Genomic DNA, 57,671 nt, shown 5'->3' with positions numbered 1-57,671 from the left:
TATGAAGCTGGCGCCGACGATGGAAATCAGGTTAGGCAGGATTTCGACCATGATGATGCGCCAGGAAGACTCGCCAAGTACCTCAGCGGCTTTGACAAATTCTTTTTCACGCAATGACAGGGTTTGCGCCCGGACGATCCTGGCACCCCAGGCCCAGGAGGTCATGCCGATAACAATGGCAATGGTGAGTGGCCCAGCCTGACCGATGAAGGCGGCAATAACGAAGAGCAGTGGCAACTGCGGAATAACCAGCATGATGTTCATTGCCGCCGACAGTATGTTGTCGACCCGGCCGCCGAAGTAACCGGAAGAAACCCCGATGACGGTTGCCAGGAAGCACACCATCAGACCGGCACCGAAGCCGACGGCCAGAGATGTGCGGGCACCGTAGACAACCTGTGACCAGACATCACGCCCCATTCGGGTAGTGCCCAAGGTATGTTCAGCTTTTTTCGACATCAGCATAGTACGGCGGTTATCTGCCAGGTTTTCGGCTACCCAGCCGTCGGGGTTGTGCTGAGCGGATTTCACTACCCAGGCCGGATATTCATGCGGGTTCCCGGTTCTTTTGTCCGGTGCGTGTTCAGTCAGTAGAGGAGCAAACAGGGCACCGAAGATGAAGATGGCGATGATGATCAGCCCGACTAACGCTTTGGTGTTGCCGCTGATAAGTTTGATGAATCCTTTCATTGTTATTTCCCTCCCTTACGTAGGCGAGGATCCAGTGCCACGATGAGGATGTCAGCCAAGAAGTTAAAGAACAGCATGAACATGGTCATAATCAGTAGCTGTCCTTGCAGTACCTGATAGTCTCGGGCGTTAATCGCATTGAGCAGAACGGTGCCAAGCCCTGGGTAGTTGAAGACCATTTCAATGATTAGCTGACCGCAGATGGCCATACCGATAGCCATTGAGAGTGCGGTGACACTCGGCAGCATGGCGTTACGGGCGGCGTATTTGAAAATCACCCGGTTCTCGTTCAGGCCCTTACCCTTGGCCATCGTGATGTAGTCTTCATTGAGCAGGTTGATCATGTTGTTACGCATGTTGATCAGGAAGCCGCCGATCTGAATGATGGTGGCACAGAACAGAGGCAGTACGGCGTGGTAACCAATGTCTTTATAGAAGTCCCAGCTGGTCCAGTCCGGGATTGTTCCTGCGGTATAGGCATAAGTGGAAGGGAACCACTGGGCACCGATAGCAAAGGTGTAAAGCACCAGCATGGCAACCACCACTGGCGGAACAGCCTGCACAACCATCATTCCCGGAGAAATGAAGGCATCATATTTGCTGCCGCGATACCAGGCGGCGAAGATACCTAGCAGGGAGCCGATGCAGAACGCCAGGATAACGGCCGTACCTGCCAGGAACAGTGACCAGCCGACCGCGTTCCCCAGTACTTCGTTAACGGTTTGCGGGAAGGTTTGGATGGAAATACCCAGCTCCCATGACAGGATCCCTTTCAGGTAAATAAAGTATTGCTCGTAGATTGGGCCATCAACAAAGCCCAGCAGTTCTTTCATTGCAGCGATACGTTCCGGGGTGACCTGTACTGCCGCGTTGGCAAACATCATGGTGACCGGATCGCCGGGCATAGCCCGCGGTATTATGAAGTTGATGGTTATTGCGACCAGGAGCGCAATAATGTAGAAACTCAAACGTCGTAGAAAAAATCCCATAACTCACACCTTAATCATCCAGTTGTTATGACCAGATTTAAGACACACCCTCCCCTGACCAGTGGCCATCATTTAAAAAGTGAAGGGAAGGTTGGAGAGGCGGTGCGCAACGGGCGCACCGCAAGTTAAGCAATGATTACGCTTTAGGTTTTAGATCAAGCACTTGTAGTAAGCGTTCTTGCGTGTTTGTGATAGGCATTGGACGGCCTTTCGCATTCTTCTCATTCCACCAACCGGTGAAGCGGGCAGTGTTGTACTGAGAAGTGTAAGCGCCAGACATCACAGGAATTGTTACCTGATTTTCTGCGATGATCTTCTGGATATTGTGAGCAATGTCCTTCTGCTCATCGCGGTCTGCTGTCTTATAGAAACCATCCAGCAGTTTGTCCAGTTTCTCGTTCTTCCACCAGTGAAGGGCAAAGCGAGGCATACCGTCGCTCATCTGTAGGCGGGAGTGGTAGCCGCTGTCCCAATATGTATACGGGTCTGCACCGTGGAAGTAGTTAGTGTAGGCAACATCATAAGTTGCATCCAGGAAAGCCTGGTTGTAGACAGAGAAGTCCGGTGTGCTGGCTTTGGCTTTGATGCCGACGTCTGCCAGCATTTCCACACTCAGCTGTACTGTGTTGTTGAAGTCTGTCCAGCCGTTAGGTGACTGAATCGTCAGGTTGATTTGCTTGCCGCTTGGTGTTTCAACAAAACCATCACCATCGATATCTTTAAAGCCAGCTTTTTTTAGCATAGCTTTGGATTTCTTGGTGTTGTAAGTCATGTATGGTTTGTACTTGTTGTAAATCTTGTCGTCAGACCATGTGGCAAATGCCTGACCCAGACCGGATGCGTAGTCGTTGATAACACCGCCGCCATAGAAAGCAATGTCGATGATAGTCTGGCGGTCGATAGCCATTGAGAAGGCACGGCGGAAGTCGATGTTGTTAATAGCTTCGTTGTTGCCTTTGTTTGGCGTTTTGTAGTTCAGCATGAATGCCTGGGTACCGCCGGCAGGGTACCAGTATTTGTTGTGAGGGCTGGCGGCAGCGTAGGTGCTGTCTACATCCGGAATGAATGAGTAGGTCCAGTCGAACTGGCCACTTAGCGCCTGGCCAAGGAACTGGTCGTTACCGGCTACCTGAGGCATGCGCAGACAGTCGACTTCCAGGTTGGCATTATCCCAGTAGTGAGGGTTGCGGCACTGGGTGTAAAGTTGCGGGGTAAAGGTTTGGATTTCAGTGAACGGACCTGTACCGACAGGGTTTTCATTGGTGAAGCGTGTTGGGTCTTTGACTTTGCTCCATACGTGCTTGGGCACAACAGAAACTTCGGAAATCAGATACGGAACATTCGAGTTTGCCTCAGTCAGTGAGAAGAGGACCTTGTTGCCGACGGCCTTCACTGCTTTCAGGCGGGCATTGATACCGGTACGATCTAGCTCAGGATGCTTTTTCAGCAGCTGATAGGTGAACTCAACATCTTTAGCAGTAAACGGTTTGCCGTCAGACCATTTTACGCCGTCGCGGATTTCAAAGGTCACCTGCATCAGGTCGTCAGACATGAAATAGTCTTTAGCCAGACGCATTACCGGTTCGTTGCCTTTCAGTTCATTGAAGACAACCAGAGGTTCATAAATGAAGTCCTGAGCCGTATCTAACTGAGTTTGCAGATACGGGTTAAAGTTACGAACAAAGGTAGGGTAGAACTTAGATACCATAGTCAGTTCGGATTGTTCAGCAGCTGACGCCATGGGGGCTGTCATCATAGTTGTTGCTGCAGCAATCACTGCGAGTGCTAACGTGGTTTTCTTTTTGGCAAGCATAGCTGTTCCTTACTCTTGCTTATTAGTTTCACTTATGGAAATTGATGTCCCCCGCAGGGGCCCTTTGAACCTGCTTCAACAGAGGTTTTAAATGGCTCTTATCGAATGGCCTTGCAGGCTTAAGGTGACCTAAGGAAACTCTGTATTGGCCAGAGCGTCAATCGGACTTCCCGTTAAAAACGTCAAAATGTCACTAACGGTTGTCAATATCGTTAAACTCGTTTTCTCAAAACGCTATTGATGAAATTGAAATTGCTTATGAGCTCACATTTATCTATCTCAGTTGCATCAAGCAGGTTGGTAGTTACTATCTTTTCTGGCCTCGTTAATAAAGGCTTTATAAGTTCCATTTTCCTAGTGTGATGTAAGGCATTACTGCTAGTTGAGTTAATTCCCAACGGAAAATTTGCATCCTTGATTTGTTGTGAGTCGGTTCTCATATACAGAATCTTTTTGTCACCAAGGGGCGTCTGAGCGGCAAATTTGGCTAAAAATGCAGCTATTTTTTTTTGTCGGGATGCCTAAAAAGGGGATTTTTCCGTAGTTGAATTCTGAAATTCACTCATTGAAAAAAGTGATGTAATTCGAAATTGTTGGCAGTTTTATGGCGTAAAAGAGCACTTTTATTCTCATCTCAGAAAGATGCGGAAGAGACTCTGGCTGAGCCACCATGATGCAGATAAAGGCCCGGGTAAAACGGGCCAGTGCTAAAGATATTAATGGTTGGGTGGTAATTAATGGTTGAGCAGATGCTGGAGGCGATCTTTCATGCTCTCAATTTCCCGGCGCTGCGGAGTCGGGGCCTGACAGCGTTCGAGAACAAAGTCGATGGTGCTCAGTACTGTACGCCAGCGAGGTGATTTAGGCAGAGTTTCCAGATGGAGGTATTTATCTAGGGTTCGGGTCTGAAGCGTACTGCGATCGAGGTATACCCGCCACAGGCCGCTTTCTTCTGCCAGATCAAACTTACTTTTGGCCGTGGTGGCTTCCCAGTGCGTCAGGGTGGCTTTCATCACATCGACAAGCAAGTTACGAAGAGAGTCTGTCTTGCTTTCTGTGTTGTTCAGTTTGTCGGCTAGACGGGTAAATTCGCCGCCCAGTTCCCTTAGCTGTTGAAGATTTTCCCTGTTTCCATCAAAGGCGAAGCCAGACAGTACTTCAACGGCATCTTCCAATACCTGAACCCGTTGCTGGGTTGCTGCCCCAGCGTTATCAAAAATCAGCATTCGTGCGAGGCCTGCGCCATCCGGCAGGTTAATTACATCAGTTTCCAGCGGTATCAGAGCTTCACCGATGTGATACAGCAGACTACCGTTGAAGTGATGGCTGGTGGTGATGTCTGCAGGAAGGTGAGTGGCAAGAATATCCTCAATCTTATGTCGTTCAAGTACTTCCGGTGCGCGCTGAAACAGTTTTCCTGCCGTGGTATTGGCATAGCGGATACGACCGTCTTCCTGAACACAGATAATCCCTTCTGAACTCGATTCCAGCAGCCCTAACAGGCGGCTCTGGGTTTCTAGCAGTCCGGCTTCAATTTGTTCTCTGTGCTTGATTTCCTGCTCCAGCTCCTGATTTTTTTGATGCCGGAATTCGGCTTTCCCTGCCTGAATATGGGCGCGGATCCTGGCTGTTAGTTCTTCTTTATTGAAAGGTTTGGTCAGGTAGTCATTGGCTCCGTATTCAAATCCTTTAACCCGGTCCTGAACCTGCCCCAGAGCCGATAGCATGATGATTGGCAGTGACAGAGGTGTATGTTCTTTACGAAGCTGCTGGCAGACTTCATAGCCGTTCATGCCTGGCATCATTATATCAAGCAACAACAGAGCAGGTTGCTCGCTTTCCAGTAACTCCAGTGCCTGTGGGCCGTTTTCAGCAGTGATTACCCGATAGCCTTCAAGCCTGAGGTAATTGGTCAGAACCTGAAGATTGACCGGCTCGTCATCGACAATCAACAGCAAATCGCCATCAGCATTTTCCGGCAAATCCGCATCGTCGAAATGGGTATTTTCCGATGAAGGAGCCTGGAAGTGTGAGCTGGTGAGTGGCTGCTGCATCTCTGTGATGTCTTCTTCTGATGCTAGATTCAGAGTGAAACTGAAGGTGGTACCGACCATTGGTTGGCTGCTGACGTAGAGTCGCCCTTCCATCAGCTCAATTAGCTGACGACTAATAGAAAGCCCGAGGCCGGCACCTTGTCGGTAACTGCTGCAGTTGGTGTTGGCCTGGATGAGTGGTTCAAAAATATGCTCCAGTTGTTCAGGTGCAATGCCCTGCCCGGTATCCACGACCTGGATACGAAGCTGGTTTTCGAGCCGGGTTGCCGACAGGATTATTTTCCCCTCAGAGGTGTATTTGATGGCATTGCCGACTAGGTTATACAGCACCTGCTCCAGGCGCTGTTCGTCGCCGAGCACCAGTGGAAGGTCATCAGGGATCTGATTGATGATCCTGACTGGTTTGCCGCCAAGCAGATGTGTGGAAAGCTCCAGCACCAGCCGTACTGCTGACGCCAGGTCTACCGGTTGTTTGCTGATGTCGAGATCGCCATAGCGCATTTTGTGGTAGTCGAGCAGATCATCAACCAGGTTAGTCAGGCGCTGGCCGCTGTTGATTAGCATTTCCAACTGGCGTCGCTGGTTGCGCTGGATCGGACCGTTTGCTCCGGCCAGCAGGGATTCGGCTATACCGACCATGCCATGCAGCGGGGTGCGAAGTTCATGCGAGGTGGTTGCCAAAAATTCATCTTTGAGTTTGTCGGTGGTCTGCAACTCATCATTCTGCTGCCGGATTACCTGAAGGCTCTGTTCCAGTTCATTGTTCTGCTGGCGAATTAATGCCATTTTCTCACGCACTGAGCGTTGCATCCGGGCAAAGCTGGTGGCAAGGCGACCTAGTTCGTCGCCGCGCTCTGTTCCCTCTATTTTCTGATCCATATCACCGGCACACACCCGCTCGGCAGCCCAGGTTAGGCGGAGCAGGGGAGCAGTGATGGAATTTGATAGCCAGTGCGATGCGATGATCACCAGCACAATGGCTGTCACCATGGCGATCCCGAACAGCTTTTCTAATTGGCGGATGCGGGCAAAGGCTTCCTCTTCCGGTAATTCGATTACCAATGCCCAGTGATTGCCGAACACATCTATTGGCGCAAAGGCACTCAGTACAGGGATTTGCTGGAAGTTGAGCAGGCTCCCGACCCCGCTGATACCAGATAGAGCGTTTTCGATACTCGGGCTGGTGAGATTATCCGGCAGTGATTGTGAGCCAGACAGTCGTGACTGATGATCGCTGCCGATCAGCAGGGTGTGGACGTAGGTACTGCTGCCGCCGGCATCGGTGATAAGTTTGCTGATGGTGTCATTACGCAGCTGAAAGAATACATAACTGTGGAGATATCCCTGGCGGATAACAGGTGCGGCAAACCAAGCTGTGTAGCTTTGGCTGAGCTGATCGAGGCTGAAGTCAGTAAAGGCAACAGGGACATGCTCCGGTTCAATTTGCTGTTGGCTGGTTTGTGCTTTGATTGCGGCGAACGTCCGGCGCAACGCCGGAAGCGGTGTGTTCTCGTCTTGCAGGTTATAGCTGAATTTATTCGGGCTGAAAGTGGAATAAACGACGTTGCCTTCGATATCGACCAACAGAATGTCACTGAAATCAGAGCGTTTTAGGTATTCCTCATATGCCCAGTTATAGCGTTTATAAATCAGGCGGTAGCGTTCGTGACCAAGGTAATGGCTGCTGTCACTGCCGTTTTCGTGTTTAGTGGTCAGGGTTTCAGTGAAGTAATGGTCGCGTTCTTGCCCTCGTGTCAGATAACGGATATCTCCCAGCTGATTGTAGGCACCAACCAGACCGTAAAATCGTCCTCCGCTGGCGTTAGCCAGTTCTGAGCGGGCAAAGCTCTGTACTTCAGATGTTCTGGCTGCAAAAAAGGTATTGAGCTGTTTCTGCTTGTTTTCAAGCAGTGAAGCCAGGTGGTTGGTGCTCTGCTCGGCCAGATCATTGGTATGGGAGTTTAAGAAGAAAAGGGCCGAGAATGTCAGCGGGGTAATGCTGAGAACAAGAAAAGCGAGCATAAGGGTATGCTGGAGACGTTTAAAACGGGTGGTATTCTGCATTCCTGTGCCTGAAATTAACCGACTTGAAACGAAATATGATGTCTACTGCCAGTTTTTCCGCATCGCAACCTGATGCCCACCAACAGTGATTGTTTAATTTATTCTTTAAAAGCAAATATATAGATGGCTGTTGGTGGTGCAGCTGGCACCGCAGCAATCAGTTATACTGAGTTTTTTTTTGTGTTCAAGTAAGTATGCCGGGAAGCGTGTGGCGAACCACAATATTGACGGAATTGACGAAGAATTGGGCTGAAAATAGCTCGATTGAGAGCTTTTCTGTTCGCTGATAAGTTAAGGGCCAAGCAGTGGCTCAGCCCTTGAGGTTTATTTTTTTGCAACGTAAATATTGAATTTGTTAGTACTGGCGGCAATCTCACAACAGCCCAGGCTGTCTTCAATCAGCGGCGGGTAACGCAGGAAGCTGTTGGCAACAATGATAAGCTGGCCATCCGTATTGAGGTAATTCGGAGCCTGAGCGATAAAGTCCTCAGTTGCCGCATAGAAAGTTTTCAGGCCGGCATGGAATGGCGGGTTACTGATCAGGAAGTCATAAGTCCCTTCCAGAGCTTTGTAGACGTCTGTTGCCGTAAAGCTTGCTTCAAGGTTATTTACTTTGAAGGTTTCGCGGGCAGATTCAATCGCCAGGGCGCTGATATCACACAGCTCAAGCTCAATGGCCGGGTTATTTGTTTTCATTACCGCACCGATAACACCTGCACCGCAACCGAAATCAAGCACACGACCATGCAGAGACGGCAGGCTTTCCAGCAGCAGTTCCGAACCCTTATCGAATTCACCATGGCTGAACACACCTGGTAGCGAACGGATAGTCAGCTCAGTGCCGGCAACCGTAATCGGGTAGCTCTTGAACCAGCTGGTGATATCGAAGGTTGGTGCCTGCTGTTCACAACGACCCCAGTAAAAGCTGCATCGGCGTGCTGAGTCATATTTGGTGATTTTGCCGTAGGCCTGGAACATCTTTTCGGCACTACGAACACCACTGCGATTTTCACCGACGATACAAATTTCTGTTTCCGGGCCGAATTTGGCCAGCGTCATAGCCAGCAAGTATTCGGCTTCTGCTTTTGCCTTCGGCCAGTAAAGCAGGATCATATCAATGTCGATATCAGCGGTCAGCTCTGCCCCGAAATGAGACTGGATCTGGCTGTGGCGGCTCATGTTGCAGTGGTAGCCATAGTTGGTCGTAAAGACTGCCACAGACTGGGCAACCTGAGTCAGCTCAAGTGGGTAAGAATCAGATAGTTCACCGATGACGAGTACTTTACGGTTTTCAAAAAACTCAAGCTGGCGGGCAACAACCTGGCTTGCTGCTGTGTAGGACATAAGGGCCTCAGATTTGCTTTACATGGAGTAAGGGCGCGAATTGTTCCATAAATTAGCGGGTATGAAAAGGTGAACAAAGCCGCACCGGGCGGCTTTGTTTCTTGCAGCTGGTTAACTCTGATCCTGGTTATCCAGAAAGTCTTTGAATTCGACTTCGTAGAGCTTGAACAGTACCAGAGTGACGGCAAAAATGATCGGGCCGTAGATCAGACCAATCAGGCCAAACAGATGCAGGCCGCCGAGAATTGAGAAGAAGATCAGCAGGGTATTCATACCTGAATTGCCCTGCATCAGCAGCGGGCGCAGCAGGTTGTCGATAGAACCCACGACAATCACGCCCCAGCCAGCCAGGAACAACGCCCATTCCCACTGATGGCTCAACAGCAGATAAATTGCTGCTGGCAACCAGATCAGAGCGGTTCCGACAACCGGAATGAAGGAGGCAAAAGCCATCATTGATCCCCAGAACAGGCCTGGGAAACCGGCCAGCCACATTGCAAAACCGCCGGCGACGCCCTGTGCCAGTGCTGTCAGGAATGAGCCGAGTACCGCAGATTTGGCTACTTGTTCGACTTCCGTCAGCAGAGCATCTTCCTGGCTACGGGAAAGCGGAACGACATGACGCAGTGCTTTAACCATTTTCTTGTGGTCCCGAAGGAGGAAGAAAAGGACAAACAGCATTAGCAGGAAACTGATCACAAAGTTGGTGGCATCACCGAGGATTTTTGCGCTGACATTGAGCAGCTGGGTGCCGAATTTGGAGGCCGCAGACGCTATTTTCTGAATAATCGCATGAGCATCAAGGGGCTCGAACGGGGAATACTTGTCTATCAATGCCAGCGCCTTAACGGCGTAAGGATGTGAAAGTACTTCTTTAGCACCACCGGAGCTCAGCCATTCATAGCTGTCTCGTGAGAACATGGTCCCCTGATGGACAATAGAGCTGAATACAATCAGCAGCGGGATCACAATGATAAAGGTCAGCAGGAGACAGGAAAGCAATGCTGATAGGTTAGGCTTGTTCGTCAGTTTACGCTCTACTTTGGAGTGTAGCGGGTAGTAAAGCAGAGAAATAATAAACGCCATGACGATTGGGCCGAGGTACGGCTCAATCAGGCGGTAGCTGGCATAGGCGGCCAGCGCCAGGGCCGCAATCAGCATCCAGTGGCGAGGTTCGGCTTGAAAACGTTTAGGCACCGTTTGTTATCCTTGCTGTTTGTTAATTCTAACGGGGGTTATAATTGCATCCGGTTGGCTAAGTAGCAATCTTTTATAAATCAATTGTTTTGAATGAGGTTCACATCAAATGGGATGCTGTGACTGCGGTTGTGAAACCAAGAAAAAACGGCGGGTGCCGCTGGCTGTGTGGATTCTGCTGGCGCTGGGGGCTCTGGCTGTTTTTTTCTGGCAGTAACAACTGGAAAAAACAGATAATAAAAACGCCACTATCTGAGTGGCGTTTTTGGTGTTAACTATTTGGCTTTAATAGCAGCAAAGCCGTTTATAGCGTGGCTTCCTGAGCCAGTGCTGCGAAGGCAAATTCAGCTGCTTCCAGCGTTGCTTCAATCTCTTTGTCACCGTGCGCCAAAGAAGTAAAGCAGGCTTCGAAAGCAGAAGGAGCAAGGTAAACGCCTTTTTCCAGCATCAGGTTAAAGAAGCGCTTGAAGCGTTCAACATCGCATTTCGCTACATCGTCGTAGCAGTTCACACTGTCCTGATCGGTAAAGAAGAAACCGAACATCGCACCAACCTGATTGGTCTTCAGTGGAATACCGTATTTATCAGCCAAGCGCTGGAAGCCGTCTGCCAGAGCTTTAGTGGTATTGGCCAGGCGTTTCTCGTTGCCTTCTTCGGTCAGTACTGTCAGGCAGGCATGGCCGGCAGCCATTGCTACAGGGTTACCTGAAAGTGTTCCCGCCTGGTATACAGGACCGGTTGGAGCTACGTACTCCATTACGTCACGACGGCCACCGAATGCACCGACTGGCATACCGCCGCCAATTACTTTACCTAGCGTGGTCAGGTCAGGTTTGATGTTGTAGTAACCCTGAGCGCCACCTTCAGATACGCGGAAGCCAGTCATTACTTCATCCAGGATCAGCAGGGCACCAAACTCGTCACAGATTTCGCGCAGGCCTTCCAGGAAGCCCGGTACCGGCGGGATACAGTTCATGTTACCGGCTACCGGCTCAACAATGATACAGGCGATCTCTTCCGGGTGGTTGGTAAAGGTTTCGCGAACTGAATCCAGGTTGTTGTAGGTGCATGTCAGGGTGTGCTTGGCAAAATCTTCAGGCACGCCCGGCGAGCTTGGCTGACCCAGAGTCAGGGCTCCGGAACCTGCTTTAACCAGCAGGCAGTCTGCGTGACCGTGGTAACAGCCTTCGAACTTGATGATTTTGTCGCGGTTAGTGAAACCACGAGCCAGACGGATCGCACTCATGGTTGCTTCTGTACCAGAGCTTACCATGCGAACCATTTCCATTGACGGAACCAGTTTAGAAACCAGTTCAGCCATAGTCACTTCCATCTCGGTTGGTGCACCGAAGCTCAGGCCGCGTTGAGCCGCTTCGATCACTGCATCACGAATAGCGACATGGTTGTGACCCAGAATCATCGGACCCCAAGAGCCAACATAATCGATATATGCTTTACCATCAGCATCAAAGATGTAAGCGCCGTCAGCTCGCTCAATAAACAGCGGGCTGCCGCCAACTCCGGCAAATGCGCGAACCGGTGAGTTAACACCGCCAGGGATCTTTTCTTGTGCTTTAGCAAATAAATCGGCTGATTTGCTCATTGTATTGTCCTGTTTTCAAATAAAGTCTGATTTGAATTGCCCGCATTGTACCTAAATTACCGGGAATTTGGCGAGCGAATTGACCAAGTATGCTTTTGGTGGCTTATTGTGATGTTGAGCATGGATGGAAAGCTAGTTTGCAACATTGGCTATGTAAAAATATCCATGTCTCGGATAACCTACGGTCAGACGAGCTTCGTCCTTCTCCGCGCTTCCTCCGGCGCATCCCAACATATTACGGCGTAATAATGACAGATAACATTCAAGGCACTCCTGCGCCTGAACGTCTGCAACCTAGTGGATTAGTTCGGCGTTTTCTTTCTCGTGACAAAACACCGGTCTCGGTGTTGTTTCTCTCTGCGTTGGTAGGCCTTCTGGCCGGTCTTATCTCTACATTATTTGAAATTGCAGTTCATTGGGTTTCTGAACAGCGAACCGAGTGGCTGCGTGATGTGATCAGCAGTGTTTTGCCTTTGTGGCTGGCAGCTTTTCTGATTAGTGCTTTGCTGGCTTTCATCGGTTATTACCTAGTTCACCGTTTTGCTCCTGATGCTGCAGGCTCAGGGATCCCGGAAATTGAAGGTGCGATGGATGACATCCGTCCGGTTCGCTGGTGGCGGGTGCTACCGGTGAAGTTTATCGGTGGTCTCGGTGCACTGGGTTCCGGGATGGTACTTGGTCGGGAGGGCCCTTCGGTTCAGATGGGCGGTAATATCGGCCGAATGGTATCGGATATGTTCCGTCTTAAAGATAAAGAAGCAAGGCATGCCCTTTTAGCGTCCGGTGCGGCCGGCGGCCTGGCTGCTGCGTTTAATGCGCCTCTTGCCGGTATCATGTTTGTCGTCGAGGAGATGCGCCCGCAGTTTCGTTACAGCCTTATCTCCATCAAATGTGTACTGATTTCTGCCATTCTGGCCGATATCGTGTTCCGCAGTATTCAAGGTCAGCATGCAGTGATCTCCATGCCGCAGTATGATGCGCCGGTATTGAAGTCCTTGTGGCTGTTCTTGCTGCTGGGGATGTTTTTCGGTGTCTTTGGGGTGATCTTTAATCGCCTGGTGACGATGGCACAGGATCTGTTTGGCCGGATCCACCGTAACGAACGTCGTCGCTATGTGCTAACCGGTACCTTGCTGGGCGGCTGTTTTGGTTTGTTGCTGTTGTATCTTCCAGAATTGACAGGTGGCGGTATTGCCCTGATCCCGAGTGCGACCCACGGTGATTACAGCATCAATATGTTGTTTATCTTATTCCTTGCCCGAGTGGCGACAACCCTGCTTTGTTTTGGCTCCGGTGCGCCGGGCGGTATTTTTGCGCCTATGCTGGCGCTGGGTACCTTGTTCGGTACCTTCTTCGGCTCCGTTGCGCAGCTGTTTTTCCCTGATTTAGGGATTGAGCCGGGTATGTTTGCGATTGCCGGTATGGGGGCGTTGTTTGCTGCAACTGTAAGGGCTCCGATCACTGGCATCTTGCTGGTTATTGAAATGACTAACAATTATCACCTGATCTTGCCGTTGATCATCACCACACTGGGTGCAACCATGCTGGCTCAGGTACTGGGCGGGCAGCCAATTTACTCTCAGCTCTTGCGTCGTACGATGGAAAAGGAAAAAATAGCGCAAAGAAAACAGTCTGAATTGGCTAATACTTGAACAAGTTAGTCGGGTATTAGATAATCAGCCCAATTAACGGAAGTTGTGAGAGGTTTTTAATGAGCGATGCCAACGTACCGCTGAATTTTTCTGATGTGGCAGCGAATAAAGTAAAAGCGCTAATCGCCGAGGAAGAAAACCCGAATCTGAAGCTGCGCGTTTATATCACCGGCGGTGGTTGCAGTGGTTTCCAGTATGGTTTTACTTTTGATGAAAAAGTGAATGAGGGTGATACAACCATCGAAAAGAGTGGTGTAACCCTGGTTGTTGACCCTATGAGCCTGCAGTACCTGATTGGCGGTACCGTTGATTATACTGAAGGTCTGGAAGGTTCACGTTTCTTCGTAAACAACCCTAACGCTACAACAACTTGTGGTTGCGGTGCATCATTCAGCGTATAACAAGCACTGAATGCGTTTTTCTTAAAACGTAACAACAGATAAAAGAAAGCCGTCACATCGTGACGGCTTTTTTGTGTCCAGTCGTTTTTGGTGATTGCCTGATAAGTTAGCTGCGGTTGATCAGCAGCGGGCTGTTATCGGCAATCAGTTGGCTGAACTGCGACAACTGCTTCAGGCGTTCAACGGCGTATTTCTTAAACTTCGTTTTTTCGGTACCCTTGAGTGATTTTGCTTGTGGCAGCTTCACTGTACGTGGGTTCTTGTGTACGCCGTTAACCAGGAACTCATAATGCAGGTGCGGACCGGTAACGCGACCTGTGCCGCCCAGCGTACCTACCGTCTGGCCCTGCTTCACTCTTTCACCGGTTTTGACCAGGCGTTTGGTCATATGCAGGTACTTGGTGATATAGGTTGAGCTGTGACGGATAAAGACATAGTTACCGTTAAACTTGTTGTAGCTTGACTTCATGACAATACCGTCACCGGCCGCCCAGATTGGTGTGCCTACCGGGGCAACATAGTCGGTACCACGGTGTGGCCTGACGCGACCAGTAACTGGGTGCAAGCGACGCGGGTTGAAGTTTGAACTTACATAGCGGAAGTTGATCGGTGAGCGCAGGAAGGCTTTACGCATTGCACGTCCTTCCTGATCATAATACTTACCGTCTTCGCTGCGAACGGCAGTAAAGGTTTCTCCCATATTGGTGAAGGTAGCGGCGATGATATTGCCACGGCCAATAGGCTCACCTTCAACAAAGTTTTCTTCAAACAGAACAGAGAAAGTATCGCCAGCACGGATATCCAGTGCAAAGTCGATATCCCAGCCGAAGATCCCGGCAATTTCCATGATTTGGTTGGCAGTCAGGCCAGCTTTGTCACCGGCATTCCAGAAGCTGGAGGTGATCACTGCTTGGGCAAAGTTAAGCTGGGTATCAACATTTTTGGTTTCTTTGCGGGAATGGTAGTTGTCACCTGTGCGGGTAACGACCAGGGTGTCTGTGGCGTTTTGTGGCTGGATCAGCTGGATAAGTTCATTATTCGGGTCAAAGCCGAATTTTAGAACATCGCCGGGGCGAAGGCTGGTCAGGGTTTTGGTGCCTTCATCGGCATTAACTAGGCGATAAAGCGTGCCGGGTGACAGACCGACCTTATCGAATACCACTGCGAGGCTTTCTCCCGACTTGATCGTGTGCTCTTTCCAGCGCAGTTGTGCGTATTGAAGCTTTTCGTCTTTTTCCAGCGGCCGGAACTGGTGTTCATCGAGGTTCATGTCGAGCGGATAGGCTTTGCCTATTTCGAATTTTCGCTCAGGATGAGCTTGCTTGTCGCCAGATCCCGGAATAAGGAGCAGAAGCACCACAAAGGCACTGATTAGCGAGATGAGTATTTGGTGCACTCGTGGCAACCGAACAAGTTTCGATACTAGCATTAACTGGATTTTTTTCACAAAAGGGAAAAATAAGACAGTGCCTAGTCTAACTGGTTTCAAAAAACATCGCTATTCAAGTAAGATGTTCGATTATTACTTTTTTGCCTATTCTGTGGGAGAGAACAAGAATGGCCAGCATTGAACAAGCTTTAGCTGAAATTAAGCGTGGCGTCGATGAGCTGATTCCTGAAGATGAGCTGATTGCCAAGCTGAAAGAAAATCGTCCACTGCGTATTAAACTGGGTGCAGATCCAACAGCTCCAGATATCCACCTGGGTCACACTGTGATTCTGAACAAACTGCGCACTTTCCAAGAACTGGGCCACGAAGTCACTTTCCTTATCGGTGATTTTACTGCCATGGTCGGTGACCCGACTGGTAAAAACACCACTCGTCCGCCGCTGACTCGTGAACAGGTTGTGGAAAACGCCAAGTCTTACACCGATCAGGTGTTCAAGATCCTGGATCCTGAGAAGACTAAGATTGTATTTAACTCCAGTTGGCTGTCAGAGCTGGGCGCGGAAGGAATGATTCGCCTGGCTGCGAACCAGACTGTTGCTCGTATGCTGGAACGTGACGACTTCAAGAAGCGTTACAACGAAGGTCGTCCAATCGCGATCCATGAATTTATGTACCCGCTGCTTCAGGGCTATGACTCTGTGGCAATGGAAACTGATGTTGAGCTGGGTGGTACAGATCAGAAGTTCAACCTGCTGATGGGGCGTGAGCTGCAAAAAGCGAACGGTCAGAAGCCTCAGGTTGTACTGACTCTGCCGCTGCTGGTTGGTTTGGACGGCGTTAAGAAGATGTCCAAGTCTGCAAATAACTACATCGGTATTGCAGATACGCCAAGCGAAATGTTCGGTAAGATCATGTCAATCTCTGATGATCTGATGTGGAACTACTACGAACTGCTGTCTTTCCGTCCACTGGAAGAAATTGAGCAATTCAAGCAAGACATTGCTGGTGGTAAGAACCCACGTGACGTGAAGATCCTTCTGGCGAAAGAAATTATTGCTCGTTTCCACACTGAAGCAGATGCTGACGCGGCTGAACAAGAGTTCATCAACCGCTTTCAGAAAGGTGCAATGCCGGATGAAATGCCTGAGTTCGAATTCGAAGCGGGTATTGCGATTGCTAACCTGTTGAAAGAAGCCGGTCTGGTTAACTCGACTTCTGACGCTATGCGTATGATCCGCCAGGGTGCAGCGAAGCTGGACGGCGAAAAGATCGAAGATACCAAGCTGGTTCCTGCTGCTGGTACTGCAGTTTACCAGGTAGGTAAGCGTAAGTTTGCTCGTGTTACTGTTAAGTAATTGCTTAGAAGTAATCGAGAGAATTGAAAAAGGCGCCGTAGGGCGCCTTTTTTGTGCTCATTATTTTTCAATACGGGTCAAACTGACCTTATCCGATTTTACTCATTGTCTCGGAGCAAAGGCCGGTAACGACAGGTGCCAGCGAATTGCCGTCAGGCGGATCGTTAAGGTGGTGATAATACCAGCCATGGTTGCCACGGTTGAATCAACATGGATAGCCAGAGCTGAGGTATGAACAATACCGCCGAGAATACAGGCAGTGGCGTAAACTTCAGTTCGCAGTACCATCGGGATTTCTCGGGCCAGAACATCACGGATCAAACCGCCGCCGCAACCTGTCATCACGCCCATGATCACCGCTACCATTGGCGAGGCCTCAAAGCGCAGTGCTTTTTCCACCCCGATAGCAACAAAGACGGCGAGGCCGATAGCATCAGCAACTGGCAGGAAATACCAGGGAATTTGCCTTGGGCGACGGATAATCATCATTGAGATTAAACAGGTAACAAAAATAACCCAGAGGTAGTTGGTATCAGTGATCCAGAATACCGGTGTGGCTCCAAGAGCCATGTCACGGATGGTTCCGCCCCCGATAGCTGTCACGCTGGCCAGTACAACAACACCGAACGGGTCCATGCGAAGGCGGCCCGCCAAAATAACACCAGATGCGGCAAACACAGCGGTGCCAAACATATCGAGAAAGTATATAAGCATGTTTGTACCTGTAAGCTCAGAGAAAACGAATAGCTGAGATTGTACGACGAATCGCCACAGGTACAACTTGATACGGTTGCTTTGTGAGCACTTTCACAATGATTGTTGACACCCTGTTAAAGAGTATTTTTTCTAACTATATCAAAGTAGTTACATACTTCTTCCAAGGCATTTACGGTGCGAGGGGTCGGGCGGTTGAGCCAGTCAGCCTGAAGATTAAATATGTGTCGGTTATCGACAGCGGGAAGTTTACCCTGCCATTGCTGCCAGATCCCGGTTTGGGTACCGGCGTGCTGAGTGCTGAAAATCACTTCCGGCTGGCGGACGACAACCTGTTCTTCGGAAATTTGCGGGTAAGCTGCCGGGCTGTCGGCAAAAATATTTTTACCACCGCAAAGCGAAAATACCTGGCTTGGCCAGCTGTTGTCGTTGACTGTGATAATCGGAGAGCTGCTGAGCTGGTAAAAATAACTGATCGGACGGAGATTTTTATGTCTGCTTTTTAGCTCGGTCAGTTTAGCGCGAAGCTCACTGGCATTATGGTTGGCAATGTTTGGCTGTTCTGAATACTGACCCAGAGCCTCAATGGTATCGGCGATATCAGCCAGCTCGACCGGACTGGAGTAGAAAATATTGAAGCCGAGCTGTTCCAGCTTGGTCATTTCGCGGGTTGGGTTGCCTCCTTTCCAGGCCAAGATCAAATCCGGCCTGAGGGCAACAATACGCTCAAGCTTGATACCGCGAAAATTGGCGACCCGCTCAAGGGATTTGGCCGCTTTCGGGTAGTCACTGTAGTCACTGGCTGCAATCAGCTTGTCACCCAGCCCGGCGGCATAAGCCAGCTCAGTAGTATGGGGCGAAAGGCTAATCACCCGCTGAACCTGATTTGCGGCAAAAGACAGAGATGAAACCAGAAGAAGACATAGCGGGATCAGTTGATAAAGCCGGTGCATTTAAAAGGCTCCCTGGAAGATTACAATCAATACGCTTTGAATAGCCAGCCAGCCAACCAGTCGGGTAGTGGCAATCTTTTCTATTTGCGCTAAGTGCAGGGCTGCTGGGGCGATTTTACCACCGAGGCGAGGGCGTTCCATTTTATGTTTTTCATAGATAGCCGGCCCACCGAGAGAGAGTGACAACTTGTGGCCTGTTGCTGCCAGCAACCAGCCGGGACCAGGCAGCAGCCAGTTTTCACCCTGGCGGGTAATTCCCTGTAAAGCGGTCTTGCTGTTATGGCCGATACAGATTAGTAAAGCAAAAATGCGGAGCGGAATTATGTCTAGCACGGCAAGGATACGCACCGCAGCCTGACCGAAAACATGGTAACGTTCACGGCTCGGTGACCAGGCTCGGGCCATGCCAATTGCCAGGCGGTACATCAGAGCGCCGATCCCGCCGGTGAGGGCATACCAGAACAGGACACCTGCCACCAGGCGCCCGTAAGCGAGCAGCTGAGTTTCTGCGGCGGCTTTACCGAGCCCGAGTAGCGATAGGTTACTGGTATCACGGTTCAGCTGACCTTCCAGTAACTGGCGGCAATAAGCTTTGTCTTCCCGGCTGAAGGCGCGGATAAAACGCTTGCTGAATTTGGCCGTGTTGCGCCAGTCCAGTGCCAGCCATAACAATACCAGTTGGAAAGCACTGTCTATCCATACCAGCTGAGACAGGGCGAGCAGCAGCACCAGGACGGTCAGCCACATCATCGACCAGGCCAGCCAGCCGGAGAGCTGTCGTTGCCGGTAAAGATCGTCGGGTTTGTTCACCTTGTCGGCGATAAGAACAGCCAGTTGCTGCCAGAGTTGCAGCGGGTGGAGCTGGGCTGGAATAGGGAGCAGCCATTGCATGGCGATAGCTCCCCACAAGACCAGCAGGGAGCTGTTTTCGTTGAGAAACGCGAGGGTCTCGGTCATTACTGGTTCAGCAGCTCAACCATTTTCTCAACCATCACTGAAGAGCTTTTCGCTGCCAGTGGCAGGAATTCTTCAAAGCTCATTGGTGACTCTTTGTCAGCTACGTCAGAGATAGCGCGAACAACAACGAACGGAATATCGAACTGGTGACATGCCTGAGCAATAGCGGCTGCTTCCATTTCTACAGCAACCACTGACGGGAAGTTTTCACGGATGAAGTTTTGTTTTGCTTCAGTACAAACAAAAGCATCGCCGGTGCAGATCAGGCCGCGAACTGCGTGCATGTTTTCCATGCTTTCCAGTGCTTTTTCAGCTGTGTCCATTAGCTTGGCATCAGAGATGAAAGAAGCTGGCTGCTGAGCCATCTGGCCGATTTCGTAGCCAAATGCCGTTACATCTGCATCGTGGTAACGAACTTCGGTTGAAATTACGACATCACCAACGCTCAGGCTTGAATCAAAGCCGCCTGCCGAGCCTGTGTTCAGAACCAGATCCGGCTGGAATACTTCAAGCAGTACCGCTGTACCTACCGCAGCTGCTACTTTACCGATACCGGATTGCAGCAGAATAACATCAGCACCATTTAGCTTACCGGTATAGAAGGTACAACCTGCTTTGTGGTGAGTTTCGCTGTTAGTCAGTTGCTCTTTCAGGATGGCAACTTCCTGCTCCATCGCGCCAATAATGCCGATTTTCATCAATACTGTTCTCTTGTCTGTGGATCCGGACTCCCGCTTGGGAGTTAATGTGCGAGGAATTGTAACACGAAGAAATTAAAATCGGGAACGGTGGTGTTATACCACTGTTCCCGGTTTTGTTGGTTGGCCGATGTGGGTTAAACCTCCAGGAAATCGAGGATCCCTTCTGCTGCGCGGCGACCTTCGTCGATGGCGGTAACGACCAGATCTGAGCCGCGGACAGCATCGCCGCCGGCAAAGATCTTGGTGTTGGTGGTCTGGAATGCGAAGCTGCCTTCTGCCGGGGCTTTGATCCGCCCCCACTGATCCAGTTCGACGTCATAAGCTGCCAGCCACGGCATCTTATGCGGCTGGAAACCGAAGGCCATGATAATGGCATCGGCTGCTAAGGTGTGTTCACTACCGGCAACTGGTTCGGGACGGCGACGGCCAGCTTCATCCGGCTCTCCCAAGGCAGTTCTGACCATTTTGACCCCAGAGACTTTGCCGCTGCGGTCAAGTTCGATGCCAACAGGCTGAAGGTTGAACATGAATTTCACGCCTTCTTCGCGGGCATTTTTTACTTCACGGCGTGAGCCCGGCATGTTGGCGGCGTCACGGCGGTAGGCACAGATAACATTCTTTGCACCTTGGCGAACAGAGGTACGAACACAGTCCATCGCGGTATCACCGCCACCCAGCACCACAACCCGCTTACCTTTCATATCAATAAAGTCGTTGCCGTTTTCCAGCTCCATCACCCGGTAGGTGTTGGAAATCAGAAACGGCAAGGCATCATAAACCCCCGGTGCCTCTTCGTTGTCGAGTCCGGCACGCATACTTTTATAGGTGCCGACCCCGAGGAATACCGCATCATATTCACTGAGCAGTTGTTCCATCTGGATATCTTTGCCGACTTCGGTATTGAGGCGGAACTCAACGCCCATATCGGAAAAGATCTTGCGGCGGTTGATCATCACCTCTTTTTCCAGTTTGAACGAGGGAATGCCGAAGGTCAGCAGGCCGCCGATTTCCGGATAGCGGTCGAAGACCACAGGTTTAACTCCGTTGCGAACCAGGATGTCGGCACAGGATAGGCCTGCAGGTCCGGCACCAATGATGGCTACTTTTTTGTCGGTCCATTCGACCTGAGACATATCCGGCTTCCAGCCCATTTCAAAGGCCTTGTCGGTAATGTATTTTTCGACATTGCCGATGGTGACGGCGCCAAAGTCATCATTAAGGGTGCAGGCTCCTTCACAGAGACGGTCCTGCGGACAGACCCGGCCGCACACTTCCGGCAAGGTGTTGGTCTGGTGCGACAGTTCAACGGCTTCGATAATCCTGCCCTCATTGGCCAGCTTCAGCCATTGCGGAATGTAGTTGTGGACCGGGCACTTCCATTCACAATACGGGTTACCGCAGCCAAGGCAACGGTCGGCTTGTGCGCTGGCTTGCTGTTGGGTAAAAGGTTCGTAGATTTCCACGAAGTCGATTTTGCGTATTTTCAACGGCTTCTTGGCCGGATCGATACGGGCGACGTCGATAAATTGGTAGATGTTCTGGCTCATTCGGTATCCCTCCCTTACTGTGCCTGAACACGCAGCTCAGCAGCGCTGAGGCTCTGGTGACCCAACAGGGTATTTACATCGGCAGTTTTCGGCTTGGCCAGATAGAACTTAGGGATCCACTGGTCGAAATCAGCCAGGATTTCCTGGGCTCGGTCTGAGCCTGTTTCTTCCAGGTGGCTGTCGATGAGTCCGCGCAGGTGTTCCTGATGGATTTTCAGATCATCCAGCGGCAGGGCTTCAATCAGCTCTGGATTAACGCGTCCTGCAAAGTCGCCGTCTTCATCCAATACATAGGCAAATCCGCCTGTCATACCGGCACCGAAGTTAACACCGGTCTTGCCGAGAATGGCGACGATGCCGCCTGTCATGTACTCGCAGGCGTTATCACCGGCTCCTTCAACCACGGCGATGGTGCCTGAGTTACGGACCGCAAAACGCTCGCCTGAAGTACCGGCTGCGAAGAACTTGCCTCCGGTGGCACCATACAGGCAGGTATTGCCGACAATGGTAGCTTCGTTAGATTTGAAGGCCGAACCTACCGGCGGACGGATGACAACCTTGCCGCCGGTCATGCCTTTGCCGACATAGTCATTGGCATCGCCGGTGAGATAGAGGTTGAGACCTCCGGCATTCCACACCCCGAAGGACTGTCCGGCTGTACCGGTCAGGTACAGGTTTATCGGGTTGGCAGCCATGCCCTGGTTTCCGTAGCGAAGGGCTATTTCACCTGACAGGCGGGCCCCGATGGAGCGGTCTGTATTACGGATGTCGTTATACAGGTCGGCTCCGCAGCCGCTTTCGATCGCCGGCAGAGCTTCGGCAAGCAGGGTGCTGCTCAGTACTGCCGGATCAAACGGGGTATTCGGTTCTGTGCAGTAAAGTGTCTTGCCTTCAACCGGTGTTGGGGAGTGCAGCAGGCTGGTTAACTCCAGCTTGCTTTGTTTGGAAGTAAACCCGTCGAGGATTTCCAGCAAATCAGTACGACCGATTAAGTCGGTGAGTTTTTCCACACCCAGCCGTGCCAGTAACTCCCTTACTTCTTCACCAAGGCCAATGAAATAGTTCATCACCTGTTCCGGCAGCCCTTTGAAGAAATCGCGGCGCAGCTTTTCATCCTGGGTTGCAACACCGGTTGCACAGTTGTTGAGGTGGCAGATCCGGAGATATTTACAGCCGAGGGCAACCATTGGCGCGGTACCGAAACCGAAGCTTTCGGCACCAAGGATTGCGGCTTTGACCACATCCAGACCGGTTTTCAGACCGCCGTCGACCTGAAGCCGGATTTTATGACGCAGGCCGTTGGCAACCAGTGCCTGCTGGGTTTCGGCCAGCCCTAATTCCCACGGGCTACCGGCATATTTAACCGAGGTCAGCGGGCTGGCACCGGTACCGCCGTCATAACCGGAGATGGTGATCAGGTCGGCATAGGCTTTGGCAACGCCGGTGGCGATGGTGCCGACACCCGGCTCGGAAACCAGCTTGACCGAGACCAGCGCCTTCGGGTTGATCTGCTTGAGGTCGAAGATCAGCTGCGCCAGATCTTCAATTGAGTAAATATCATGATGCGGTGGCGGTGAGATCAAGGTGACGCCTGGCACTGCATAACGCAATTTGGCTATTTCTGTGGTGACTTTGTGCCCCGGCAATTGACCGCCTTCGCCGGGCTTGGCTCCCTGAGCGACCTTGATTTGGATGACATCGGCATTGACCAGATAGTGCGGGGTGACACCGAAGCGGCCGGAGGCAACCTGTTTGATTCGCGAGTTACGTTCCCCCCCAAAGCGACGGGGATCTTCGCCGCCTTCCCCGGAGTTTGAGCAGCCGCCGAGGCGGTTCATGGCGATCGCCAGAGCTTCATGGGCTTCGGGGCTCAGGGCTCCGATAGACATCGCCGCCGAGTCGAAACGCTTATAGAGCCCGGAGGCCGGTTCAATGCTGGCGATATCGAGCGGATTGTCGGATTCCTTAAGGTTCAGCAGGTCACGCAGTGCCGCGACCGGGCGGTCATTAACCTGCTTGGCAAAGGTCAGATAATCCTGATAATCCCCGGTTTTGACCGCATGCTGCAGGGTTTGCACCACATCCGGGTTATAGGCATGGAACTCGCCGTCGTGGACGTACTTGAGCAGGCCGCCGTTTTCGAGCGGTTTACGCTTGAGCCATGCCCGGCGTGAAAGGTTGTACAAATCCTGCTGGAAGTCGTTGAAATCGGCTCCGCTGATACGGCTGGAAACGCCCCGGAAACAAAGGTCGATCACTTCTTCTCCTAAGCCTACCGCTTCGAATAATTTTGAGCAGCGGTAAGAGGCGATAGTGGAAATCCCCATTTTCGACATGATCTTATATAGCCCTTTGTTCATGCCGTCGCGGAAGTTGAGCATGACTTCACGGTAGGACTTGCTGATGGCACCGTTGTCGACCAGCTGGCCGAGGGATTCATAAGCCAGATAAGGATAGACGGCGGTGGCGCCGAATCCGAGCAGGACTGCAAACTGGTGCGGATCTCGGGCGGTGGCGGTTTCAATCACTATATTGGCGTCACAGCGCAGGTTGGTATCAACCAGCCGGGTCTGGACAGCACCGACAGCCATCGCTGCCGGAATTGGCAGTTTGTCCGGGTTGATCCCGCGGTCCGATAACACCACCAGCACAGTACCGTTGCGTACCAGGCGTTCAGCTTGATCTGCGAGATCAAGGATGGCCTGTTTAAGGTCCTTTTCTTCCGGATCATAGTTAATGTCGATGATGCTGTTGCGGTAGTACTGGCTGTCGAGCTCCAGCAATTGGACCAGATCCGAATAGAGCAGTATCGGAGATTTGAAAGCAACGCGGTGGGCGTGGCCGTCGGTTTCGCAGAACACATTCATCTCACGGCCGATACAGGTCGCCAGCGACATCACGTGCTTTTCCCGTAGCGGGTCAATTGGCGGATTGGTGACCTGGGCAAACATCTGGCGGAAATAGTCAGTGATGGCCCGCTCCTTTGATGACAGTACCGCAACCGGAGCATCGTCACCCATTGAACCGGTGGCTTCCTGGCCGTTTTCTCCGACAACCCGAAGCACCTGATCCAGCTCTTCGTTATTCACTCCGAACAGTTTCTGGTAGGTCTTCAGTTCGTTGTCATCGAAGGTACGGCAGCCGACCTGATCATCCCCCAATTCTTCGAACGGAACCAAGCGCTTAACGTTACTGTCCATCCATTCTTTATAGGGATGGCGGCTCATCAGCTCGTTGTCGATATCACCGGAGTGCCAGATTTTGTTGAATTTGGTGTCGATCACCAGCAGCTCACCGGGGCCAACCCGACCTTTTTCAGCAACTTCATCCGGGGCGTAGTCCCAGATCCCAATCTCTGATGCCAGGGTGATCAGCTTGTCTTTGGTGATGACATAGCGGGCTGGGCGCAGGCCGTTACGGTCGAGGTTACAGGCTGCATAGCGGCCGTCAGACATGACAATACCGGCCGGGCCGTCCCACGGCTCCATGTGCATGGTATTAAAGTCATAGAAGGCTCGAAGTTCGGGATCCATATCCGGGTGGTTCTGCCACGCCGGCGGAACCAGCATCCGCATCGCCCGGAACAGATCCATACCGCCGGAGAGGAAGAGTTCCAGCATATTATCCAGGCTTGATGAGTCCGAGCCGGTTTCATTGACGAACGGAGCGGCTGTTTGCAAATCCGGCAGCAATGGTGAGGAGAACTTGTAGGCTCGAGCCCGTGCCCACTGGCGGTTACCGGCGATAGTGTTAATTTCGCCGTTATGGGCGAGATAACGGAACGGCTGAGCCAGCGGCCAGCGCGGTTGGGTATTGGTCGAAAAACGCTGGTGGAACAGGCAAATCGATGATTCCAGGCGGATATCACCCAGATCGAGGTAGAACCGCGGCAGGTCGGCAGGCATGCACAGTCCTTTATAGACAGTTACCTGGGTCGACAGGCTGCAGATATAGAAATCCGGATCTTCGTTAATTCGCTTTTCTATCCGGCGACGAGCAATATAAAGGCGGCGGTCGACATCCCGTGGCTTCCAGCCTGCCGGGGCGTTGATAAAGACTTGTTCGATTTGCGGGAGTGATTCTGTGGCAATCGGCCCCAGTACTTTAGGATCAACCGGTACTTCACGCCAGCCGACAATGGAAAGGGTTTCTTTGGTCAGTTCTTCGCTGATAATAGTACGCGCCTGCTCGGCTTTGACCGGATCCTGGCTTAGGAAAATCATCCCCACAGCAAACTCGCGGGCGAGTTTCCAGTCCAGCTCTTCTGCGACAAGACGGTAAAAACTGTCGGGCTTTTTCATCAGCAGGCCGCAACCGTCACCGGTTTTGCCATCGGCGGCGATACCGCCTCGGTGGGTCATACGATCCAATGCGGATATAGCGGTACGGACAAGTTTGTGGCTGGTTTCCCCCTCTATGTGGGCGATAAGGCCAAAGCCACAGTTATCTTTTTCCAGCGTTGGGTCATACAGTGTCATTGCAACTCTCCCTTGCTTCTGCCCTCCGGACAGCGTTACTGCATATTTATGGCAATCTCCCTGATCACCTTTTCTGCTATTCAGCAATAGATGAAGTTAACGAGAATTTACAAAAAGGTCAAATATTCATCACAAGCCGAACGGGGTAAAAAACAGGTCAGAAGCCTTATGGTAACTGGTTGGGATTGTTTATTTTTTACTGTCGTGACACATTGTGTTTACATTTTGTGTGGTGCGATATAGACAGGGAAGGGTATGAAAAGTCGGCGTTTTCTCGGGATGGTGACGGATTATTACGGATAGCAGTTATGCAATAATGATTTAATGAGCTTGAATTGTTGCTGTGCCACGGTTTGCCATGCCGGGCTGGTTTGAGTGGTAATAAAAAGCCAGCTCCTGGGAGCTGGCTGATTCGGTAGAACAAAAGTGAATAAAATTAGCCTTTAGACAGCATAAGTGAATCCGCTTTTGCTTCCAGATTGGAATTACCCATCAGGTAATCATCGATTTCACGGGCACATTCCCTGCCTTCGCTGATACAACGTACAACCAAGGACTGGCCGGTACGCATGTCACCGGCAGCAAACACGCCTTTCTGGTTGGTAGCAAAGCCGTTGGTCGCGACATTGCCGCGCTCATCCAGTTTGATATCCAGCTGGGCCAGCACGCCGGTCGGTTCCGGGTGAAGGAAGCCCATTGCCAGGAAAGCCATATCACATGGAATGATGCGTTCTGAGCCATCAATCTCGGTAAAGCCCGGACGTTCACCCGCTTTTGCTTCTTCCCACTGAATATCTGCAATGCGGAGTGCGGTCAGGTTGCCGCTGTCATCACCGATAAACTCCTTGGTCAGGATGTTCCAATGGCGCTCACAGCCTTCTTCGTGAGAAGTCGAGGTGCGCAGGATTGTCGGGTATGACGGCCACGGTTGGCTGACCGGGCGTTTTTCCGATGGCACAGGCATGATTTCAACCTGAGTGATGCTGGCTGCACCATGGCGATTTGAGGTACCGACACAGTCAGAGCCGGTATCACCGCCGCCGATGACAACCACATGCTTGCCTTTGGCGTGGATTTCTTCGGCTTTCAGGTCCATATCGTTAGCGCGACGGTTGTTCTGGGCCAGGAATTCCATGGCGAAGTGAACACCTTGAAGGTCGCGCCCCGGGATCGGCAGGTTCCGAGGTACGGTTGAGCCGCCGGTCAGCAGCACCACATCAAAATCCTGACGTAGTTGCTGGGCGTTGATGTCGACGCCGATATGGGCATTCACTTCAAACTTGATCCCGGCCTCTGCCATCAGGGCAACCTTGCGGTCAATGATGTCCATGCCGAGCTTGAAATCCGGGATCCCGAAGCGCAGCAGGCCACCGACTTTTTCGTCACGCTCAAATACAGTTACGCAGTGACCAGCACTGTTGAGCTGCTCTGCCGCTGCCAGCCCAGCCGGGCCGGAACCGATGATAGCGACGGTTTTTCCGGTACGGGCACGCGGCTTTTTCGGCTTGGCGTAACCTTCCCGGTAGGCTGTTTCGACAATGGTTTTCTCGATGTTGCAGATGGTGATTGGATCCTGATTGATACCAAGCACACAGCCGCTTTCACAAGGGGCCGGGCAAACCCGGCCGGTAAATTCCGGAAAGTTGTTGGTTGAACTCAGGATGTTCCACGCTTCTTCCCAGCTGTCGCGGTATACCGCGTCATTGAACTCTGGGATGATATTACCCAGCGGGCAGGAGTTGTGGCAGAACGGCACGCCACAGTCCATGCAGCGTGATGCCTGAGTATTGATTTTGTCACCAAACTCTTTGTTCAGGACAAACTCTTTGTTGTCCTGGATCCGTACGCTCGGATCCAGTTTTTGTGGCAGCTCACGGCCAAATTCCAAAAATCCAGTAGGCTTACCCATTCACGGCCTCCAGCTCTTCCTTGTTTTCTGCTTCCGCTTTGCGATTTTGTAGTACAGCCTTGTAGTCGCGCGGCATGACTTTCACCATCTTCTCCAGATTTGCATCGAAGTTATCAAGGAAAGTCTGCGCCACTGTACTCCCGGTATGCTCAACATGTTTGGTCAGCATTGACTGTAGTAACTCACGGTCTTCCTGCTCGATTGGGTCCAGGTCAACCAGTTCCGGGTTAAGTTTGGTTTCGAAGTCACCATACTGATCCCAGACATACGCCACACCGCCGCTCATACCTGCGGCAAAGTTACGTCCGGTCTGGCCCAGGATGACAGCGACACCGCCGGTCATGTATTCACAACCGTGGTCACCGACGCCCTCGACAACCACTTTCGCACCTGAGTTACGAACACAGAAACGTTCGCCGGCCAGGCCGCGGATGTAGGATTCGCCAGAGGTTGCACCGTAGAAGCAGACGTTACCGACAACAATGTTGTCTTCTGGGATCAGGCCTGAGTTGGCATCCGGGTAAAGAACCAGCGTACCGCCGGACAGGCCTTTGCCCCAGTAGTCGTTGGCATCACCTTCCACTTCGAACTTCACGCCTTTCGCCAGGAATGCTCCGAAGCTCTGGCCCGCCGAACCATTGAACTTGATGTTCATCGGCTGTGGCAGTCCCTGGTCCTTGTAGACTTTCGAAATCTCGTTCGACAGCATGGTACCGGTACTGCGGTCGGTGTTGATGATGTCGAATTCGGCATCCACTTGTTTGCCTTCGCTCAGTGCCGGAGCCGCTGTTTCGATCAGCTTGCGGTCCAGAACCGCTTCCAGGTTGTGATTCTGTTCGCGCTGGTTGTACACGCCGTCTTCTTCACGCGGCTGCTCGATGTGCAGTACCGGGCTCAGATCCAGGTTCTGGTATTTCCAGTGCTCAATGTCTTCACGCAGTTTCAGCTTCTGAGCCTGGCCGACCATTTCGTCGATAGTACGGAAGCCTAGTTCTGCCATGATTTCACGCAGGCCCTGTGCCATGTATTTGAAGAAGGTAACTACGTCTTCAACACGACCGTCGAAGCGCTCACGCAGGGTCTTGTTCTGGGTAGCGATACCGACCGGGCAGGTGTTCTTATGACACTTACGCATCATGATACAGCCTTCAACAACCAGAGCCGCTGTTGCCACGCCCCATTCCTCAGCACCCAGCAGAGTTGCTACCGCAAGGTCGCGCGGGGTCTTCATCTGACCGTCGGTCTGCACCACGATACGGTTACGCAGGCCGTTTTTCAGCAGGGTCTGATGTGTTTCAGCCAGGCCCAGCTCCCATGGCAGGCCAGTATGGCGGATAGAGGAAATCGGTGATGCGCCTGTACCGCCGTCGAAACCGGCAATCAGAACCACGTCTGCTTTTGCTTTGGCCACACCGGAGGCAATGGTGCCGACACCGGCTTCCGATACCAGTTTGACGTTAACACGTCCGGCACGGTTGGCGTTTTTCAGGTCGTAGATCAGCTGCGCCAGATCCTCGATAGAGTAAATATCGTGGTGCGGCGGTGGTGAAATCAGGCCGACTCCCGGGGTTGAGTGTCGGGTTGCACCGATCCATTCATCTACTTTGTCACCCGGTAGCTGACCGCCTTCGCCCGGTTTGGCTCCCTGAGCCATCTTGATCTGAATTTCATCAGCGTTGGTCAGGTAGTATGAGGTTACACCGAAGCGGCCGGAAGCTACCTGTTTGATTGCTGAGCGCTCCCAGTCACCGTTGTCTTTCTTCTCAAAGCGGATCGGGTCTTCACCGCCTTCACCTGAGTTCGACTTGGCACCGATGCGGTTCATCGCGACTGCCAGGGTGGAGTGCGCTTCGTAGGAGATAGAGCCAAAGCTCATCGCCCCGGTAGCAAAACGCTTGAGGATGTTTTCGATTGGCTCGACGTCATCCAGCGGGACTGAACCGGCCGGATTCTTGATAAATTCCAGCTGGCTTCGCAGTGTTGCCGCTTTGTCACCCTGCTCGTCAATGGCTTGGGCATATTGCTTGAACTGGTCGTAGTCCTTGTTGCGGGTGGACTGCTGCAGCAGGCTGATGGTTTCCGGGTTGAACAGGTGCTTTTCGCCACGCTGTTTCCATTGGTAAACACCACCGACATCCAGCATCTTGATCGGGATTTCGCGGGTCGGGTAACCCAGACGGTGACGGATCAGGACTTCTTTGGCGATATCGTCAATCGTCAGGCCCTGGATACGCGATACCGTACCGGTAAAGTATTTGTCGACAACGGACTTGTTGATCCCCAGTGCTTCGAAGATCTGGGCACCGTGGTATGACTGCAGGGTCGAGATCCCCATTTTGGAGAAGATCTTAAGCAGGCCGCCATTGATACCTTTGCGGTAGTTGTTAAACAGCTCTTTTGTCGACAGTTCCGGATCCAGTTTGCGCTTGCTCTGCAGATCGACCAGCGTTTCGGTTACCAGGTACGGGTTCACCGCATTGGCACCGTAGCCGAACAGAGTGGCAAAGTGGTGGGTTTCGCGGGCATCACCGGTTTCAACCACAATGTCACACTTGGCGCGCAGGCCTTTGCGGATCAGGTGGTGGTGGACCGCGCCGACAGCCAGCATGGCAGGAATCGCCGCGTGGTTAGAGTTTACTGCACGGTCGGTCAGGATGATGATTGAGTAGCCGTCGACTACCGCATCTTCGGAATACTGGCAGATACGCTTCAGTGCGCGCTCCAGTTTGCCCGATTCGCCGTTGGCTCGGAAAACGATGTCCAGGGTTTTGGCCTGAAGGTGCTCGTTATCGATAGCACGCAGCTTTTCCAGTTCGGCGTTGGAAAGTACTGGTGATTCCAGCTCGACTTTCTGGCAGTGCTCCGGCGTTTCTGTCAGCAGGTTCTGATCTTTACCCAGATAGGTGTTAAGTGACATCACCATGCGCTCGCGGATCGGGTCGATCGGCGGGTTGGTTACCTGGGCAAACAGCTGCTTGAAATAGTTCGACAGGTGCTGTGATTGGTGTGACAGCACAGCCAGCGGCCAGTCGGCACCCATGGCACCCAGCGGCTCGTAACCGGTTTTCGCCAGTGGGACAATGATCTCGTTGACTTCTTCAGTGGTGATACCGAAGGCTTGCTGGTGGCTCAGCAGACGTTCCGGCGTCGGCTGGTGGTGCATGTTGTCAGCATCCGGCAGCGACTTGAGGCTCAGCAGGTTATCTTTAACCCACTGCTCATATGGCTGTGCCGACGCGATGGTGTCTTTGACTTCTTCGTCTGAGATGATCCGGCCCTGCTCCAGGTCGGCGACAAAGATTCGTCCAGGTTGCAGGCGGCCGCGGAACTGGATGTTCTCCGGCTCGACTTCGACTACACCGGACTCCGATGCCATGATTAGGAAGTCGTCTTTGGTCACGGTATAGCGCGACGGGCGCAGGCCGTTACGGTCAAGGGTTGCACCAACCTGAACGCCGTCAGTGAAGCAGACCGATGCCGGGCCGTCCCACGGCTCCATGATGTTAGCGTGGTACTGGTAGAAAGCACGACGCTTCGGATCCATGTTCTTGTTTTCCTGCCAGGCTTCCGGGATCAGCATCATCAGGGCATGCGGCAGGCTGCGGCCGGAGAGAACCAGAAGCTCCAGCGCCATATCGAAGTTGGATGAGTCCGAACCGCTTTCCTGGCAGATTGGCAACAGCATGTCGATTTCTTGCTGGCTAAACAGCTCCGACTCCAGAATTGCTTCACGGGCTTTCATCCAGTTCAGGTTACCGCGAACTGTGTTGATCTCGCCGTTGTGGGCAATGTAGCGGAAAGGCTGAGCCAGGCGCCATTTCGGGAATGTGTTGGTCGAAAAGCGCGAGTGAACCAGGGCCAGGGCTGTCACCATGGTTGGGTTTTGCAGATCCAGGAAGTACTGCGGCACCTGTTCGGTGGTCAACTGGCCTTTGTACACCAAGGTCTTGTAAGACATCGAGTTGATGTAGAAGTCATCGCCGATATTGGAAATGCTTTCAAGGCAGACACGGATGGTGTAGTTACGTAGTACGTAAAGCTTACGCTCCAGCACGGCTGGATCGAGGCTGGCACCGCCGGTAATAAAGACGTGTTCAAACTGTGGTTCGGTGCTGAGCGGGTCATCACCGATCATTGAGTTGTCGACCGGCAGAACGCGGTAGCCAATCACTTCAAGATCGAGGCGCTTGGCGTTACGTTCCAGGATATCGCGGCACTGCTGGCGTTTATATTCATCCTTGGGGAAGAGGACGACGCCAACACCGTATTGTTCGAATGAGGGTAGTTTAATACCCAGCTTAACGGTTTCTTCAAGTAAGAATTCGTGAGGTTTCTGAAGTAGGATACCGGCACCGTCACCACTGCTTGGATCGCAACCCTGGCCGCCACGGTGTTCCATCCGGGCAAGCATATCAAGGGCTTGGGTGACAATTTCGTGGGATTTCCGATTCTTCAGGTGGGCGACAAAGCCGATACCACAGGCATCGTGCTCCATTTCAGGCACATAAAGCCCCTGAGCATTAAGCTCTTGATCTGTCATAGATACTTCCTTCCAGTTTCAGCAGGCATCAGTCCAGAGCCTGAGTTATCCCTAATTTGTTATTTTCATCGTGATCGGCCTTGGGCGGACTCCTGTCCGGCCGGATGATGTTGTGTTTGCTGTGGGATGATGAGTGTCAATCATTAGCAAACGAAATTCTGTAGCACTTTTGTTCTGGTTTGCAAAAGTGCTGCGACGGCTAGGTTAGTGTGGTAGAAATCACTGCGTAGCGGAGTAATTTCATTACATTTGTTGTTCATAAAATGCACACTGCTGTAACTATCCTACAGTTTTGATTTATCAATTACCAACAAAAAATCGGGGCGTAACAGCATAAAAGTGTTATCTGTATGAATTTATAGCACGATTATCTGCTTGATTATTCGATAACAGTTCTCATTATGAATAAAAAAGGTCAATACAGGAGGAACTATCCTCTCATTTATCGTGATTATGGCAGACAAAAAATTATTCAGTTTTGTTGTTTTTTGTTAACAAATAGATGTGGGTTAGCCGGGGGCGCAAATAAAGCCGGGTTTATTGCTTTGACACATTTTCCGGATTGGCTTTTGGTGTTAATCTGCGCTGCTTTTCCTCATCAACAACTCAGGTGACACGATGCAGTTGCACGAACTAGTCAATACATTCGGACAGGATTTACAGCGGCGCTATGGAGAGAAAGTGCACAAGCTTACCCTTCACGGCGGATTCAGCTGTCCCAACCGTGATGGCACGATTGGTCGCGGCGGCTGTACTTTCTGTAATGTGGCCTCATTTGCCGATGAACAGGCGCAACATAAACCTATCACTGAACAGTTGAATCAGCGTGCTGGCGAAGTGAACCGCGCTAAGCGTTATCTTGCGTATTTCCAGGCTTATACCAGCACTTATGCTGAAGTACAGACGCTCAAAGCAATGTATGAAGAAGCACTGGAAGCGGCTGATATCGTTGGCTTGTGTGTAGGAACCCGCCCAGACTGTGTACCGGATGAGGTACTGGAACTGTTGGCTGGCTACCATCAGCAGGGATATGAAATTTGGCTGGAGCTGGGGCTACAGACGGCTAATGACAAGACGCTGAAGCGGATCAACCGCGGTCATGATTATGCCTGCTACGAGAAGATTACCAAACGTGCCCGTGCTCTGGGGCTGAAAGTGTGTGCTCACCTGATTGTCGGGCTGCCGGGTGATACCCGTGAAGATAACCTTGAAACTATCCGTAAGGTGGTGGATGCCGGGGTTGACGGTATTAAGTTGCACCCGCTGCATATTGTCGAAGGCAGTATTATGGGACTGTCCTGGAAAGCGGGGCGTCTGGTTGAACTCAGCCTTGAAGATTACACCGAGATTGCTTCTGAGATGATTCGTCTGACACCGCCGGACGTGGTATTTCACCGTGTTTCTGCCAGTGCTCGCAGGCCAACCCTGCTGGCTCCTATCTGGTGTGAAAACCGTTGGTTGGCAATGACGGAAATCGGCCGAAACCTTGATAAGCTCGGAGCTCAGGGGAGTGCGGTGGGTAACCCGTTTGTTTACCAGCCGATTGTCGCTTCAAAGTAAAAGTATGTTAGATTAGCGGGGAATATAATAAGTAGTCATTCAATAATACAATGCATACAGCTTGTCCCCGCTTCAGCATCAATAACAGTCTTATCCGACGACCCATGTTGGTCAGTTTTCAGGACATTCTAATGAAAGTGAACAGGCTTGTCGGTTCATTTTCAGCTGTGTTCCCCTCGATATACCTGTTCGCAATCGCTTGCTTGTTTCCTGGTGCCGGTCTTGCACTGGAACCATCGGTCAGCCTTCTCAGTAGTCCGGTACTGATTTTTACTCTAGTGCTGTTTATTCTGCTTGCTGGTGGTGGCTTGGTTGCGCTGGCGCTACTTCATCTCGATTCTTCTTCCTTCCGAAAGCTTCATGCTATTTTGACTCATATGCCGCTGGCGGTAGTGATTGTCAGAAAAAAAGACGGTGCTTTGCTGTATGCCAATAAAACCAGCTGTGAGTTGCTGGGTGTCAGGCGGTTAGACGGTTGCTACCTTTACCCGGATGATATCAGCCCTGAAATGATGTTTGATTTCCTGCGGCCATTCTCTTATTACCGGGGCTTTCGCAATGTAACTGAAGAGCTGCAGTTTTCTCGTGATCGTTTGATGAAGTTGAAGGTCTCGGGGCAGCCTGTTCGCTATAAATGGCAGGCGGCCTGGCTGCTTTTCATTGTTAAGCCTCAGGAGCCGCAGGCATCGGAGACGATGCTTGAGCAGGAACAGCGGGTCTTTCAGCAGGTACTGAACTCATTGTCAGAACTGGTTTACTTCCAGGATAAAAGCGGCCAGATCTTGGGGACCAACAAGGCATTTGATCGTTTCTGGCAGGGGCGTTTTGATGAAGGGGTGATGGACGAGGTTGATAGCTTCTCAGGCCATAACTCCAGCCATAGCTGGACAACAGCTCCGGACGGTTCCAGTCGGTTGCTGGAAACTAATAAGACGATGCTGATTGACGATAAAGGTGAGGCGATCGGTACCCTCAGTATCAGCCATGATGTGACTGACTGGCATGAGATGCAGGAGAACCTCAAACAGGAGATTGAGAGACGGGAAATAACCGAACAGGCGCTGGCGCAGCGTAATAACCTGTTCGATACCATAATGAATGCCTGCCAGGATCCAATCGGTCTTTATAACGAACATGGTGTTTATGTTGGCTGTAATGAGTCATTTGCCCGCTCACTAGGGCTCCGTCGCGAAGAGATGCTGGGACGCAGTGCTTCTGAATTGCTTGATGAAGAAGTCTGGCAAAACTACTGGGAATCGGATCAGCAGGTGATGCGAGACGGGCTGACAGTGAAGATGGATGACTATGTGATCCTTGATGACGGCACGCCTATTTGGTACGAGGTTTTGAAGTCGCCATATAAAGATCCGACTGACGGTACGGTCGGAGTGCTTATTATGGCGCGGGATGTGACAGAGCGGAAGATGGCCGAGCAGCAATTGGCTGATGCAATTATGGAGCTGCAGGAGCTGAGCTTTATTGACAGCCTGACCAAGGTAGCCAACCGTCGCAGTTTTGATGAGCAGTTGCGTAAGCTTTGGCACAGCCACATCCGCGAGCAGAATCCGCTGACGTTGATTTTGTGCGATATCGATAACTTCAAATCATTCAATGACAATTATGGCCACCAGCAGGGGGATTTTGCGCTGCGGGAAGTTGCCAAGGTGTTCCGAAATGTGGTGAAGCGTGAGACTGATGCCGTGGCACGTTACGGCGGCGAAGAATTTGCCTTCCTGTTGCCGAATACTGACATCAAAGGCGGTAAGGTGATTGCTGAGCGGGTGCACCGTCATTTGGCTGAAAAAGGCATCCTCCACGATTATTCTGATGTTGCTGAAAAGCTGACCGTCAGTTTGGGGGTAGCAACGGTGACTCCAAGGCCGCACCAGGATTACGGTGAGTTGGTTGAACTGGCAGATATTGCACTTTATCAGGCAAAATCAGCGGGGCGTAACTGTACTAAGCTGATGTCAGATCGGGTTGCAACTTAGCCTGTGTATTAACAATCTGCTTATTTTCAGGGCCTGCATTTGCAGGCTTTGTTTTATCTGAGATACATATCCTTTGGTTATCGGGCCGGGGCGATTATCATGATGGCAGCCTTTCATTAGTGGGAATAAATAATGAAACAAATCAAAGTTCTGGCTCAGTTTTATGTCGACTTGCTGGTGAAGCTGGGGATTGTCCGCTTCAGTATGTTACTGGCGCTGGCCTTGGTGGCCCTGGCAGTACTGGTGCAGGTTGGGGTAACTCTGGTTCTGCAAGGGAAGGTGGACAATATCGATATTGTCCGTTCAGTCTTTTTCGGTCTGTTGATCACGCCTTGGGCGGTGTATTTCCTGTCAGTGGTGGTTGATCAGCTTGAAGACTCACGCCAACGCCTGTCCAAGCTGGTGACCAAGCTGGAAGAGATGCGCTCGCGCGATATGCTGCTTAACAAGCAGTTGCAGGAAAATATCGCCCAGCTGAACCAGGAAATTGAAGAGCGGGTAAAAGCAGAAGAAGCCCGTGAGATTGCGATGCAGGATCTGGAAAACGAAGTGTTCCAGCGTGAAAAAGCCCAGTTGGATCTGGCTGAGCAAAGTGCTTTGCTGAAATCTTTTCTCGATGCTTCGCCTGATCTGATTTACTACCGTAATGAACAAGGCCAGTTTTCCGGTTGCAACCGGGCGATGGAAGAGCTGACGAACCGTACCGAGAAACAATTGGTAGGTCTGACTCCGAAGGATGTTTACAGTGAAGAGATTGCCCGTAAGATCGCCGAGACCGACCAACAGGTATTCAAGCAGAATGTTTCCCTCACTTATGAGCAATGGTTGGAATACCCGGATGGCCGTAAGGCGGTTTTCGAGTTGCGTAAAGTACCTTTCTACAGCCGTGACGGTCGCCGTCTGGGGCTTATGGGCTTTGGCCGCGATATTACCGATCGCAAGCAGTACCAGGACGCTTTGGAAAAAGCCAGCCGTGATAAAACCGCCTTTATTTCCACTATCAGCCATGAGCTGCGTACGCCGCTGAACGGCATTGTCGGTTTGAGCCGGATGCTGCTGGAGACACCGCTTAACGATGAGCAACGCGGTTATATGCGGACGGTACATGTCAGTGCGATCACCCTGGGTAATATTTTTAATGACATCATCGACATGGATAAGTCAGATCGCCGTCGTCTTGAGTTGCTACCTAAGCCGCTGGACTTTGAAGAGTTCGTGGTTGAGATGGGAAATATTTCCGGTCTGATGGCAGAGCAGAAAGGGTTGCGGTTCGATCTTGAGCGCCTGAGTGATTTGCCGCGCTATATCGAAGTTGATAGTACCCGACTGCGCCAGGTGCTGTGGAATCTGGTTAGTAACGCTACCAAGTTTACTAAAGATGGCGGCGTGATCCTGTCGGTGAGCGGTGAAATCATCGGTCAGCAGGCTGAAATCACGTTTGAAGTGGAAGACAGTGGGATCGGCATTCCGCAGGAAGAGTTGGATAAAATCTTTGCCATGTATTATCAGGTGAAAGATGAGAACAACAACCTGCATGCAGTCGGTACCGGTATCGGCCTGGCCGTATCGCGCCAACTGGTGCAGATGATGGGTGGTGACATTACCGTATCTTCTGAAGTTGGCGAGGGAAGTACCTTTACGGTAACAATTAGAGCTCCGCTGGTGGATCAGGTTGAAGACGATGAAGAAATGCCTGCGGTACAGCAGCTCGGCCTTAATATCTTCATGGTGGAAGATATTGAACTGAATATCACAGTTGCCAAAGCACTGCTGGAAAGTCTGGGTCATGAGGTAACAATTGCTATGCGCGGTGAAGAGGCGCTGGAGATGTTCAACCCTGATGATTTCGACCTGGTATTGCTTGATATCCAGCTGCCGGATATGACAGGTTTTGACATCGCGGCTAAGCTGCGTGAGCAGTATGACCACCTTCCGGCGCTTGTTGCCCTGACTGCCAATGTTATTAAGGACAAGGCGGAGTACCTTGAAAAAGGCATGGATGATGCGCTTAGTAAGCCGCTGAGTGTGAAGGCTATCAGTGACGTTATCCAGCGCCTGGTGCTGACCTGTCCGATTGACAGTGATGAGGCGATTGAAGAGCAGGAACAGGAATCAGGATCACCAAGTGATGAAATGATCAATCAGTTGTTGGACCTCGAGATGCTGACCTCCTATGTTGATATTGTGGGCACTAAGCCTGTTTATGACAGCATTGCTATGTTTGAGCAGAAAATGCCTGAATACATTGCGATTCTAGATTCAAATATGACGGCTAAGGATAAGGATGGCATCAAGTTTGAAGCACACAAAATCAAGGGAGCGGCAGGCTCTATCGGCCTTAAACATATCCAGCAGGTCGCGCAGAAAGCGCAGTCGCCTGAGCTGCCGGCTTGGTGGGAAAACATCAATGACTGGGTTGATGAGATCAAGGATGGTTACCAGAATGATTTGGCAGTGCTGAAAAACTGGCTGGCAACGAAGGAGAAATCATGATGAAGCTGAAAAAACTGACCTTGGGGCTCGCTTGTTTGTTGCTGGCAGCCTGTTCTGAACCGGAAAAGCCATCGTCAACAGAGGCTGAAGCGCCTGAGGTTGGTACTCCGACTGAGCAGACAGTGGAGCAAGCTGAAACAGAGGCTCCTGAACCGGCAGAACCACTGGCGACTGATATCTGGCAAGCTCCGACTGAGCTGACGCTTTCCGGTGTTACCGTGAATTTGCGTAGTGATCTTTGGCTTAACAGTATGCCGGTGATTGGTGATGACGGTACTCAACCTGCGATTAAACTACAGGCATCCGTGAAGCTGCAGTCGACGGATATGAAACCATTGCCGGGCGGTATCGAAATTACTCAGGTGTTGCTTGAACAGGGCGATAAGCAGTGGCTGGTGAATGAAAACCTGGAAGTGCGGGGCGAAGGTGAGTTGACTTTAGAGGTTGTGATGCAGGCCGGACCTGAATGGGAGTCGGGCAGTTTGGTCAATGTTGCTATTATCTTCAACTTTGATGGAGAAGAGCACAGGTTGGTAGAGCGTGATGTGGCAGTCAGCCAAGTGTTCTGACTCAGCGTTTTAAACAGAAGTACAAATAAGAAAGGCTCCGAAAGGAGCCTTTTTTAATGAAGTCAGCAATGTGATTATTGCTCTTCCAGATCACCGCAGAAACGGTAACCTTCACCGTGGATAGTTGCGATGATTTCCGGAGTATCAGCCACTGATTCGAAGTGCTTACGGATACGACGGATAGTCACGTCAACAGTACGGTCGTGCGGCTTAAGCTCACGGCCTGTCATTTTCTTCAGCAGTTCGGCACGAGTCTGGATCTTGCCTGGGTTTTCACAGAAGTGAAGCAGAGCGCGGAACTCAGAACGAGGCAGTTTGAACTGTTCGCCAGACGGGCTTACCAGTGAACGGCTGTTGATTTCCAGTGACCAGCCGTTGAACTCGTAACGTTCTACCAGACGCTTGTCTTCAGTAGGCAGGCCTTGGTTCATGGCACGGTTTAGCAGGTTACGGGCACGGATAGTCAGTTCACGTGGGTTGAACGGCTTAGTGATGTAGTCATCAGCACCGATTTCCAGACCCAGGATCTTGTCTACTTCATTGTCACGGCCAGTCAGGAACATCAGCGCCATGTCGCCCTGCTCACGCAGTTCGCGAGCCAGCAGAAGGCCGTTTTTACCTGGCAGGTTAATATCCATGATCACAAGGTGAACTGGGTGTTCTGAAAGCATCTGGTGCATTTCCGCACCGTCATTTGCTTCAAATACTGTGTAACCCTCTGCTTCAAAGATGCTTTTCAGGGTGTTACGTGTTACGTGCTCGTCTTCTACAATCAGAATGTGAGGGGTTTGCATTGGCAGTACCTAAATTTCTAAAAACGGAATCTGGTCAAAAACAGAATAGTTAAATTCTATAAAAAAAATTCACATACAGGCAAAGTCCCGGATAAAGGACTATTTGTTTATTCAAAAACTGACCTGTTTGGTACGCCATCCTTTTTCAGCAAGATGATGTGTCATAGCAACTGCTGAAAGAACTCTAAAATTTAGAGTCATTGGCTACAATTTCCGTGGGATGGCGATGATTGTATGCACTTAACAGCACGCTAACAATATTACGGCTTTGTTTCGTGACTGCTTTTTAGAGCTTTCTTGATTTACATCAAACAGGGGTAAGTCTATTACGAATCTTCACTTTGTTTAACATTAGCTACAAATTAATCCGTCACCCGGAAGGTAAATCTCTAAATGTGTGAAAACATCTCGCTTTGGTGTAGCTATCAGAAGATTTTATTCAAAATGCCGCAACAGCCTGTTTACGCTTGCTTTGCAATTCTAACAGCATTTAATCCCGGAAGCATTGTTATTAATAACTCAAATAACATTTTGCGAAATGAATTATTGAGATCTCAGTTGGAAAATTTGACAAAAGGGGCTCAAAGCGTGATTTGTCAGGCTCCAGACGGAAGTTGGCAGGAACCGAGCTTCATTGCGCCGATTTCCTTAGTTCAGGCGAAACAGTTAGCCCGGCAGTGGCAGCAGAATGCGATCTACTGGGTAGAGTCGGGAGATCTCTTTTTGGTTCCTGTGTTAATGGAAGATGTCATGACAATGAAATTGGGGCAAATCAAAGACTTTTTCTACACTGAGTAGAGACCCGCTACTTGCCGATCAGACAAAGGAGCCTGCGATGTTAGATCTACTACCCGACCTGTGCGATCACTATGGAGAGGATGTCAGATGGTTGCCACTGCCGACACATGACTACGGCGGCAGGACGATTTTTTACGGTGAGGTTGTTACCTTGCGCTGTTTCGAAGATAACAGCTTGGTCCGGGATATTGTTTCTGAAGACGGAACCGGAAAGGTATTGGTGATTGATGGTCATGGTTCCTGTCGGTTGGCATTGCTCGGTGATCAACTGGCGATGCTAGCTCATAACAATAACTGGGAAGGTATTGTGATTAATGGTGCGGCGCGGGACATTGGCACTTTGGGCACGATCGATATCGGTGTGAAAGCCCTTGCTGCATGCCCGTTTAAAACAGAGAAGCGGCAGACAGGAGATCGCAATGTCACGTTGACGGTCGCCCATACCCTGGTTTATCCGGGGGATATGCTGTATGCCGACAGAAACGGCATCCTGTTAAGTAAGAAAGCGCTGGATTTGTCTGTGGTCGGTGATGACTAGCTACGGCTGGGAAAACAAAATCACAGAAAGCAAAAAAGCAACGAATATAAGAATGTACCCTATATTCGTTGCTCTGTTTTTGATTTTATCATGACGGTTCTGTTACTTTTTCAGTCAGGTTCAGAATCGGAAGCCGATACCTAACTGGTATATTTGCTCAAGCGCTTCATAATCAACGGTCGCATGCAGGTTAACCCTGTCATTGACTTCATATTGACTGGATACTTCAACTCCCAGCACGGTTTCCCGCTCAATAGTTTCTGAAGTTACAGCACTTTTCAGACTGATTTTCGGTGAAAGGTTGTATTTAACTCCGGAGAGTAATCCGCGGCTAGTTGCCTTGGATTCATTACCACTTTTTATCCGGGTACTCAGGTACAGTTCAGTATTATCTGTCACTGCGTAGGCATAGCCGCTGTCAATCTGCCAGACATCGAACTGTTCGGCACTCTTTGATTCGGACGATAAGAACCAGCCAGATGAGCCGGAATTGCTCCCGCTCAGTTCAAACAGTCCATTTTCTGCTGCCTTTGTTGGTAACACCACTACCAGCAGGGCAATTGTGATCAGTATTTTTTTCACTGCGCACCTTCCCTGTCGCTTTGTTATGTTTATACGTTTTTTATTATGGGCTGATCAAAATCAGCATTATCAATATTAGGACACAATTCTGGTTATTGATACGTTAGATCTTACTAATGAGAGGCTGAGCATAAAACTGCGTGCATTGCGCTAAGTTATGCATTTACTCTGTTGCTGCTGTCTTATGTTTATTGGGCGTTTTTGGAAATCGGCTACTTTCGTAGCCGATGTTTGCTCTGGTAGGGGTAGACATCTTCGTATTGGCGGTTAGCAATATTTTGTTGCAGCTGCTGCCAGTAGCTGGCCTCAAATAAATCGCTGTGAAGCTCATTAAATAAGGATCTGACGGTTGGGTTGATCAGTAGGAAGGTACGGAACTCTTCCGGGAAAACATCGTTTGGCCCGACGCTATACCAAGGCTCAGCGGCCATTTCGTCTTCCGGGTATCGCGGAGGCGGGATCCGGCGGAAGTTCATTTCCGTCATGTAGCTGATTTCGTCGTAGTCATAGAAAACGACCCGTTTGTGCCGGGTCACACCGAAGTTTTTAAACAGCATATCGCCGGGGAAAATATTGGCAGCGGCCAGCTGTTTTATCGCTTTGCCATACTCATCAACGGCATGGCGGAGATCGTCATCATTGGCTTGCTCGATGTAGATATTGAACGGGATCATTCGTCGCTCAGTGTAGAGGTGTTCGATGATCACTTCATTGGCGGTTACTTTGATTTTTGATGGGGCGACCTCAAGTAGCTCCTGTAATAGCTCATCACTGAAACGGCAGCGCTCAATTGAGAAGTTCTGGTACTCCTGGGTATCAGCCATTCGTCCGACCCGGTCATGCTCTTTAACCAGTTTGTACTTCTCCCGTACAGTGGCATGGCTGATGTCTTTCTGTGGCGCGAATTTATCTTTTATTACTTTAAAAACAAAATCATAGGATGGAAGGGTGAATACAGACATCACCATACCCTTGATTCCGGGAGCCGAGATAAATTTATCGTCGGAGCTTTCCATATGGCGGAGGAACTCCCGGAACAGCTCTGTTTTGCCATGCTTCTGGCAACCTATGGCCGTATAGAGCTCGGCATTGGTCTTGTTTGGCATTAGCTCGCTGAGGAAGCGGACCAGCGCAGCCGGTGCCGGGGCATAGACCATGAAATACGAGCGGGCAAAACCAAACACCACACTGATGTCATCAACATCGCACAGGCAGGCATCGATATAGAGTTGTTTGTTGCTGTTGTTCAGCACCGGTAGTACCAGCGGGGCGCTGCGGTTGTCCTTTAGGCTGATACGACCAACCAGGTATGCGGCTTTGTTGCGGAAGAAAGGCTCCCTGATCATTTCTATCGTCGGAGTTGAACTCTGGGCTGTTCCCAGCTCTTTGTTCAGGCGGTGAACTAACAGGTCGATATCCCGTTTTTTATCTTCCCAGCTGAGGGTAAACGGGGTGTCGTCGAGCATTCTTTCCAGCAGACTGTTGAGTCCGGAGCCTGTGTTGTAGATCCGTGTCAGTGACGTGGGGTAAGTCGGGATCCGACCTTCCTGAGAGCTGTGAACAAATAGCTTATCGCGATTAATATTGCGATGACTGAATATTCGGCAATACACTGAATTGAAAAAACTTTCAGCAATTTCATATCTTGGGTAATCAAGTAGAAGATCGATGTAAGCGGACTTCACCGCCATCAAAAACTGGTGATTGGCAAAGCGCTCACCCAGCATAATCTGGATTTGGCTGGTGACCAGCCCGACATGGTGATCGTAGAAGTTGATGCGTTTTTTGAGTGCCTGGTGGACGGCGGTCCAGTTTTGGGTTTCAAAGCGTTCCTGGGCTCCGGCTGTTACATCCAGAAACCGTCCGTACATGGCATCGAAGCCTTGCAAGATAGTATGGGCTACTAGCTGTTCCATTGCTGCTGTCATTCGGGATCCCTCCGAACACTAAGAATAGTCACTTTTTTCAGTTCAATGTCTCAGAAAAGCGAATGGTTGATTATTCACCAGCTCATTACTATGCACGGCGATGAGTTATAGTGCAATCAATTGCTTTTTTTTATGCTAATTTGGTATGAGTTGAGTGCTGAAAATATCTGCATTTCGCCAGTAACTTGTACCAGACGGGTAAAAAACTTTGTTGACTCATCCAATTGAATCAGGTAAACGTAAATTAATACAGATTATTGGCGACATTTTAGAAACCTATGTTTAACGCGATCAGCATTATTACCACCACCATTACAATTACCGGCACTACAGGTGCTGGGGTGGGCTGATACGCATAAGTTTCAGAGAAAAAGCCCGCACTCAGCAAGTGCGGGCTTTTTTTTAACCATTTTTTGAAGAATCGGGCTGACACCAACGCAGGATATGCAGCTAGGCTGTTAGTCAACAGATAAAGGAAGCCGGGAGTAGTGGATGCGAGTATTAAAGTTTGGTGGTTCATCATTGGCCGATGCAGAGCGATTTTCGCGGGCAGCGGAGATCATTGCCAATAACGCCCAGCAGGGTGATGTGTCAGTGGTGCTGTCAGCACCGGGTAAAGTGACAAATAAACTGGTTTCTGTGATTGAAAGTACAGTTAATACCGGTGATGCGGAATTGCAGATTGCTGACTTGGAATCTGTATTCAATGAGCTGTTCAGCGGACTTGAAGCCTTAGAGCCTAAGCTGGATAGGGCGCTGCTGGATGCCAAACTACTGAGCTCGCTGGGTCAGCTTCGCCAGTATGTTCATGGTATGAAGCTGCTGGGGCTATGCCCGGACAATGTGTATGCCAAGGTGATCAGCAAGGGTGAACGCATGTCGATTGTGGCGATGAAAGCCCTGCTGGAAGCTAAAGGACAGCCAGCCAGTCTGATTGACCCGGTTGCGTATCTGCAGGCCAATGGCGATTATCTTGAAGCGCATGTCGATATCGAAGTTTCCACTCAGAATTTCAAACAGAATCCACTGCCGGAAGGCCACGTCAACATCATGCCGGGCTTTACTGCCGGTAATGAAAAAGGCGAGCTGGTGACGCTGGGCCGAAATGGTTCGGATTATTCAGCGGCAGTATTGGCGGCTTGTCTGCGTGCTGAGTGCTGCGAAATCTGGACTGATGTTGATGGTGTTTACAGCTGTGACCCGCGCCTGGTGCCGGATGCCCGCCTGCTTAAATCCCTGAGCTATCAGGAAGCGATGGAGCTTTCTTATTTCGGCGCTTCTGTTCTGCATCCGAAAACTATCGCCCCAATTGCCCAGTTCCACATTCCTTGCCTGATCAAAAATAGCTTTCATCCTCAGGGAGACGGTACCCTGATCGGACTCGATACCGGTGAAGATAAGCTGGCGGTGAAAGGGATCACGACCCTTAAAGATCTGACGATGGTTAACGTCAGCGGCCCGGGCATGAAAGGTATGGTCGGGATGGCTTCGCGTGTCTTCGGGGCTATGTCCGCGGCGGGCGTTTCCATCGTATTGATCACTCAGTCATCGTCCGAATACAGCATCAGCTTCTGTATCGAGAGTGAAGACAAGGCGGTGGCGCAGCAGGCTCTGCAGAGTAATTTTGAGCTGGAATTGAAAGAAGGCCTGCTGGAGCCTGTTGAATTTATGGGTGATTTGTCCATTGTGACTCTGGTCGGTGATGGCATGCGTACATCCCGCGGTGTTGCTGCCCGCTTCTTTACTTCACTGGCGGAAATTGATGCCAATGTGGTGGCGATTGCCCAGGGCTCGTCTGAGCGGGCAATTTCGGCGGTAATCCCGGTTGAGAAAGTTTCTGAAGCAGTAAAAGCCTGTCATGAGAACCTGTTTAACAGTAAGCACTCACTGGATGTATTCGTTATTGGTGTCGGTGGTGTTGGCGGCGAGCTGGTGGATCAGATCCGTCGTCAGCAGGAGAAGCTGTTCGACAGCGGCATCATGATCCGTGTCTGCGGCCTGGCCAACAGCAAAGGGATGCTGATGAACAGCAACGGCCTGCCGCTAAGCAACTGGCGAGACCTGATGGGACAGGCCAACGAACCGCTTAGCCTGGCTCGCATGATCCAGTTGGTGAAGCGTAACCACATTATCAACCCGGTGATTGTTGACTGTACTTCAGACCAGGGGATTGCCGATCAGTATGCAGATTTCCTGGCTGCCGGTTTCCATGTGATCACACCGAACAAGAAAGCCAATACCGCGAGCATGGCGTATTACCATCAGTTGCGTCAGGCTGCCCGTTCGACTCGCCGTAAATTTATGTACGAAACCACTGTTGGTGCCGGCCTGCCAGTTATCGAAAACCTGCAGAACCTGATGGCAGCCGGTGATGAGTTGGAGCGCTTCTCTGGTATTTTGTCCGGTTCATTGTCTTATATCTTTGGCAAGCTGGATGAAGGCATGAGCTTCAGCGAGGCGACAACAGTTGCAAGGAACAATGGCTTTACTGAGCCGGATCCGCGTGATGATCTTTCAGGCACTGATGTGGCGCGTAAAGTTCTGATCCTGGCCCGAGAAGCCGGAATGCCACTGGAGCTGGATGATGTGGTTGTCGAGCAGGCGCTGCCGCCAGGCTTTGACAGTGAAGGCTCGGTTGATGAGTTCATGGCACGCTTGCCGGAAGCTGACGCGTACTTCAGTCAGCTTGGCGAAGAGGCGGCCAAAGAAGGAAAAGTGTTACGTTATGTTGCCGAGATCAACAACGGCCAGTGTGCAGTGAAGATTGCCGCGGTAGGCCAGGATGATCCTATGTTCAAAATCAAGGACGGTGAAAATGCTCTGGCATTCTACAGCCGTTATTACCAACCAATCCCTCTGGTGCTGCGTGGTTACGGTGCCGGTACAGAGGTGACTGCCGCAGGTGTGTTTGCGGATTTGATGCGCACATTAGGCTGGAAGCTAGGAGTATAAAAATGAGTGTTGTGGTTTATGCGCCGGCATCAATTGGCAATGTCAGTGTCGGGTTTGACGTGCTGGGGGCCGCCGTGTCTCCGATTGACGGCACGTTGCTGGGGGACCGGGTAAAGGTTGAGGCCGGTGAACAGCCGTTTTCACTGGCTTGCGTTGGGCACTTTGTCGACAAACTGCCTCAGGAAGCAGAAGAGAATATCGTTTTTCGTTGCTGGCAGGTTTTTGGCCGAGAGCTGGACAAAAAAGAGCACCAACTCAAACCGGTGGCTATGACGCTTGAAAAGAACATGCCGATTGGCTCGGGGCTGGGTTCCAGTGCCTGCTCGATTGTTGCAGCACTGGATGCGCTGAACCGTTTCCATGATATGCCGCTGGATGAAACTGAGCTGCTGGCCCTAATGGGGGAAATGGAAGCAGAGATTTCCGGCAGCCTGCATTATGACAATGTGGCGCCTTGTTACCTTGGTGGCTTGCAGTTTATGGTGGAAGAGCTGGGTATCATCAGTCAGTCAGTGCCATGTTTTGATGATTGGTATTGGGTGATGGCTTATCCGGGCATTAAGGTTCCGACTGCTGAGGCGCGTGCCATCCTGCCGTGTCAGTACCGTCGCCAGGATGTGATTGCCCATGGCCGCTATCTGGGTGGTTTTATCCATGCCTGCTACTCACAGCAACCGGAGCTGGCAGCTAAAATGATCAAAGATGTGGTGGCGGAGCCTTACCGGGAAAGGCTGTTGCCGGGCTTTCCTGAGGCGCGCCAGTACGCGCTGGAAGCCGGAGCTCTGGCGAGCGGGATTTCCGGCTCGGGCCCGACAATGTTCAGTGTCTGCAACGATATTGACGTGGCTAAGCGTATTGCACGCTGGCTGGAAGAACATTATGTTCAGAATGAAAATGGATTTGTTCATGTCTGCCGTTTAGATGGACAGGGATCAAAAGTAACAGGAAGCGAGCTATAACAATGAAGTTGTATAACTTAAAAGAACATCAGGAACAGGTTTCGTTTGGTCAGGCTGTACGTCAGGGGCTGGGCCGGAATCAGGGTTTATTTTTCCCGTCAGAGCTCCCTGAGCTGGGCGATGTAGATGCCCTGCTGGAGATGGATTTTGTCAGCCGCAGCAGCAAGATCCTGTCAGCGTTTATCGGTGAAGAGCTTGCGGCTGATACGGTTGAACAGATGGTAAAAAATGCCTTTCAGTTCCCGGCGCCTGTTGCCAGGGTAAAAGACGGTGTTTACGCCCTTGAACTGTTCCACGGTCCAACATTGGCATTTAAAGATTTCGGTGGTCGCTTCATGGCTCAGTCGCTGGCGGCGGTCAGTGACAGCGATGGCAAGATCACGATTCTGACTGCCACTTCCGGTGACACCGGTGCTGCGGTTGCCCATGCTTTCCACGGTATGGATAACATCAAGGTGGTGATCCTTTATCCGAAAGGTAAGATCAGCCCACTGCAGGAAAAACTGTTCTGTACCCTGGGCGGCAATATCTGCACTGTAGCGGTTAACGGTACGTTTGATGACTGCCAGGCTTTGGTAAAGCAGGCGTTTGATGATGAGAAGCTGCGTAAAGACATTGGCCTGAACTCGGCAAACTCAATCAATATCAGCCGCCTGATGGCCCAGATCTGCTACTACTTTGAAGCCGTTGCCCAGCTGCCGAAAGCTGAGCGCGATAACTTAGTGGTGGCGGTACCGAGTGGTAACTTCGGTAACCTGACGGCCGGTCTGCTGGCAAAAGCGCTGGGTCTCCCGGTAAAACGCTTCATTGCAGCAACCAATGTCAACGATACTGTGCCGCGCTACCTGCAAAGCGGCCAGTGGGAGCCGAAACCGACAATCCCGACAATTTCCAATGCGATGGATGTGAGCCAACCAAATAACTGGCCGCGTATCGAAGAGTTGTGTCAGCTTAAAGGCTGGGGGCTAAGCGAGCTGGGTTACGGTGCCGTGACCGATGAGCAAGCGGCAGAGACCCTGCGTGAGATGGATGTCGAAGGATATCTGTGTGAGCCGCACGGCGCAGTTGCTTACCGAATTCTGACTGAACAATTGCAGGAAGGTGAAACCGGTATGTTCCTGTGTACTGCTCACCCGGCCAAGTTCAAGGAAGTGGTCGATGATATCCTGGAAAAAGATATCGATCTTCCGGGACCGCTGGCGAAACACAACGCGATGGAGTTGCTGTCATTGGAACGCGATAATGATTTCGGGCAACTGAAAGAAGTGCTTTACAGCGTACAGGACTAGCCTCCGCTTCAGCTTTTAATAGTTTGAATTCAGGATATAAAAGGAAACGGTAGCCGACTGGCTACCGTTTTTTATGTCTGATGAAAAGATTCGCTAGTTTTCTTGTTGAGGCTCAGCAGCAGGTTCTGCGTTTTGCCTTGCAAACTTGTTTACCCATAGGGAAATAGCACCGTCACCGGTAATGTTACAAGCCGTACCGAAGCTGTCTTGTGCCAGGTACAGGGCTATCATTAGCGCCAGTTCGGACTCACCGAAACCAAGCATGGTCGACATTAAACCCAGTGCTGCCATCACAGCACCACCCGGTGCACCTGGTGCAGCAATCATTGTCACACCCAACATCATGATAAACGGCAGCATCTCCATCAGTGACGGAATCGCAATATGCTGGCTCAATGCCATGACCGCTGTTGAGCAGGTAACCAGTGTGATGGTTGAACCAGACAGGTGGATGGTTGCACATAGTGGAATGGTGAAGTTGGCAATAGATTCATCAACACCGTTTTCTTTAGTTTGCTTCAGGGTAACCGGAATAGTTGCCGCTGATGACATAGTACCAACCGCTGTAAAGTAAGCTGGCAGCATGTTTTTGATCAGTTTAACCGGTGGCTGGCCGGTTGCCAGGCCGGTGATTGTGTATTGAATGGTGATCCAGGCCCAGTGCATGAAAATGGCCAGTGCCAGTACTACACCAAAGGTTTTCAGGGTTGAGAATACGGTGCCTTCAGCAGACATTTCGGCAAACACACCGGCAATGTAGAAAGGCAGGAACGGAATGATGACTTTTGACAGCAACAGATCAATGACACTACGTCCCTCGTTAACGACTTTCTTAAGTTGTGTGCTGTTGGTAATGCTGATGCCCAAACCGAACAGGAAGGCAGTTGCCAGTGCCGTCATCACCCCGAACAGTGGTGGAATTTCCAGTTTGATGAAGCTGGTAAGTTTTTCGGCAGTATCGGCGCTGGCTGCTGCTGGCTCTGGCAAACCGGCAATCACGAAGCTGGCGACGAGAAATGCCAGGCTACCGGCAACAATGGTTGAGCCGTATGAAAGAGCGACGGTTTTACCCAGCAATGAGCCGGAGTTTTTCGGCAGGCTGGCAATACCGCTGGTGATATAGAACAGGATAATCAGAGGGATAGTAAAGCCAATCAGCTGACCACCCAGTAGTTTCACAGTAAGCAGCAATCGAATGATTGCATCAGGGGCAAAAAATCCGAGGAGGATACCGGCTAAGATGCCGGCGACGAGCTTTAGGATCAGTTTCATTGAGCGGACTCCTGAGGCGAGTTGTTTTAATTATTCCTAAAAAGTATCACTCGCTATGTTTGTTACATTTTTTGGCGAGCAATGCTAACAAAATACTCTATTTTTAAAATTTATGCCCAAATTTTAATTAAAAGTGAGATATATCTATCAGTATGCTTTTTGAGCAACTTTTGTTTGTTATATGAGCGTCAGGTAAGAGGGATCGGGGGGAAATTGGAAGAGAATGTGCGCTTTATTGGCAGGGGAAACAATAACGGCAGCCAGAGATTGGCTGCCGTTATGTTAAGGATTATTTAGCTAATGATGATTAGCTTTCCGGCTGAAGCTCACCAGCCGGTGCGTCATTTTTCTTGGCAAATTTGTTTACCAGCAGAGAAATCGCACCGTCACCTGTGATGTTACAGGCTGTACCGAAGCTGTCTTGTGCCATATACAGAGCAATCATCAGTGCCAGCTCGGCCTCGCCAAAGCCCAGCATTGATGCCATCAGGCCAAGAGCCGCCATTACACCGCCGCCTGGTGCGCCCGGTGCTGCAATCATAGTTACACCCAGCATCATGATAAACGGCAGCATGTCAAACAGTGACGGGATTGCTGCATGCTGAGTCAGGGCGATAACTGCGGTTGAGCAGGTTACCAGTGTGATTGTTGAGCCTGACAGGTGAATGGTTGCACACAGCGGGATCGTGAAGTTGGCAATGGACTCATCAACACCGCTGTTTTTGGTCTGGCGTAGTGTTACCGGAATGGTTGCTGCCGATGACATGGTACCTACCGCTGTGAAATAAGCTGGCAGCATGTTTTTGATCAGCATAAATGGTGACTTACCGGTTGCCAGGCCAGTCAGGGTGTATTGGATCACGATCCATACCCAGTGCATAGTCACAGCTAGCGCCATTACGATGCCGAAGGTTTTCAGGGTCGTGAATACGGTGCCTTCCGCTGCCATTTCGGCAAAGATGCCGGCAATGTAGAACGGTAGCATCGGGATGATCACTTTTGATAGCAGTAGGTCGATAACACCGCGGCCTTCATCAGCCACTGCTTTTAGGTGCTTGCTGTTAGTGACACTGATCCCCAGGCCGAACAGGAAAGCTGTTGCCAGGGCTGTCATCACACCAAATAGCGGTGGGATCTCCAGGGCGATAAAGCTGGTCAGTTTGTCTGCCGTTTCGGTCGCTGTCGCTGCTGGTTCTGGCAAACCGGCAATTACAAAGCTGGCAACAAGGAATGCCAGGCTGCCGGCGATAATCGTTGAGCCGTATGACAGGGCAACAGTTTTACCCAGCAGAGAGCCAGAGTCTTTCGACAGGCTTGCGATACCGCTGGTGATATAGAACAGGATAATCAATGGGATGGTAAAGCCAATCAGCTGGCCACCCAGTTGTTTCACAGTCAGAAGCAGTCGAATGATCGCATCAGGGGCAAAAAATCCGATGAGGATACCGGCCATAATACCGGCAATAAGTTTTAGGATTAACTTCATTGAGTTTGTTTCCTGAAAGATGTGTGTTTGTAATGGCTCCGTCAATTGTTATTACCTGCTCTGTCCTTAAAGGAGAGAGGAAATTCTGCTTGTCTGTATTTTTAATTAATGCCCGGCTCCTCTCTAAACGGAGGTGATTACCAGGCCCTTTTAAGCAGAGATTGGTTACAATCTGAACAATATAGGAGAATGGTGTTTTGTAACCCGTAGTTACAAAAAAAACGGCATCAGAGATGCCGTTTTCAGGTGTTATTTTACTATATATCAATAAGCGATTACAGGCTGTTTGTAAAAGTACGTGCAATTACGTCGCGCTGCTGCTCAGTAGTCAGAGAGTTGAAACGTACAGCGTAGCCAGATACACGGATTGTCAGCTGTGGGTACTTCTCAGGGTGCTTAGCAGCATCTTCCAGAGTTTCACGCTTCAGTACGTTAACGTTCAGGTGCTGACCACCTTCGATTTTAGCCGGTGCTTCGATAGCAACTTCACGGCTTTCGTATTCACCCAGCTCAGCTGCAGGGATAACCTGATCAGCTTCGTAACCAGCTGAAGCTGCAACACAACGAGCTTCGTTTGTTACGCTGTCCAGTAGCCAGATAGAATTCAGTAGGTCGTTGTTCGCAGTTTTAGTAATTTGAATACCAGAGATCATGACTTAACTCCTCCAAAGGATGTCGTTATTTTTTCAATTTTGTATTGAGCTGGCTGTATTATATACCTGCTCGATGCAAAATTGGTATTGATTTAGATCAAATTACAACAAAAAACCTTAAATTGGCTAGGGCTGTTTTTTTGAGCTAGGTCAACTAAGTCTTAGATTTACTGGGTTGATGTGTATTTTTTATTTATTCAAAAAAAGTTGAATTGATCAAATGTAGTAAAATTACATCAATTTTGAGGGTGTAACACGGTGATTTACCGTGATAACGTGCCCTTTATCTAATCATTTTGTAATCGCTGACGTTTAAAAATAACGCCCGGAAAGAAGGTATAAAAATGAAGTTAATTGGAGCCCATGTCTCAGCGGCTGGTGGGGTGCACAACGCCCCGGTAAATGCCGCCGGGATTGGGGCAAATGCATTTGCTCTGTTTACCAAAAACCAGCGCCAGTGGGTGGCAAAGCCACTGGAAGAGGATGTGATTAAGGCATTTAAGGCGCGCTGTCAGCAATATGGTTTTTCACCGGAGGCGATCCTGCCTCATGATTCCTACCTGATAAATCTTGGCGCTCCGGAAACTGAAAAACTGGAGAAGTCACGCAATGCCTTTATTGATGAGATGCATCGTTGTCACCAGTTGGGACTGACACTGCTGAACTTCCATCCGGGCAGTCACCTGAAGAAGATTTCCGAGCGGGAATGCCTGGCTCTGATCGCCGAATCAATTAACCTGGCTCATCAGGCTGTACCGGATGTGGTTGCTGTAATCGAAAATACAGCCGGACAGGGCAGTAACCTCGGTTGGCGTTTTGAACACCTGGCTGAAATTATTGAGCAGGTTGAGGATAAGGTCCGGGTCGGAGTCTGTATTGATACCTGTCATACCTTTGCTGCTGGTTATGATCTGCGGGGAGAAGCCGCCACTGATGTCACGTTTGCTGAATTCGATCAGGTTGTCGGCATGAACTACCTGCGAGGTATGCACCTGAATGATTCCAAAGGCGCGCTGGGAAGTCGGATTGACCGCCACCATAGTCTGGGAGCCGGAGAGATTGGCTGGGATTGCTTCCGTTATCTGATGCAGGACTGCCGCTTCGATAACATACCTTTGGTATTAGAAACCATTAATCCGGATATCTGGCAGCAGGAAATCGAGCAGCTGCGTTCGTTTGTAGTTTGATTCTGGTGCAACTGAGCACTCTTTCAGGGCATTGTCATACTGTACTGCTTTGAAATGAGTGCTTTTTTGTTTCTGCTTTAACCTAATTCATTGATTTAATTGGGTTCATCTCATACTGGTTTTTCTGGCATCAAATTTTCATTGTTCATTATGTCCTTCTTTTTAAATCTGCTTATTTCAAGGAGCACATTATGAACCCGGATATGATGATGCTGTGTTATGGATTTGCCTTTAATATTCGTTTTCCACAGGCCAACCGCCCGGTTCAGGGACGGGGGCACTGGCGCACACCAGTTCCGCGCCACCGTTCTTCAGAACACCACTAATCTGCAACTGATTCTTTTATCCTTCTATATAGGTAGTGGCTTGATATAAATAGAGGCTTGCTTCTGAACTGCCGTTTGTCATTCCTTATTCCGTTAAAGAGGATATATCCAAACATCCAGAGGTTATTTGGGTATAGAATAAGCGGCTAATTTAAGTATCAGGAGCAAGCCATGAGCGAAGCGATGACCTGGCAGCAGCTTATCAGCCAGGAACAAAAGCAACCTTATTACCAACACATTGAACAGTTTGTTGCAGCAGAACGAGCTGCCGGAAAAGCTATTTTCCCGCCAGAGGAAGACGTGTTCAGTGCTTTTGCTACAACGCCTCTTGATAAAGTTAAAGTTGTTATCCTGGGCCAGGATCCTTACCACGGCCCAAGCCAGGCTCATGGTCTGAGTTTTTCTGTTCGTCCCGGAGTGAAGATTCCGCCTTCACTGGCCAATATGTATAAAGAGCTGGCAAATGATATCCCGGGCTTTGAGGCCCCTGATCACGGTTACCTGCAGCACTGGGCAGAGCAGGGTGTATTGCTGCTTAATACGGTACTGACAGTCGAGCAGGGCAAGGCCCACTCACACGCTAAAATCGGCTGGGAAACCTTCACGGATCGGGTAATTGAAGTATTGGATCAGCACTGCGAAGGCGTGATTTTCTTGTTGTGGGGAGCTCATGCCCAGAAAAAAGGTAAGAAGATCAATGGAGAAAAACATCACATACTGAAGTCGGCTCACCCGTCTCCACTGTCGGCCTACCGTGGGTTCTTTGGTTGCAAACATTTTTCTCAGGTGAATACTCTGCTTGAGCAGATGAATAAACCGGTAATTGACTGGAAGTTAGAGAATCATATCTAATCAGCCAGAATGTGGTGATTTTGTAACTTTTTGATCAATAAACAAACAGGATCAAGGCGAGTTCTTTCGAGTCGGTTTAAACTCAAAATATGTTTTAAGGAAGAATATTTTGGGAGCGAGCTATGATGTTGGAAAGTATTCATACTGAACATGGCTATATCAACCGGCTGCTCAATGTATTGCAACAGAAGCTGGATGCGATTAGACATGGACGGCCTGTTAATTACAGTCTGATTAAAGACATCATCGACTATTTACAGAAACAGGCTGAGTGCTGCCACCACCCCAAGGAAGATTTGCTGTATCGCTATTATCAGTCGCATTATGCGAATAGTCGTGAAATGCAAAACCTCGAGGCGGAACATGAGGAGTTGTCTGAGCTGACTCGTGAGTTTGCTGAAACGGTAGATATGATTTTGATGGACGCAGTGATTCCGCTGGATGTTTTTGCTGAGAAGCTGAATGTGTTTGTCAATCGGCAAAGAGCTCACCTTGAGTTTGAGGAAAAGCATATCCTGCCTTTGCTCAGAAACACCTTTACTGCCGAAGACTGGTTAGCTGTATCGGCTGAGTATGAGCAGTGTGAGTACGATCCGCTGTTTGGCGATAAAGTTGCAGAGCGTTACCGTAATCTAGCTGAACGCTTGAAGGTACAGGCGTCGAAATAAATAAAGCCGGCATCATAGCCGGCTTTTTCATTGATAGGTGGATATCTGGTTTAATTATCAGAAATCGATGTCGTCGTCATAGTCTCGGAACATATCAATTTCTTCAAGTTCCTTACGAAGTCTCTGCTTGTCCTTAAGCGCCTCAATTTCACGCCACTTACGTTTTACCGGTTTACTGCGTTTAGCCCGGCGGGGCGTCTCATCGGCAAGAATGTCATCGAATGCATAGCTGTCCATAAAGCACCTCTTCCTTACGCTTCGGTCCTAGTTAAATATCATATTGGCAAAAAAAATAAAATTGATGTGTTTCGCATTTGTTATCTTTTTATGAATATTTGAGGGGCTAGATCTCACAATTGCTTACAGTTTGTACAAAAAGCAACCGTTATCGTTGAGGGATTATCGGGAGTAGAGGGCTGAATCATAAAGTGAAACTGCAAAAATCGTTGTGATCGGGTAAATCGCTATGAAGGGCTGGGAGTTAGCGGCGGTTTATTGACACGAGATCACATTAATCCGGTTAAGGTGCTGATTAATTATTGCTCGCAAATGTGTTGAGGAATTTAAATGAAATTGTTAACTGTTTACATTTGTGAGTGTTTTTTAGCCACTGGGAGATGTGGTTAATCAACAACTATATGCACTTTGTGCGTATTGATTTTTCTCACATAACTTTGCATGATCATATGCCATCTGCAGTTACACAACACATACCAACTGCATTCAGGTACGGCAAAATTGCTCGCAGAGAGGGGTTTGTACCTGTCTAATACCACATAAAAAAGAACGACAAAGGTTGTTTATAAACAACTCTATTTACTACTTTGGTTATATTCGGTGCCAATAAAAAGGTGCTGGGTAGGGCCGCGTTTTGATGATTTTACAGGGGGAGACGTGTCAAGTCAGATTAATTTTTTGAACGATCTGTTGTGGGGCTCCGTGCTTATTTACCTGCTAATTGGGGTAGGCATTTTCTTTACTATTCGTCTGGGAATGATCCAGTTCAGACATTTCGGCCACATGTTCAGCGTAATGAAGAACAGCCGTAAGGCAGACAAAGCCGGTATCTCTTCATTCCAGGCTCTGTGTACTAGCCTTGCTGCACGTGTCGGTACCGGTAACATGGCCGGTGTTGCTGTTGCCCTGACGCTGGGTGGCCCGGGTGCTATTTTCTGGATGTGGCTGATTGCGATGCTGGGCATGGCGACAGCTTTTGCTGAAAGTGCACTGGCACAGCTATATAAAACCCGTGATGACGACGGTAACTATCGTGGCGGTCCTGCATATTACATGGAGAAAGGCCTGGGAATGCGCTGGATGGGCGTTGTATTCTCAGTCTGTCTGATCATCGCATTCGGCCTGGTCTTTAACTCGGTACAGGCGAACTCCATCACTCAGGCAATGAATGTAGCCTTCGGCTGGAACCCGACTTACGTTGGTATTGCCCTGGTTGTGATGGCGGGTGTGATTATTTTTGGTGGTCTGCGTGCAATTGCTCGTACTGCAGAGATCCTGGTTCCGGCGATGGCGCTGTGTTACCTGTTGCTGGCGCTGTTTATCATGTTTACCAACATTGAGAAGCTGCCTGATGTACTGATGATGATTTTCCGCAGTGCGTTTGGCCTTGAGGAAGCAGCATCCGGTGCGCTGGGTTACACCATTGCGCAGGGCATGATTAACGGTCTGAAACGCGGTCTGTTCTCTAATGAGGCTGGTATGGGTTCGGCACCGAATGCAGCTGCATCAGCTACACCTTATCCGCCGCACCCGGCTTCACAGGGCTATGTGCAGATGCTGGGTGTGTTCATGGACACCATTGTTATCTGTTCGGCAACGGTAGCGATTATCCTGATGTCCGGTGAATACGTACCACACGGTGAGGTTACCGGTATTGAGCTGACACAGCGCGCCCTGAGCTCACAGGTTGGTGGCTGGGGGTCAGTGTTTATCGCTGTGGCTATCTTCTTCTTTGCCTTTACTTCTTTGGTTGCGAACTACTCGTATGCAGAGACGAACCTGATTTTCCTTGAGCATAACCACAAAGCAGGCCTAGCGGTTTTCCGTGTCGTGGTACTGGCGATGGTAATGTTCGGTGCTGTTGCTGATTTGCCGACTGTCTGGGCTATGGCAGACGTGTCGATGGGGATGATGGCTATCATTAACCTGATAGCCATAGTGTTGCTGTCGGGCACGGTTGTGAAACTGGCGAAGGACTACAACAAGCAGTTGGGTCAGGGTAAAGTGCCTACCTTTGACAGTAACGATTACCCAGAGCTGCATGCCCAGCTTGAAGAAGGCATCTGGGATCGCTCAAACAACAAATAGGTTTTATTCCGATAGGTAATACCTATCAGAGAAATCACTAAAGCCACGCGACTATCGCGTGGCTTTTTTTTACATCGGTGTCCCGTCCTGAGATAAGT

40 protein-coding genes and 1 other annotated feature (1 of these 41 running past the window's edge) are annotated in these 57,671 nt (G+C 50.4%); of the genes, 17 read left to right on the top strand and 23 right to left on the bottom strand.

The window, feature by feature from the left end:
• The 7 genes from C942_RS22320 to hemL all read right to left on the bottom strand — a co-directional run.
• Positions 1–690, bottom strand: partial view of an ABC transporter permease gene (locus C942_RS22320; RefSeq protein ID WP_007470666.1) — the 5' portion only. It extends 336 nt beyond the left edge of the window; only the first 690 of its 1,026 coding nucleotides appear in the window; its start codon is at positions 688–690; the stop codon falls past the left edge of the window.
• Between the two features lie 2 nt (positions 691–692).
• On the bottom strand, positions 693–1,679 hold the full coding sequence (locus C942_RS22315; protein ID WP_036801528.1) for an ABC transporter permease: 987 nt from the start codon (positions 1,677–1,679) through the stop codon (positions 693–695).
• Positions 1,680–1,815: 136 nt separating this feature from the next.
• On the bottom strand, positions 1,816–3,492 hold the full coding sequence (locus tag C942_RS22310) for an ABC transporter substrate-binding protein (RefSeq protein WP_007470663.1): 1,677 nt from the start codon (positions 3,490–3,492) through the stop codon (positions 1,816–1,818).
• 734 nt (positions 3,493–4,226) lie between these two features.
• Positions 4,227–7,610, bottom strand: coding sequence for a response regulator (locus C942_RS22300; protein ID WP_007470661.1), 3,384 nt, complete (start codon positions 7,608–7,610; stop codon positions 4,227–4,229).
• Positions 7,611–7,934: 324 nt separating this feature from the next.
• A complete protein-coding gene (gene rsmC, locus C942_RS22295; RefSeq protein ID WP_007470660.1) occupies positions 7,935–8,954 on the bottom strand; it encodes a 16S rRNA (guanine(1207)-N(2))-methyltransferase RsmC in 1,020 nt (339 codons plus the stop codon).
• A gap of 111 nt (positions 8,955–9,065) precedes the next feature.
• Positions 9,066–10,151, bottom strand: coding sequence for an AI-2E family transporter (locus tag C942_RS22290; protein ID WP_007470658.1), 1,086 nt, complete (start codon positions 10,149–10,151; stop codon positions 9,066–9,068).
• 304 nt (positions 10,152–10,455) lie between these two features.
• Complete coding sequence (hemL, locus tag C942_RS22285) at positions 10,456–11,754, bottom strand: glutamate-1-semialdehyde 2,1-aminomutase (protein ID WP_007470652.1); 1,299 nt, start codon at positions 11,752–11,754, stop codon at positions 10,456–10,458.
• 248 nt (positions 11,755–12,002) lie between these two features.
• Here hemL and clcA point away from each other — a divergent pair, with 248 nt between their 5' ends.
• Together clcA and erpA are read left to right on the top strand one after the other, a co-directional pair.
• Positions 12,003–13,406, top strand: a complete 1,404-nt coding sequence (gene clcA, locus C942_RS22280) for a H(+)/Cl(-) exchange transporter ClcA (RefSeq protein WP_007470650.1) — start codon at positions 12,003–12,005, stop codon at positions 13,404–13,406.
• Positions 13,407–13,465: 59 nt separating this feature from the next.
• Complete coding sequence (gene erpA / locus C942_RS22275) at positions 13,466–13,807, top strand: iron-sulfur cluster insertion protein ErpA (protein ID WP_007470649.1); 342 nt, start codon at positions 13,466–13,468, stop codon at positions 13,805–13,807.
• Between the two features lie 106 nt (positions 13,808–13,913).
• Here the strand turns inward: erpA and C942_RS22270 are convergent, their stop codons facing one another.
• Positions 13,914–15,236, bottom strand: a complete 1,323-nt coding sequence (locus C942_RS22270) for a peptidoglycan DD-metalloendopeptidase family protein (RefSeq protein ID WP_036801534.1) — start codon at positions 15,234–15,236, stop codon at positions 13,914–13,916.
• A gap of 128 nt (positions 15,237–15,364) precedes the next feature.
• Between C942_RS22270 and tyrS the strand changes: the two genes are divergently transcribed.
• A complete protein-coding gene (tyrS, locus tag C942_RS22265) occupies positions 15,365–16,552 on the top strand; it encodes a tyrosine--tRNA ligase (RefSeq protein WP_007470647.1) in 1,188 nt (395 codons plus the stop codon).
• A gap of 102 nt (positions 16,553–16,654) precedes the next feature.
• Here the strand turns inward: tyrS and C942_RS22260 are convergent, their stop codons facing one another.
• From C942_RS22260 to gltB (C942_RS22225), 8 genes are all read right to left on the bottom strand, one after another.
• Positions 16,655–17,266: a TRIC cation channel family protein gene (locus tag C942_RS22260; RefSeq protein WP_007470646.1), complete on the bottom strand. Its 612-nt coding sequence runs from the start codon at positions 17,264–17,266 to the stop codon at positions 16,655–16,657.
• 116 nt (positions 17,267–17,382) lie between these two features.
• Entirely contained in the window at positions 17,383–18,219 is an 837-nt protein-coding gene (gene btuF / locus C942_RS22255; protein WP_007470645.1) for a vitamin B12 ABC transporter substrate-binding protein BtuF, read from the bottom strand.
• Positions 18,220–19,176: a cobalamin biosynthesis family protein gene (locus C942_RS22250; protein WP_036801523.1), complete on the bottom strand. Its 957-nt coding sequence runs from the start codon at positions 19,174–19,176 to the stop codon at positions 18,220–18,222.
• A complete protein-coding gene (mtnN, locus tag C942_RS22245) occupies positions 19,176–19,874 on the bottom strand; it encodes a 5'-methylthioadenosine/S-adenosylhomocysteine nucleosidase (RefSeq protein ID WP_007470630.1) in 699 nt (232 codons plus the stop codon). Before mtnN ends, C942_RS22250 begins: the two co-directional genes overlap by 1 nt.
• A gap of 137 nt (positions 19,875–20,011) precedes the next feature.
• Positions 20,012–21,424, bottom strand: a complete 1,413-nt coding sequence (locus C942_RS22240) for an FAD-dependent oxidoreductase (protein ID WP_007470628.1) — start codon at positions 21,422–21,424, stop codon at positions 20,012–20,014.
• Between the two features lie 14 nt (positions 21,425–21,438).
• A complete protein-coding gene (gene gltB / locus C942_RS22235; RefSeq protein WP_007470627.1) occupies positions 21,439–25,902 on the bottom strand; it encodes a glutamate synthase large subunit in 4,464 nt (1,487 codons plus the stop codon).
• A gap of 436 nt (positions 25,903–26,338) precedes the next feature.
• A complete protein-coding gene (locus C942_RS22230) occupies positions 26,339–27,811 on the bottom strand; it encodes a glutamate synthase subunit beta (RefSeq protein ID WP_007470626.1) in 1,473 nt (490 codons plus the stop codon).
• Positions 27,804–32,351, bottom strand: coding sequence for a glutamate synthase large subunit (gltB, locus tag C942_RS22225; protein ID WP_007470625.1), 4,548 nt, complete (start codon positions 32,349–32,351; stop codon positions 27,804–27,806). Before gltB (C942_RS22225) ends, C942_RS22230 begins: the two co-directional genes overlap by 8 nt.
• Positions 32,352–32,969: 618 nt before the next feature.
• Between gltB (C942_RS22225) and C942_RS22220 the strand changes: the two genes are divergently transcribed.
• From C942_RS22220 to C942_RS22205, 4 genes are all read left to right on the top strand, one after another.
• On the top strand, positions 32,970–33,911 hold the full coding sequence (locus tag C942_RS22220) for a TIGR01212 family radical SAM protein (RefSeq protein WP_007470622.1): 942 nt from the start codon (positions 32,970–32,972) through the stop codon (positions 33,909–33,911).
• A 131-nt stretch (positions 33,912–34,042) separates the two neighbouring features.
• The gene (locus C942_RS22215; RefSeq protein WP_007470620.1) at positions 34,043–35,902 is read left to right on the top strand and encodes a diguanylate cyclase domain-containing protein; all 1,860 of its coding nucleotides are present in this window, start codon (positions 34,043–34,045) and stop codon (positions 35,900–35,902) included.
• A gap of 132 nt (positions 35,903–36,034) precedes the next feature.
• Positions 36,035–38,395, top strand: coding sequence for an aerobic respiration two-component sensor histidine kinase ArcB (gene arcB, locus C942_RS22210; RefSeq protein WP_007470618.1), 2,361 nt, complete (start codon positions 36,035–36,037; stop codon positions 38,393–38,395).
• The gene (locus C942_RS22205) at positions 38,392–38,964 is read left to right on the top strand and encodes a hypothetical protein (protein ID WP_007470611.1); all 573 of its coding nucleotides are present in this window, start codon (positions 38,392–38,394) and stop codon (positions 38,962–38,964) included. Before arcB ends, C942_RS22205 begins: the two co-directional genes overlap by 4 nt.
• Before the next feature lie 74 nt (positions 38,965–39,038).
• Here the strand turns inward: C942_RS22205 and arcA are convergent, their stop codons facing one another.
• A complete protein-coding gene (gene arcA, locus C942_RS22200) occupies positions 39,039–39,758 on the bottom strand; it encodes a two-component system response regulator ArcA (RefSeq protein WP_007470609.1) in 720 nt (239 codons plus the stop codon).
• A gap of 393 nt (positions 39,759–40,151) precedes the next feature.
• Here arcA and C942_RS22195 point away from each other — a divergent pair, with 393 nt between their 5' ends.
• Positions 40,152–40,556, top strand: coding sequence for a DUF3293 domain-containing protein (locus C942_RS22195; RefSeq protein ID WP_007470606.1), 405 nt, complete (start codon positions 40,152–40,154; stop codon positions 40,554–40,556).
• Between the two features lie 37 nt (positions 40,557–40,593).
• Positions 40,594–41,094, top strand: coding sequence for a putative 4-hydroxy-4-methyl-2-oxoglutarate aldolase (locus tag C942_RS22190; protein WP_007470604.1), 501 nt, complete (start codon positions 40,594–40,596; stop codon positions 41,092–41,094).
• A 120-nt stretch (positions 41,095–41,214) separates the two neighbouring features.
• On the opposite strand, the gene C942_RS22185 is transcribed toward C942_RS22190, so the two are convergent.
• Complete coding sequence (locus tag C942_RS22185; protein WP_007470597.1) at positions 41,215–41,676, bottom strand: hypothetical protein; 462 nt, start codon at positions 41,674–41,676, stop codon at positions 41,215–41,217.
• A gap of 212 nt (positions 41,677–41,888) precedes the next feature.
• Positions 41,889–43,604, bottom strand: a complete 1,716-nt coding sequence (gene aceK, locus C942_RS22180) for a bifunctional isocitrate dehydrogenase kinase/phosphatase (RefSeq protein ID WP_007470596.1) — start codon at positions 43,602–43,604, stop codon at positions 41,889–41,891.
• 288 nt (positions 43,605–43,892) lie between these two features.
• Positions 43,893–44,009, top strand: a sequence feature (Thr leader region).
• Positions 44,010–44,096: 87 nt separating this feature from the next.
• Here aceK and thrA point away from each other — a divergent pair.
• From thrA to thrC, 3 genes are read left to right on the top strand one after another with little or no spacing between them, the layout of a single operon-like run.
• Positions 44,097–46,556, top strand: coding sequence for a bifunctional aspartate kinase/homoserine dehydrogenase I (gene thrA, locus C942_RS22175; RefSeq protein ID WP_007470595.1), 2,460 nt, complete (start codon positions 44,097–44,099; stop codon positions 46,554–46,556).
• Positions 46,557–46,558: 2 nt separating this feature from the next.
• Positions 46,559–47,515 (top strand): homoserine kinase, encoded by a 957-nt coding sequence (gene thrB, locus C942_RS22170; RefSeq protein ID WP_007470593.1) that lies wholly within the window; start codon positions 46,559–46,561, stop codon positions 47,513–47,515.
• A gap of 2 nt (positions 47,516–47,517) precedes the next feature.
• Positions 47,518–48,804 (top strand): threonine synthase, encoded by a 1,287-nt coding sequence (thrC, locus tag C942_RS22165; RefSeq protein WP_007470591.1) that lies wholly within the window; start codon positions 47,518–47,520, stop codon positions 48,802–48,804.
• Between the two features lie 93 nt (positions 48,805–48,897).
• Here the strand turns inward: thrC and C942_RS22160 are convergent, their stop codons facing one another.
• The 3 genes from C942_RS22160 to grcA all read right to left on the bottom strand — a co-directional run bounded on the left by C942_RS22160 (position 48,898) and on the right by grcA (position 52,215).
• Positions 48,898–50,076: a dicarboxylate/amino acid:cation symporter gene (locus C942_RS22160; RefSeq protein ID WP_007470589.1), complete on the bottom strand. Its 1,179-nt coding sequence runs from the start codon at positions 50,074–50,076 to the stop codon at positions 48,898–48,900.
• A 307-nt stretch (positions 50,077–50,383) separates the two neighbouring features.
• Positions 50,384–51,562 (bottom strand): dicarboxylate/amino acid:cation symporter, encoded by a 1,179-nt coding sequence (locus C942_RS22155; RefSeq protein WP_007470586.1) that lies wholly within the window; start codon positions 51,560–51,562, stop codon positions 50,384–50,386.
• Positions 51,563–51,837: 275 nt separating this feature from the next.
• Entirely contained in the window at positions 51,838–52,215 is a 378-nt protein-coding gene (grcA, locus tag C942_RS22150) for an autonomous glycyl radical cofactor GrcA (protein WP_007470584.1), read from the bottom strand.
• A gap of 344 nt (positions 52,216–52,559) precedes the next feature.
• Between grcA and nfo the strand changes: the two genes are divergently transcribed.
• From nfo to C942_RS22135, 4 genes are all read left to right on the top strand, one after another.
• Positions 52,560–53,402, top strand: coding sequence for a deoxyribonuclease IV (gene nfo / locus C942_RS22145; protein ID WP_007470582.1), 843 nt, complete (start codon positions 52,560–52,562; stop codon positions 53,400–53,402).
• 191 nt (positions 53,403–53,593) lie between these two features.
• Positions 53,594–53,728, top strand: coding sequence for a hypothetical protein (locus C942_RS25665; protein WP_007470580.1), 135 nt, complete (start codon positions 53,594–53,596; stop codon positions 53,726–53,728).
• Positions 53,729–53,899: 171 nt separating this feature from the next.
• A complete protein-coding gene (gene ung, locus C942_RS22140) occupies positions 53,900–54,580 on the top strand; it encodes a uracil-DNA glycosylase (protein WP_007470578.1) in 681 nt (226 codons plus the stop codon).
• A gap of 122 nt (positions 54,581–54,702) precedes the next feature.
• On the top strand, positions 54,703–55,248 hold the full coding sequence (locus C942_RS22135) for a hemerythrin domain-containing protein (protein WP_007470576.1): 546 nt from the start codon (positions 54,703–54,705) through the stop codon (positions 55,246–55,248).
• Positions 55,249–55,305: 57 nt separating this feature from the next.
• Here C942_RS22135 and C942_RS22130 read toward each other — a convergent pair whose 3' ends face one another.
• A complete protein-coding gene (locus tag C942_RS22130; protein ID WP_007470574.1) occupies positions 55,306–55,485 on the bottom strand; it encodes a DUF3545 family protein in 180 nt (59 codons plus the stop codon).
• 657 nt (positions 55,486–56,142) lie between these two features.
• Here C942_RS22130 and C942_RS22125 point away from each other — a divergent pair.
• A complete protein-coding gene (locus tag C942_RS22125) occupies positions 56,143–57,573 on the top strand; it encodes an alanine/glycine:cation symporter family protein (RefSeq protein WP_036801519.1) in 1,431 nt (476 codons plus the stop codon).
• The last annotated feature ends 98 nt before the right edge of the window (positions 57,574–57,671 follow it).

Origin of the sequence: Photobacterium marinum, assembly GCF_000331515.1 — a bacterium.
Lineage (GTDB): Bacteria > Pseudomonadota > Gammaproteobacteria > Enterobacterales > Vibrionaceae > Photobacterium > Photobacterium marinum.
Note: the sequence above shows the minus strand (reverse complement) of the source record. Positions and strands in the feature narration are given on the sequence as shown.

Coding starts and splice junctions, on each gene's coding strand:
- C942_RS22315 (WP_036801528.1), bottom strand. CDS start 1,679: ATGGGATTTTTTCTACGACGTTTGAGTTTCTACATTATTGCGCTCCTG.
- C942_RS22310 (WP_007470663.1), bottom strand. CDS start 3,492: ATGCTTGCCAAAAAGAAAACCACGTTAGCACTCGCAGTGATTGCTGCA.
- C942_RS22300 (WP_007470661.1), bottom strand. CDS start 7,610: ATGCAGAATACCACCCGTTTTAAACGTCTCCAGCATACCCTTATGCTC.
- rsmC (WP_007470660.1), bottom strand. CDS start 8,954: ATGTCCTACACAGCAGCAAGCCAGGTTGTTGCCCGCCAGCTTGAGTTT.
- hemL (WP_007470652.1), bottom strand. CDS start 11,754: ATGAGCAAATCAGCCGATTTATTTGCTAAAGCACAAGAAAAGATCCCT.
- clcA (WP_007470650.1), top strand. CDS start 12,003: ATGACAGATAACATTCAAGGCACTCCTGCGCCTGAACGTCTGCAACCT.
- erpA (WP_007470649.1), top strand. CDS start 13,466: ATGAGCGATGCCAACGTACCGCTGAATTTTTCTGATGTGGCAGCGAAT.
- C942_RS22270 (WP_036801534.1), bottom strand. CDS start 15,236: ATGCTAGTATCGAAACTTGTTCGGTTGCCACGAGTGCACCAAATACTC.
- tyrS (WP_007470647.1), top strand. CDS start 15,365: ATGGCCAGCATTGAACAAGCTTTAGCTGAAATTAAGCGTGGCGTCGAT.
- C942_RS22260 (WP_007470646.1), bottom strand. CDS start 17,266: ATGCTTATATACTTTCTCGATATGTTTGGCACCGCTGTGTTTGCCGCA.
- btuF (WP_007470645.1), bottom strand. CDS start 18,219: ATGCACCGGCTTTATCAACTGATCCCGCTATGTCTTCTTCTGGTTTCA.
- C942_RS22250 (WP_036801523.1), bottom strand. CDS start 19,176: ATGACCGAGACCCTCGCGTTTCTCAACGAAAACAGCTCCCTGCTGGTC.
- mtnN (WP_007470630.1), bottom strand. CDS start 19,874: ATGAAAATCGGCATTATTGGCGCGATGGAGCAGGAAGTTGCCATCCTG.
- C942_RS22240 (WP_007470628.1), bottom strand. CDS start 21,424: ATGAGCCAGAACATCTACCAATTTATCGACGTCGCCCGTATCGATCCG.
- gltB (WP_007470627.1), bottom strand. CDS start 25,902: ATGACACTGTATGACCCAACGCTGGAAAAAGATAACTGTGGCTTTGGC.
- C942_RS22230 (WP_007470626.1), bottom strand. CDS start 27,811: ATGGGTAAGCCTACTGGATTTTTGGAATTTGGCCGTGAGCTGCCACAA.
- gltB (WP_007470625.1), bottom strand. CDS start 32,351: ATGACAGATCAAGAGCTTAATGCTCAGGGGCTTTATGTGCCTGAAATG.
- C942_RS22220 (WP_007470622.1), top strand. CDS start 32,970: ATGCAGTTGCACGAACTAGTCAATACATTCGGACAGGATTTACAGCGG.
- C942_RS22215 (WP_007470620.1), top strand. CDS start 34,043: ATGAAAGTGAACAGGCTTGTCGGTTCATTTTCAGCTGTGTTCCCCTCG.
- arcB (WP_007470618.1), top strand. CDS start 36,035: ATGAAACAAATCAAAGTTCTGGCTCAGTTTTATGTCGACTTGCTGGTG.
- C942_RS22205 (WP_007470611.1), top strand. CDS start 38,392: ATGATGAAGCTGAAAAAACTGACCTTGGGGCTCGCTTGTTTGTTGCTG.
- arcA (WP_007470609.1), bottom strand. CDS start 39,758: ATGCAAACCCCTCACATTCTGATTGTAGAAGACGAGCACGTAACACGT.
- C942_RS22195 (WP_007470606.1), top strand. CDS start 40,152: ATGTGTGAAAACATCTCGCTTTGGTGTAGCTATCAGAAGATTTTATTC.
- C942_RS22190 (WP_007470604.1), top strand. CDS start 40,594: ATGTTAGATCTACTACCCGACCTGTGCGATCACTATGGAGAGGATGTC.
- aceK (WP_007470596.1), bottom strand. CDS start 43,604: ATGACAGCAGCAATGGAACAGCTAGTAGCCCATACTATCTTGCAAGGC.
- thrA (WP_007470595.1), top strand. CDS start 44,097: ATGCGAGTATTAAAGTTTGGTGGTTCATCATTGGCCGATGCAGAGCGA.
- thrB (WP_007470593.1), top strand. CDS start 46,559: ATGAGTGTTGTGGTTTATGCGCCGGCATCAATTGGCAATGTCAGTGTC.
- thrC (WP_007470591.1), top strand. CDS start 47,518: ATGAAGTTGTATAACTTAAAAGAACATCAGGAACAGGTTTCGTTTGGT.
- C942_RS22160 (WP_007470589.1), bottom strand. CDS start 50,076: ATGAAACTGATCCTAAAGCTCGTCGCCGGCATCTTAGCCGGTATCCTC.
- C942_RS22155 (WP_007470586.1), bottom strand. CDS start 51,562: ATGAAGTTAATCCTAAAACTTATTGCCGGTATTATGGCCGGTATCCTC.
- grcA (WP_007470584.1), bottom strand. CDS start 52,215: ATGATCTCTGGTATTCAAATTACTAAAACTGCGAACAACGACCTACTG.
- nfo (WP_007470582.1), top strand. CDS start 52,560: ATGAAGTTAATTGGAGCCCATGTCTCAGCGGCTGGTGGGGTGCACAAC.
- C942_RS25665 (WP_007470580.1), top strand. CDS start 53,594: ATGAACCCGGATATGATGATGCTGTGTTATGGATTTGCCTTTAATATT.
- ung (WP_007470578.1), top strand. CDS start 53,900: ATGAGCGAAGCGATGACCTGGCAGCAGCTTATCAGCCAGGAACAAAAG.
- C942_RS22135 (WP_007470576.1), top strand. CDS start 54,703: ATGATGTTGGAAAGTATTCATACTGAACATGGCTATATCAACCGGCTG.
- C942_RS22130 (WP_007470574.1), bottom strand. CDS start 55,485: ATGGACAGCTATGCATTCGATGACATTCTTGCCGATGAGACGCCCCGC.